This is a genomic window from Peterkaempfera bronchialis (assembly GCF_003258605.2).
GTDB lineage: Bacteria > Actinomycetota > Actinomycetes > Streptomycetales > Streptomycetaceae > Peterkaempfera > Peterkaempfera bronchialis.
On sequence record NZ_CP031264.1, the window covers coordinates 4042831 to 4100501 of the forward strand.

43 protein-coding genes, 1 tRNA gene and 1 pseudogene (2 of these 45 only partly in view) are annotated in these 57671 nt (G+C 72.8%); 20 read left to right on the forward strand and 25 right to left on the reverse strand.

What is annotated here, in order from left to right:
• The 4 genes and pseudogenes from C7M71_RS18015 to C7M71_RS18030 form a co-directional block, all read left to right on the forward strand.
• Positions 1–703: pseudogene (locus tag C7M71_RS18015) on the forward strand (2-oxoacid:acceptor oxidoreductase subunit alpha); it begins 1264 nt to the left of the window's first position.
• Positions 696–1775 carry a 2-oxoacid:ferredoxin oxidoreductase subunit beta gene (locus tag C7M71_RS18020; RefSeq protein ID WP_111495227.1) on the forward strand — a complete coding sequence of 360 codons (1080 nt, stop codon included), beginning with the start codon at positions 696–698 and terminating at the stop codon, positions 1773–1775. Before C7M71_RS18015 ends, C7M71_RS18020 begins: the two are co-directional and overlap by 8 nt.
• A 222-nt stretch (positions 1776–1997) precedes the next feature.
• Entirely contained in the window at positions 1998–3215 is a 1218-nt protein-coding gene (locus C7M71_RS18025) for an AAA family ATPase (RefSeq protein WP_111493665.1), read from the forward strand.
• A gap of 41 nt (positions 3216–3256) precedes the next feature.
• The gene (locus C7M71_RS18030) at positions 3257–3880 is read left to right on the forward strand and encodes a hypothetical protein (RefSeq protein ID WP_229758787.1); all 624 of its coding nucleotides are present in this window, start codon (positions 3257–3259) and stop codon (positions 3878–3880) included.
• Between the two features lie 89 nt (positions 3881–3969).
• Here C7M71_RS18030 and C7M71_RS18035 read toward each other — a convergent pair whose 3' ends face one another.
• Together C7M71_RS18035 and C7M71_RS18040 are read right to left on the reverse strand one after the other, a co-directional pair.
• Complete coding sequence (locus tag C7M71_RS18035) at positions 3970–6942, reverse strand: glycoside hydrolase family 48 protein (RefSeq protein ID WP_111493667.1); 2973 nt, start codon at positions 6940–6942, stop codon at positions 3970–3972.
• A 254-nt stretch (positions 6943–7196) separates the two neighbouring features.
• Positions 7197–7568 (reverse strand): winged helix-turn-helix transcriptional regulator, encoded by a 372-nt coding sequence (locus C7M71_RS18040; protein ID WP_111493669.1) that lies wholly within the window; start codon positions 7566–7568, stop codon positions 7197–7199.
• Positions 7569–7669: 101 nt separating this feature from the next.
• On the opposite strand from C7M71_RS18040, the gene C7M71_RS18045 reads away from it, so the two are divergent.
• Positions 7670–8524 carry an SDR family oxidoreductase gene (locus C7M71_RS18045; RefSeq protein WP_111493671.1) on the forward strand — a complete coding sequence of 285 codons (855 nt, stop codon included), beginning with the start codon at positions 7670–7672 and terminating at the stop codon, positions 8522–8524.
• Between the two features lie 156 nt (positions 8525–8680).
• Positions 8681–9679 carry an EamA family transporter RarD gene (rarD, locus tag C7M71_RS18050; protein WP_114914423.1) on the forward strand — a complete coding sequence of 333 codons (999 nt, stop codon included), beginning with the start codon at positions 8681–8683 and terminating at the stop codon, positions 9677–9679.
• A gap of 97 nt (positions 9680–9776) precedes the next feature.
• Here the strand turns inward: rarD and C7M71_RS18055 are convergent, their stop codons facing one another.
• From C7M71_RS18055 to C7M71_RS18070, 4 genes are all read right to left on the reverse strand, one after another.
• Positions 9777–11057 carry an ABC transporter substrate-binding protein gene (locus C7M71_RS18055; RefSeq protein ID WP_111492579.1) on the reverse strand — a complete coding sequence of 427 codons (1281 nt, stop codon included), beginning with the start codon at positions 11055–11057 and terminating at the stop codon, positions 9777–9779.
• 385 nt (positions 11058–11442) lie between these two features.
• Complete coding sequence (locus tag C7M71_RS18060; protein ID WP_111492571.1) at positions 11443–12318, reverse strand: ABC transporter permease; 876 nt, start codon at positions 12316–12318, stop codon at positions 11443–11445.
• A complete protein-coding gene (locus C7M71_RS18065; protein ID WP_111492572.1) occupies positions 12305–13312 on the reverse strand; it encodes an ABC transporter ATP-binding protein in 1008 nt (335 codons plus the stop codon). Before C7M71_RS18065 ends, C7M71_RS18060 begins: the two co-directional genes overlap by 14 nt.
• Positions 13312–14592: a LolA family protein gene (locus tag C7M71_RS18070; protein ID WP_111492573.1), complete on the reverse strand. Its 1281-nt coding sequence runs from the start codon at positions 14590–14592 to the stop codon at positions 13312–13314. Before C7M71_RS18070 ends, C7M71_RS18065 begins: the two co-directional genes overlap by 1 nt.
• A 254-nt stretch (positions 14593–14846) precedes the next feature.
• On the opposite strand from C7M71_RS18070, the gene C7M71_RS18075 reads away from it, so the two are divergent.
• Together C7M71_RS18075 and C7M71_RS18080 are read left to right on the forward strand one after the other, a co-directional pair.
• A complete protein-coding gene (locus C7M71_RS18075) occupies positions 14847–17489 on the forward strand; it encodes a bifunctional FO biosynthesis protein CofGH (RefSeq protein WP_111492574.1) in 2643 nt (880 codons plus the stop codon).
• Between the two features lie 109 nt (positions 17490–17598).
• Positions 17599–18708, forward strand: coding sequence for an ADP-ribosylglycohydrolase family protein (locus C7M71_RS18080; protein WP_111492575.1), 1110 nt, complete (start codon positions 17599–17601; stop codon positions 18706–18708).
• Positions 18709–18830: 122 nt separating this feature from the next.
• On the opposite strand, the gene C7M71_RS18085 is transcribed toward C7M71_RS18080, so the two are convergent.
• The 3 genes from C7M71_RS18085 to C7M71_RS18095 all read right to left on the reverse strand — a co-directional run bounded on the left by C7M71_RS18085 (position 18831) and on the right by C7M71_RS18095 (position 20895).
• Positions 18831–19040 carry a DUF397 domain-containing protein gene (locus C7M71_RS18085; protein WP_111492576.1) on the reverse strand — a complete coding sequence of 70 codons (210 nt, stop codon included), beginning with the start codon at positions 19038–19040 and terminating at the stop codon, positions 18831–18833.
• Positions 19027–19896, reverse strand: coding sequence for a helix-turn-helix domain-containing protein (locus tag C7M71_RS18090; RefSeq protein WP_111492577.1), 870 nt, complete (start codon positions 19894–19896; stop codon positions 19027–19029). Before C7M71_RS18090 ends, C7M71_RS18085 begins: the two co-directional genes overlap by 14 nt.
• 258 nt (positions 19897–20154) lie before the next feature.
• A complete protein-coding gene (locus C7M71_RS18095; RefSeq protein ID WP_111492578.1) occupies positions 20155–20895 on the reverse strand; it encodes a GOLPH3/VPS74 family protein in 741 nt (246 codons plus the stop codon).
• Positions 20896–22035: 1140 nt separating this feature from the next.
• Here C7M71_RS18095 and C7M71_RS18100 point away from each other — a divergent pair.
• The gene (locus C7M71_RS18100; protein ID WP_111494844.1) at positions 22036–23322 is read left to right on the forward strand and encodes a D-alanyl-D-alanine carboxypeptidase family protein; all 1287 of its coding nucleotides are present in this window, start codon (positions 22036–22038) and stop codon (positions 23320–23322) included.
• A gap of 63 nt (positions 23323–23385) precedes the next feature.
• Here the strand turns inward: C7M71_RS18100 and C7M71_RS32685 are convergent, their stop codons facing one another.
• The 6 genes from C7M71_RS32685 to C7M71_RS18130 form a co-directional block, all read right to left on the reverse strand.
• Positions 23386–28323: a DNA repair ATPase gene (locus C7M71_RS32685; RefSeq protein ID WP_114914425.1), complete on the reverse strand. Its 4938-nt coding sequence runs from the start codon at positions 28321–28323 to the stop codon at positions 23386–23388.
• 120 nt (positions 28324–28443) lie between these two features.
• On the reverse strand, positions 28444–30441 hold the full coding sequence (locus tag C7M71_RS18110) for a flotillin family protein (protein WP_111492837.1): 1998 nt from the start codon (positions 30439–30441) through the stop codon (positions 28444–28446).
• A 57-nt stretch (positions 30442–30498) separates the two neighbouring features.
• Positions 30499–31188, reverse strand: a complete 690-nt coding sequence (locus C7M71_RS18115; protein WP_111492836.1) for an OB-fold-containig protein — start codon at positions 31186–31188, stop codon at positions 30499–30501.
• 282 nt (positions 31189–31470) lie between these two features.
• A complete protein-coding gene (locus tag C7M71_RS18120) occupies positions 31471–32580 on the reverse strand; it encodes a PucR family transcriptional regulator (RefSeq protein ID WP_111492835.1) in 1110 nt (369 codons plus the stop codon).
• A 60-nt stretch (positions 32581–32640) separates the two neighbouring features.
• Positions 32641–33654 carry an Acg family FMN-binding oxidoreductase gene (locus tag C7M71_RS18125; protein WP_111492839.1) on the reverse strand — a complete coding sequence of 338 codons (1014 nt, stop codon included), beginning with the start codon at positions 33652–33654 and terminating at the stop codon, positions 32641–32643.
• Positions 33655–33847: 193 nt separating this feature from the next.
• Entirely contained in the window at positions 33848–34237 is a 390-nt protein-coding gene (locus C7M71_RS18130) for a hypothetical protein (RefSeq protein WP_111492834.1), read from the reverse strand.
• A gap of 316 nt (positions 34238–34553) precedes the next feature.
• Between C7M71_RS18130 and ctaD the strand changes: the two genes are divergently transcribed.
• Together ctaD and C7M71_RS18140 are read left to right on the forward strand one after the other, a co-directional pair.
• Positions 34554–36266 carry an aa3-type cytochrome oxidase subunit I gene (ctaD, locus tag C7M71_RS18135; RefSeq protein WP_229759151.1) on the forward strand — a complete coding sequence of 571 codons (1713 nt, stop codon included), beginning with the start codon at positions 34554–34556 and terminating at the stop codon, positions 36264–36266.
• A complete protein-coding gene (locus C7M71_RS18140; protein ID WP_111492833.1) occupies positions 36263–36631 on the forward strand; it encodes a hypothetical protein in 369 nt (122 codons plus the stop codon). Before ctaD ends, C7M71_RS18140 begins: the two co-directional genes overlap by 4 nt.
• A gap of 56 nt (positions 36632–36687) precedes the next feature.
• On the opposite strand, the gene C7M71_RS18145 is transcribed toward C7M71_RS18140, so the two are convergent.
• Complete coding sequence (locus tag C7M71_RS18145; RefSeq protein WP_111492832.1) at positions 36688–37062, reverse strand: DUF488 domain-containing protein; 375 nt, start codon at positions 37060–37062, stop codon at positions 36688–36690.
• Between the two features lie 92 nt (positions 37063–37154).
• Between C7M71_RS18145 and C7M71_RS18150 the strand changes: the two genes are divergently transcribed.
• Both C7M71_RS18150 and C7M71_RS18155 read left to right on the forward strand, forming a co-directional pair.
• Entirely contained in the window at positions 37155–37913 is a 759-nt protein-coding gene (locus C7M71_RS18150) for a uracil-DNA glycosylase (RefSeq protein ID WP_114914426.1), read from the forward strand.
• A gap of 260 nt (positions 37914–38173) precedes the next feature.
• Positions 38174–40600: a phosphoketolase family protein gene (locus C7M71_RS18155; RefSeq protein ID WP_111492091.1), complete on the forward strand. Its 2427-nt coding sequence runs from the start codon at positions 38174–38176 to the stop codon at positions 40598–40600.
• Between the two features lie 75 nt (positions 40601–40675).
• On the opposite strand, the gene C7M71_RS18160 is transcribed toward C7M71_RS18155, so the two are convergent.
• Positions 40676–42406: a sensor histidine kinase gene (locus tag C7M71_RS18160; protein ID WP_229758789.1), complete on the reverse strand. Its 1731-nt coding sequence runs from the start codon at positions 42404–42406 to the stop codon at positions 40676–40678.
• A gap of 119 nt (positions 42407–42525) precedes the next feature.
• On the reverse strand, positions 42526–43539 hold the full coding sequence (gene adhP / locus C7M71_RS18165) for an alcohol dehydrogenase AdhP (RefSeq protein ID WP_111492092.1): 1014 nt from the start codon (positions 43537–43539) through the stop codon (positions 42526–42528).
• Positions 43540–43747: 208 nt separating this feature from the next.
• Here adhP and C7M71_RS18170 point away from each other — a divergent pair, with 208 nt between their 5' ends.
• On the forward strand, positions 43748–45460 hold the full coding sequence (locus tag C7M71_RS18170) for a GAF domain-containing sensor histidine kinase (protein ID WP_111492093.1): 1713 nt from the start codon (positions 43748–43750) through the stop codon (positions 45458–45460).
• Positions 45461–45541: 81 nt separating this feature from the next.
• Here C7M71_RS18170 and C7M71_RS18175 read toward each other — a convergent pair whose 3' ends face one another.
• Together C7M71_RS18175 and C7M71_RS18180 are read right to left on the reverse strand one after the other, a co-directional pair.
• Complete coding sequence (locus C7M71_RS18175; RefSeq protein ID WP_111492100.1) at positions 45542–46306, reverse strand: response regulator; 765 nt, start codon at positions 46304–46306, stop codon at positions 45542–45544.
• Positions 46307–46438: 132 nt separating this feature from the next.
• Positions 46439–47311, reverse strand: a complete 873-nt coding sequence (locus C7M71_RS18180) for a universal stress protein (protein WP_111492101.1) — start codon at positions 47309–47311, stop codon at positions 46439–46441.
• 185 nt (positions 47312–47496) lie between these two features.
• Between C7M71_RS18180 and C7M71_RS18185 the strand changes: the two genes are divergently transcribed.
• The 5 genes from C7M71_RS18185 to C7M71_RS18200 all read left to right on the forward strand — a co-directional run bounded on the left by C7M71_RS18185 (position 47497) and on the right by C7M71_RS18200 (position 52081).
• The gene (locus tag C7M71_RS18185; protein ID WP_111492094.1) at positions 47497–47685 is read left to right on the forward strand and encodes a hypothetical protein; all 189 of its coding nucleotides are present in this window, start codon (positions 47497–47499) and stop codon (positions 47683–47685) included.
• Between the two features lie 3 nt (positions 47686–47688).
• Positions 47689–48036, forward strand: coding sequence for an ArsR/SmtB family transcription factor (locus C7M71_RS18190; RefSeq protein ID WP_111492095.1), 348 nt, complete (start codon positions 47689–47691; stop codon positions 48034–48036).
• Positions 48033–48278 (forward strand): DUF6126 family protein, encoded by a 246-nt coding sequence (locus tag C7M71_RS30740; protein WP_162824297.1) that lies wholly within the window; start codon positions 48033–48035, stop codon positions 48276–48278. Before C7M71_RS18190 ends, C7M71_RS30740 begins: the two co-directional genes overlap by 4 nt.
• A gap of 53 nt (positions 48279–48331) precedes the next feature.
• On the forward strand, positions 48332–50755 hold the full coding sequence (locus C7M71_RS18195) for a glycoside hydrolase family 65 protein (protein WP_111492096.1): 2424 nt from the start codon (positions 48332–48334) through the stop codon (positions 50753–50755).
• A 309-nt stretch (positions 50756–51064) separates the two neighbouring features.
• On the forward strand, positions 51065–52081 hold the full coding sequence (locus C7M71_RS18200; RefSeq protein ID WP_111492097.1) for a 2-hydroxyacid dehydrogenase: 1017 nt from the start codon (positions 51065–51067) through the stop codon (positions 52079–52081).
• A 4-nt stretch (positions 52082–52085) separates the two neighbouring features.
• On the opposite strand, the gene C7M71_RS18205 is transcribed toward C7M71_RS18200, so the two are convergent.
• Positions 52086–53516, reverse strand: coding sequence for a multicopper oxidase family protein (locus C7M71_RS18205; protein ID WP_111492098.1), 1431 nt, complete (start codon positions 53514–53516; stop codon positions 52086–52088).
• 263 nt (positions 53517–53779) lie between these two features.
• Here C7M71_RS18205 and C7M71_RS18210 point away from each other — a divergent pair.
• A tRNA-Arg gene (locus C7M71_RS18210) sits at positions 53780–53852 on the forward strand.
• A 257-nt stretch (positions 53853–54109) separates the two neighbouring features.
• Here C7M71_RS18210 and C7M71_RS18215 read toward each other — a convergent pair.
• The 4 genes in view from C7M71_RS18215 to C7M71_RS18230 are tightly spaced (at most 59 nt apart) and all read right to left on the reverse strand, a layout consistent with a single transcriptional unit that may run on beyond the window.
• Entirely contained in the window at positions 54110–54757 is a 648-nt protein-coding gene (locus C7M71_RS18215; RefSeq protein ID WP_111490307.1) for an HAD-IA family hydrolase, read from the reverse strand.
• A gap of 42 nt (positions 54758–54799) precedes the next feature.
• On the reverse strand, positions 54800–56356 hold the full coding sequence (locus C7M71_RS18220; RefSeq protein WP_111490308.1) for a glycosyltransferase family 4 protein: 1557 nt from the start codon (positions 56354–56356) through the stop codon (positions 54800–54802).
• A gap of 39 nt (positions 56357–56395) precedes the next feature.
• Entirely contained in the window at positions 56396–57541 is a 1146-nt protein-coding gene (locus C7M71_RS32690) for a radical SAM family protein (RefSeq protein ID WP_111490309.1), read from the reverse strand.
• A gap of 59 nt (positions 57542–57600) precedes the next feature.
• Positions 57601–57671: the end of a UTP--glucose-1-phosphate uridylyltransferase gene (locus C7M71_RS18230; protein ID WP_111490338.1), read on the reverse strand. The gene runs 841 nt beyond the window's last position; the window shows 71 of its 912 coding nt (coding positions 842–912); its start codon lies off the right edge, out of view; the stop codon is at positions 57601–57603.

The following is a 57671-nucleotide window of genomic DNA, read 5'->3' on the forward strand; positions in this document are numbered from 1 at the left end:
TGGCCTACCGCACCCCGGTCCTGCTGCTCTCCGACGGCTACCTGGCCAACGGCTCCGAGCCCTGGCGCATCCCGGACGTGGCCGGGCTGCCGGACCTGGCCCCGGTCTTCGCCACCGAGCCCAACCACACCACCGACCAGGGCCAGGAGGTCTTCTGGCCCTACAAGCGCGACCCGCGGACCCTGGCCCGGCCCTGGGCCCTGCCCGGCACCCCCGGCCTGGAGCACCGCATCGGCGGGATCGAGAAGCAGGACGGCTCCGGCAACATCTCCTACGACCCGGCCAACCACGAGCACATGGTCCGCACCCGCCAGGCCAAGATCGACGGCATCGCCGCCACGATCCCCCGGTGGACGTCGACGACCCCACCGGCGACGCCCCCCTGCTCGTGCTGGGCTGGGGCTCCACCTACGGACCCATCACCGCGGCGGTGCGCCGGGCCCGGGCCCAGGGCGGCCGGGTCGCCCAGGCGCACCTGCGGCACCTCAACCCCTTCCCCGCCGACCTGGGCACCGTCCTGCGCTCCTACCGCCAGGTCCTGATCCCGGAGATGAACCTCGGCCAGCTCACCCGCCTGATCCGCGCCCAGTACCTGGTCGACGCCCGTCCCATCACCCAGGTCAACGGCATGCCCTTCAAGGCCGAGCACCTCGCCGACGCCATCCAGGCAGCCCTCCAGGAAGGACCGACCCGCCATGTCTGAGGCCACCGCCCACCGCGACGGCACCGCGCTGCCCGCGCTCTCCCTGGTGCCCAAGGCCACCGGGCCCCAGACCGCCCGGGACTTCAAGACCGACCAGGAGGTCCGCTGGTGCCCCGGCTGCGGCGACTACGCCATCCTCGCCGCCGTCCAGGCCTTCATGCCCGAACTCGGCATCGCCCGCGAGAACACCGTCTTCATCTCCGGCATCGGCTGCTCCTCCCGCTTCCCGTACTACATGAACACCTACGGGATGCACTCCATCCACGGCCGTGCCCCGGCCATCGCCACGGGTCTGGCCTCCTCCCGGCCGGATCTTTCCGTCTGGGTCGTCACCGGTGACGGTGACGCTCTCTCCATCGGCGGGAACCACCTCATCCATGCGCTGCGGCGGAATGTGAATCTGAAGATCCTGCTGTTCAACAACCGGATCTACGGGTTGACCAAGGGGCAGTACTCGCCGACGTCGGAGTTGGGGAAGGTCACCAAGTCGACGCCGATGGGTTCGCTGGACGCGCCGTTCAACCCGGTGTCGCTGGCGTTGGGTGCGGAGGCGTCGTTCGTGGGCCGCACCATCGACTCCGACCGCAGGCACCTGCAGTCGGTGCTGCGGGCGGCGGCCGAGCACCGGGGCACGGCGCTGGTGGAGATCTACCAGAACTGCAACATCTTCAACGACGGTGCCTTCGATGCGCTGAAGGAGCCGGGGACGCGGGAGGAGGCGCTGATCCGGCTGGAGCACGGCCGGCCGATCCGGTTCGGTGCCGATCTGGGCCAGGGTGTCTTCCGCGATCCGGTGAGCGGTGAGCTGTTCACGGCCGAGGTGACGCCGCGGAACGAGGCGGCCGTGCTGGTCCACGACGTGGGCGGTCCCAGCCCCGCCACCGCCTTCGCGCTCTCCCGCCTCGCCGACCCCGACACCCTGCACCACACCCCGATCGGCGTGCTCCGCGACATCGACCGCCCGGTCTACGACACCCTGATGGCCGACCAACTCGACCGCGCCGTCCAGGCCAAGGGCGAAGGCGACCTCACCGCCCTCCTCACCGGCAACGACACCTGGACCGTCGACTGACCACCGCCCACCGACCACCGTCGACTGAGCACCGCCGAGTGACCCCGAAGGGGCACCCCCACCACAGCGGGGGCGCCCCTTCGGCATTCCGCGCGGGCGCACACCTCTCTTCAGACCCTGGGCACCGTGGGACAGGTACCGTCTCCTCAGCCGACACCGGCGGCGGCTGTGGGCCAGCGCTGTCAGGGCTGCCGGCGGCCTGAAACCAGTAGGGTTCCAAGCATGCAGAAGCGTCTCCTGGCACTGGAGGTCGAGAACTTCCGGAGCTTGCGCAGGATCCATGTGCCGCTGGGTCCTCTGACCGTCCTGGTCGGTCCCAACGGTGCTGGTAAGACCAATGTCCTGGAGGTCTTCACCTTCCTCGCCGACGTCATCGGCACGGACCTCCTGCCGGCGCTGGACGCTCGTGGTGGCTTCGGTGAAGTGGTCTTCCGCGGCGGCAGCAAGGCCCCAGCCAGCGTGCGCATCAGGCTGAAGGCATGCTGGACGTCACACAGCAAACTCACGGCACCCGACGAGTACGAGATCACCATCACCAACCGCACGTCGTCGGCCACCGGAGTCCAGACACTCTCGCGGCGCGAGGAGTTCGCCTTCAAACGGGTCCAGGGGCGGGGACGGCGGATTCACATCTCGGGTGTGCGGGCCGAGGTGCAGGATGTGGACGCCGCCCAGGAGGTGGTGTCGGATACCGCGATCGGCATCCAGAAACTCAGCAGCGGTCTATCCACGCTTCCGCGGCTCTCGGACGACTCCGGCGGAACGGAAGTGGCCGCCTTCGCAGAGCGGCTGGCATCCTTCCGGGTCTTCGACATCGATGTGAGTGCTGCTCGACGTCCCTCCAGGATTACTCCCTCCCGGCGCCGCGGCGAAGGGCTGGCGGACGATGCGAGCAACCTGGCCGGCTTCCTCCTGTCCCTGTCACGGCGGGACCCCGGGACCTGGGAACGCCTGGTGGAGGACGCGATCGCCGTCCTGCCGCAACTGGAGGGCATCGACTTCGAGTTCCCTTCGGGAGCCGCCCGAGAAGTCGTCGTCGTACTGCGGGAACGAGGGCTTCGGCGACCCACGGAGCTCGCGGACGCCTCCTACGGCACAATCCGGCTGCTCAGCCTGCTCGCGCTCCTGTACGACCCGAACCCGCCCGCTCTGACGTGCATCGAGGAGATCGACCACGGCCTCCACCCCCAGGCACTGGAGCTCCTGGTCCAGCGCTTGAGGGAGGCGAGCGAACGTACGCAGCTGCTCATCGCCACACACTCTCCGGCCCTTGTGGACCGCCTGGAGCCGCATGAGTTCATCATCTGCGAGCGTACGGACGACGGGGCCTCGGCCATCCCAGCGCTGACGGAGGGGGATGTGCGGCGGATCCAGCAGGCAAGCCAGGGGAGGCCGCTGGGCGAGCTCTGGTTCTCCGGGGCTCTCGGAGGCGATCTTTGACCAGGGGGCGCGGTACTGCGCGGCGGGCGACACGCAAGCCCGTGGTGGTGCTCGTCGGTGAAGGCCAGAATGACCGCGAGGTGCTGCGGATCCTGCTTGAGGCGTTCAACCCGGACCTCAAAGGCCGGATCGTCACGATCAATGACAAGATCCCGCTGCGGGACGCGACCGGGGACGTCCTGCATGGGCGCGTCACCAGGTTGGCCGGTCTGGTCCGTGCCAGGGCTGCCCGGGAAGGCGCCGACATAGCCGCAGTCTTCGTCCATGAGGACTTCGACCAGCGGGAATCCGCAGCTGCCGACCAGACCCGCAGCAAGGTCCAGGCCGCTCTGTCACGGCAGCTCGGCGAGACGGCCAGCTACATCCTGATCGCCTGGGAGGTGGAGGCGTGGATGCTGCTCTTCCCTGATGCCCTGACCGCCTTCAAGGCCCGGTGGTCCGTACCACGGGCGCGTCGCCATGTGAACACCGGCCTCATCGACGACCCCAAGCGCGTCATGGTGAAGGAAGTGGCCAGGGCGGGGCCGCCCTACCGGGAGTCCGATGCTCCTGCGATCTTCGAGAAGGTCGTGGCCCTGTCGCACCACACCCGCCCGGCCGGAACCAACAGATCCTGGGAGTTGCTGGTCCAGCTCGCTGCCTCGGCCGGTACGGCCCGAGAATGACACGGGCGCGGGGCGCGGTCGGATTGCTCCGACCACGCCCCGCGGTGTTTCCCGGGTGGGGGTCTCAGGGGGACGTCACCCCGCGCGGGTCACTCGTTGAACAGCTGGCCGTACGCCGCGAGTGCGGTGGCGATGTCGGCCTGCGCCCAGAATCGGTGGTACGTGAAGACCGGGGCGGCGCCGCCGTTCAGGTAGTTCTGAACCTTGGACCACTGGGGGTCGTTCTTGTACCAGGAGCGGATCGACAGGAAGGTCGCGTTGGAGTCGATCTTGTCGCCGTTGGGCATGGTGCCCGTCCAGCCCGGCGGCACGTAGACGCCGTCGTGGTTGGTGTTGGAGGTGCTGTACTTCTGGGTCACCCGGTTGTAGTCGGCCCGGGTCTCCGGGACGGCGACGCCGAGGCTGTCCTGGTAGTTGCTCCACATGCCGTCGAGCAGGCCCTTGGCCGTGGTCTTGGCAGCGGCGTTGCCGGACTTGGCGGCGTAGTAGGTCAGCAGCTTGGCGTAGGAGCCGGTCACACCCACGTCGTTGGTGTAGTCCTGGATGGTGACGTGGAGGTTGGTGTTGCTGGCCGGGTTGGTGGCGTTCCAGGTGGCGGGTGCGCCGGTCCACTTGAGGGTGGACGGGATCTGGTAGGTGCCGTCGGGGTTGATCTTGGTGTTGGCGACGGCCCAGCTGACCCACTTGTCCAGGATCGCCTTGGCCTTGGCGTCACCGGTCGCGTAGTAGTACTCCGCCACCCGCTCCAGCGACCACGCCTGGAAGCCGAACCACTGGTTGCTGTCCGGGTCGTGGTAGACCGGGGCCGGGTCGTAGGACATGCCGTAGAAGGTGGGGGTACCGGCCGGCGGGGCCTGGTAGGCGCCGCCCACGCTGTTGGTGGCACCACCCGCGATGGCGCCCTCGCTGGACTGCAGCCAGGTGTAGAACTCCAGCTGGCGCTGGAGCGAGGTGGTCCAGTCGGCCTTGCCGGTGGCCGACTTGGGCGCCATGGCCGTGTCGTTGATCAGCGCGTACGCGGCCATCGGGTTCTGGTAGCCCTGGTGGGCGGCGCTGTCGCCGATCCGCCAGGCCCAGCCGGCGCTGCTGTCGGTGGCGCCACCCCAGGCGTAGTACCAGGAGAGCAGGTAGTGCGCGCTGTCCTTGCCGGTACCGGCCGCGCAGGACGGGCTGGTGCAGTTGCCGATCTTCTTGAAGTACTTGTCGAAGAACGAGTACCGCAGGTAGTCGCCCATCTTGCCGGCCTTGGCGACCGTGGCGGCCACATCGGCACCCTTGCCCTGGGCCTTGGCCCAGGTGTCCGCCCAGTAGGCGGCCTGGATGGCGCGGGCGTCCGCGTCGGGGGCGTCGGTGTACTTCCACTGCTTGGCGTAGCCGGAGTCCTTGGTGAACAGGTCCAGGTAGCCGTTGGGGCCGCCGTACTTGAAGTTGTCGCAGGACGGCTGCGGGATGGTCTCGAAGACCGACTCCTGCGGGCCGCGCTGGTAGGAGTTGATGTAGGACGGGCCCTTGGCGGTGGGGCCGCCCTCACAGGTGCCGCCCGGGGTGCCGCCGTAGCCGTAGACGTTGTCGACGTCCTGGAGCCAGTGCATGCCGTAGATGTCGTCGGTGCCGTAGGCGGACTTCAGCTCGGCCGCGATGGGGTCCTTGCCGACCGAGACGCCGCTGTCCAGCTGCGACGGGTACTGCTCGGGCAGGTCGTGCTCGGGGGCGTAGGTGGCCGGCTTGCTGGGGTCGTAGAAGCTGTTGGTGGGCTGATCCGCGTGGGTGGGGATCATGTACTTTTCCATGGTCGTCCACGCCGCGTTGAACTTCGACCAGTCCCCGGTCACCTGGCCGTACTCCGCCTGGAGCCAGATCAGGTAGCTGTACGCCTCGGAGGTGGTCTCGTGGCCCTGGTCCGGGGCCTCGATGATCAGCGTCTCCACCGAGTGGTAGGGGATCCCCTCCGGCGAGAAGTACCCGTTCGCCGGGGCGGTGATCTTGTTGTACTCATCCAGGAAGCGGGCGGTGTAGGTGCCCGCAGTGGACGCCTTGAGCTCGGTGACGGTCACATTGGCACTGGAGTAGCCGGTCGCCTTGACGGTGAAGGTGGCGGCGCCGGTCGAGTTGGCGTCGGCCGTCACGGTCACGGTCTGGGCGGTGTTCCAGTTGCTCGGGGTGAAGGTCAGCGAGGCGCCGCCGGTGACCGAGAGGCCGGTGTTGCCGGAGGCGCGGCTCACCGTGGCGGTGACATTGGCGGTGGGCGCCTGGGAGAGCTTGACCTGGAAGGTCGCCGTCTTGCCCTGCTGCACCGAGAGGCTGTCCGGCACCGCGACCAGGGCCGGTCCGGAGGCCACGTGCACGCCGACCGGGGCGGACTCGGTGCTGGCGCCGAGGGAGTCGTACGCCTTGGCGTAGACCGAGTAGTCGCCGGCCGGGACGTTGGCCCAGTTGAAGGTGAACGGCGCGGCGGTGGCGGTGCCGATCAGGGTGGTGTTGCTGTAGAACTCCACCTTGCTGATGGTCGCCCCGTCGGCGGCGCTGGCGCTGGCGGCCAGGGAGATGTTGCCGCCGGCGCTGTAGGTGCCCCCGGCCGTGGGGGAGGTCAGCGTGACGGTGGGGGCGGCGTGGGCGCCGTTGCAGGCGGTGCCGTTGACCGTGAAGGAGGTCGGCTTGGCGTTGGTGCCGCTGTAGTTGAAGTTGGCGGAGGTGGTGGTGTTGCCGCCGGCCGGGATGGCGGCGTTCCAGCCCGCGTCCTTGACGGTCACGGCCTTGCCGCTCTGCGACCAGACGCCGTTCCAGCCGCTCTGCAGCGTCTGGTTGCCGGCGTAGCTGTAGCCGAGGGTCCAGCCGTTGATGGCGGCGGTGCCGCGGTTGGTGATGGTGAGGTTGGCGGTGAAGCCGCTGCCCCAGTCGTTGGTCGAGTAGTCCACGCTGCACTGGACCGTCGCCGCGGCGGCGGGGGTCGCGGTTCCGGCAGCGGTGGTGAGTCCGGCAAGGATCAGGGCAAGTCCGGTGCCGGAGGCGGTCAGGAGGCGGCCTCTGCGCGAACGTGGCGGTTTCGTGGTGATCGCGGGCATGGCTGTGCAGACTCCTCGGGTGGGAGCGACAGGGCACGGGCACAGCGCCTCGGCCCGGAGCGGGCGGGGCGCGAGCGTCGCGATACGCGAGCGAAAGATGCTACGGGCGGCGAGGCGGAGCGCAGGGTCTGCGCCATGTGCAGAAGCCGCTGTGGGAGCGCTCCCAAGCATCAAGGCGTGACGTACGCGTGTCAAGAGTTCTGCATATGGGGATTTACCCTCGCATCGGCGGCTCATGGGAGCGCACCCACGCGTCACCCCTCTCGCCGCGCCCCGTGCAGCTCGCGGGCGGACTCCACCTGTGGCAGCCGCCGCTCGATCCACTCGACCAGGCCGGTCACCAGCTCGGCGGCCTCGGTGCCGAGCGGGGTGAGGCTGTAGTCGACCCGGGGCGGGATCACCGGGTGGGCCTTCCGGTGGACGAAGCCGTCCCGCTCCAGGGTCTGGAGCGTCTGGGCCAGCATCTTCTCGCTGACGCCGTCGATCCGCCGCCGCAGCTCGCCGAAGCGGTAGCCGCGGTCGCGCAGCGCCGCCAGCACCAGCACGCCCCACCGGCTGGTGACATGCTCCAGCACGCCTCGTGACGGGCACATCCGGTCGTAGACGTCAGGCTCGCTCACCGTCATGTCAGTAGCTTACTTGAAAGTGGGTACTTTCGTTCGGTTAGTGCTCCGCCTACGGTTGGTTGCGCAGTCAGATACCGATGTCGATGCGAGGAGACGCACTCATGATCGTCGTGACCGGAGCCACCGGACAGCTCGGCCGCCTGGTGGTCGAGGGCCTGCTGGAGAAGGTGCCCGCCGAGCGGCTTGCCGTGGCCGTCCGCGCGCCGGAGAAGGCCGCCGACCTCGCCGCCCGGGGCGTCGAGGTGCGGCGGGCCGACTACAGCGAGCCGGAGACCCTGGAGGCCGCCTTCGCCGGGGCCGGCAAGGTGCTGCTGATCTCCGGCAGCGAGGTCGGGCAGCGCGTCGCGCAGCACCGCGCGGTGGTGGAGGCGGCCCGGCGGGCCGGGGTGGGCCTGCTCGGCTACACCGGAGTGCTCGGCGGCGACCGGGCCGGCTTCCGGCTGGCCGACGAGCACAAGGCGACCGAGGCGGCGATCCGGGAGTCCGGCCTGCCGTTCGTCTTCCTGCGCAACGGCTGGTACACCGAGAACTACACCGCGCAGGCGGCGGTCGCCCTGGAGCACGGCGCGGTGGTCGGCAGCAGCGGTGACGGCCGGATCGCCTCCGCCGCCCGCCGGGACTACGCCGAGGCGGCCGTGGCCGTGCTCACCACCGAGGGCCACGAGGGCCGGGCGTACGAGCTGAGCGGCGACACGGCGTGGAGCCTGTCCGAGTACGCCGCCGAGCTGGCCGCGCAGTCCGGCCGGCCCGTGGTGTACCAGGACGTGCCGGCCGAGCGGCATCTGGCGGTGCTGCTGGACGCGGGCCTGCCGCAGCCCTTCGCGGAGATCCTGGTGGATGTCGACGCCGGTATCGCGCGCGGCGAGCTGGCGATCACCACCGGCGACCTGGCCCGCCTGATCGGCCGCCCGACCACGCCGCTGGCCGACTCCGTCAAGGCCGCCCTCCAGGGCTGACCGGGGGCGCCGACCGGGCGCCGACCTGCTCTGCTTCACTGTCAGTACCAAAGTGTGAATACGCGCATGACAGGCGGCTCCTCCGCCCGGTATCGTCCGCCTAGCGGTACGGCGGCACGGCGGTACGGCGCGGGACCAGGTGGAGGAGCAGCCGCGATGGACGAGCAGGGCCCCGGTGCGGGGCAGCGGGCCGGATTCTGGTTCGGCTTCGCCTCGTACGGGATGTGGGGCCTGTTCCCGCTGTACTGGCCGCTGCTGGAGCCCAGCGGCTCGGCGGAGATCCTGGCCCACCGCATGGTCTGGTCGCTGGTCGCCGTCGTCGGCATCCTGCTCGCCACCCGGCACTGGAGCTGGATCCGCCCGCTGCTGCGGCAGCCCCGCCGACTCGCCATGTGCGCCGCCGCCGCAGCCGCCGTCTCGGTCAACTGGGGCGTCTACATCTGGGGCGTCAACGCCGGCCATGTGGTGGAGACCAGCCTCGGCTACTTCATCAACCCGCTGGTCACCATCGCCTTCGGTGTCCTGCTGCTGCACGAGCGGCTGCGCCCCGCCCAGTGGGCGGCGGTCGGCATCGGCGCCGTCGCCGTGCTGGTGCTCGCCCTCGGCTATGGACGGCTGCCCTGGATCGCGCTCTCGCTGGCGCTCACCTTCGCGGTGTACGGCCTGCTGAAGAAGAAGGTCGGGCTGAGCGGCCTGGAGAGCCTGGCGGCCGAGACCGCCTTCCAGTTCCTGCCAGCCGTCGGGTTTCTGCTCTTCCTCACCGTCAGCGGCCAGGGCACCTTCGGCCGTACCGGCGGCGACTACGGCTGGGGCCACTCCGGGCTGCTGGCGCTCTCCGGCCTGATCACCGCGGTGCCGCTGCTCTGCTTCGGCGCGGCTGCGGTACGGGTGCCGCTGACCACGCTGGGCCTGCTCCAGTACCTCGCCCCGGTCTTCCAGTTCCTGATCGGCCTCACCGTCTTCCACGAGGAGATGCCGCCGGCCCGCTGGGCGGGCTTCGCCCTGGTCTGGGTGGCCCTGGTGCTGCTGACCGGGGACGCCGTACGGCAGGCCCGCCGCAGCCGGGCCCGGCTCCAGCGGGCCTCGGCGCTCGCCGAGGCCGCCGCCACGGCGGCCGGCGGCGCGGCGGCCGACGGCGCGGCCGTCCACGGCTGACCCTGCCCGCAGCCGGCCGAGCGGCCGGGGACATGGCGGAGCCCGCCGGGCCGCGCGTGGTGCGCGTCCCCGGCGGGCCCGGTTGCCGTACGGCCCGTCAGACTGCGTGCTGCCGGGCGGCTGCCACCAGCGCCCCCTGGAAGGGGGGCACCTGGCGGCTCTTGACGAAGGTGTCCAGCGCGCCGTCGATCGCGGTGCTCCAGGCGTTGTTGGCGACCACGCCGTGGGCGAGCGAGCCGACGATCCGGCACCGCTTCCACTCGTCCATCGACCACTTGAGGTACTGGCCGAAAAGCGCCCGGTCCTCGCTGTTGAGATTGGTCAGCGTCGGGATGGAGCCCTTGGCGCCGTTGAAGCCCAGCTGGCCGGTCTTGCTGCCGCACTCCCGGAGCCAGGCCAGCGCCGCGTCGCGGTGCTTGGCGCCCTTGGGCAGGGTGAAGGAGTCGGAGAGGAACTGGAACATCCCCGCCGTGCCCGGCACCGGCGCCCAGGTGTAGTCGGTGTGCGTCTGGAGGTTCTGGGTCACCTTGAAGCTTCCCTCGGCCCAGTCGCCCATGACCTGGTACGCGGCCTTGCCCGAGCCGACCATGGTGGTGGCCTCGTCCCAGCTGGCTGCGGGGGAGGAGGCATTGGTGTAGGTCAGCACCTGGTGGAAGTTCTCCAGGGCCTGCCTGACCTCGGGCGCGCTCCAGTCGGCGCCCTTGCTCCACAGCGCCGTCCATGCCTGGTCGCCCAGGGTGGCCAGCATCACCGTCTCCAGGAGGTGCTTCAGCGTCCAGGAGTCGGCGACGACCAGCGGCACCGTGCCGCCGGCCCGCTTGACCTTCTGGAGGTTGCCCAGGAACGCCTCGAAGGTCTTGGGAGCCGGATCGGCCCCCGCCGCGCGCAGGACCTTCGGGTTGGACCAGAGCATGTTGGCCCGGTGGATGTTCACCGGCACGGAGTAGAACTTGCCGTCGGAGCTGATCAGCGGCAGCAGTTGCTCGGGGAAGACGTCCGTCCACTTCTGCTCGTCGTAGAGCGCGTTGAGGTCCTCCAACTTGCCGGCCCTGATGTAGTCCGAGAGCTCGGCTCCCGCGTGACCCTGGAAGGAGTCCGGCGGGTTGTTCGCATCCAGACGTTTGGCGAGCTCGGCCTTGGCGTTGCCGCCGGCGCCACCGGCGACGGCGCGGTTGACGAAGGTGATGTTCGGCTGGTTGAGCTGGAGGTCGGCGAGCAGCGCCTGAAGACCGGCGTTCTCTGCGCCTTCGGTCCACCAGGAGAAGACCTCGACCTCTCCCGAGGGAGCGGCGGAGTCGCCCCCCTTGCTGCCGCAGGCGGACAGCACTGCGGATCCTGCGACGGCCCCGGTGGCCAGCAGGAACGCCCTGCGGCTCATGGACATGTGTGGATCTCTCCCGTTCGTGCCGGAGGAACGCGTGCGCGGCGCTTGAGGGGTGATACGCCGCGTGCCGTCCACGCCGCCGCCCGGTCCGGCGGGACCTGAGGGGGATCCACACGACCAGGCGCGGACGGCAGTACACGCTCGATGAGTTGCAGTCATCCCATCGGTGGAGAGGGAGGGCGTCAAGCTCGCTCCCAGGGTTTGAGACAAAATCAACCGGCATTTCACGGCCCGCACCGATTGCGTCGCCCAGCGTCACCGGAGTGGTGGATAACGGCGGCCAGTGCAAATCCCGCGTATTCGTTCACCGAATTCCGGACGCCGTGCAAACACCGTGCGGGCCACCGGGGTTGACGTACCCGAGGCCCGCGCCGCGCCCTCAGGCAGTGATGTCCCGCCCGGTGAACCGGGCCCAGGCGGCCGTGCCGAAAACGGCCACGTACAGCCCCTGAAGGCCGAGATTCCGCACCACGTCATGCAGGTACATCGGTTGCCGCAGCAGGTCGGCGAAGCTCAGCCAGTAGTGCGGGAAAAGCCACGGCTGGATGGTGTGCAACTGCGGTATCCCGTCCAGGATCTGGACGGTGATGACCAGCCCCACGGTGGCGGCCATCGCGGCGATCCCACTGCCGGTCAGCGTCGACACAAAGAGCCCGATCGCGACCAGCCCCGCCAGCGACGCCGCGACCACCGCCGCGATCAGCGCCGCCCGCAGCAGCGCCTCCCCGAAGGAGACCGAGTCGCCGGAGAGCAGCGTCACCCGGCCGAGCGGGAACAGCGCGGCGCCGGTGGCCAGCGCCGCCAGCGCCACGGTCAGCGTCGCCGCCACGCAGAAGACCAGCGAGGCGCAGAACTTGGCCACCAGCAGCCGGGTACGGCCCGCCGGGGCCACCAGCAGATAGCGCAGGGTGCCGCTGCTCGCCTCTCCGGCCACCGAGTCGCCCGCCACCACGCCCACCGCCAGCGGCAGGAAGACCGGCAGCGTCACCGCGAGCGCGGTGAAGACCAGGAAGAGGCCGTTCTGGGTGACCTGCGCGATGAACGCGGGACCGCCGCCGCCCTGGGCGCTGCCGGTCTCCACCTTCACCACCACGCCGATCAGCACCGGCAGCGCGGCCAGGATGGCCAGCAGGGCGAGGGTGCGCAGCCGCCGGAAGGTGATCGACAGCTCGCTGCGGAACAGTGCCAGTACGCCCAGCGCCGTCCGCGACCGTGGCCCGTACGGGGCGGGAGCGGCGGTCTCAGCCTGCGACATCGAAACCCTCTCCGGTCAGCGCCACAAAGGCGTCCTCCAGCGAACCGCGCTCGGTGCCGAAGGACCGCACCCGCACCCCCGCCTCCACCAGCGCGGCGCAGAGCTTGGGCAGCAGCGCGTCGGGGTCGGCGGCGGCGCCCGTCGGCGGCTCGCCGTCCACCCGGTCGCCGGTGGCCCGCAGGTCGGCCACCCCGTGCGCGGCCAGCACCCGGACGGCCTCCTCGGTGTCCGGGGTCCGCACCACCAGTCGGCCGCGTGCGTGCGCCGCCAGCTCGGCGACGGTGTCCTGCACCACCAGCCGGCCGCGCGACATCACCGCCGCATGGGTGCAGACCTGCTCGATCTCGTCCAGCAGGTGGGAGGAGAGGAAGACCGTGGTGCCCTCCGCCGCCACCTCCCGGACCAGGGCGCGGATCTCCCGCATGCCCTGCGGGTCCAGGCCGTTGGTCGGCTCGTCCAGCACCAGCAGCTCGCGCGGCTGGAGCAGCGCGGAGGCCAGGCCCAGGCGCTGCTTCATGCCCAGCGAGTACGCACGGGCCTTGCGGCCCGCCGCGGCGGACAGCCCGACCCGGGCCAGCGCCTCGGCGACCCGCCGGTCACGGGTGCGCGGGTCGGCGGTGGGGTCGGCGGAGTCGAAGCGGACCAGGTTGTCCCGGCCGGACAGGAAGCCGTACAGCGCCGGGCCCTCGATCAGCGCGCCGACCCGTGGCAGCACCGAGCCCGCCGACTGCGGCATGGGCGAGCCCAGCACGCTGGCCGCCCCCGAGGTGGGGGCGATCAGGCCCATCAGCATCCGGATGGTGGTGGTCTTGCCCGAGCCGTTGGGGCCCAGGAAGCCGAAGACGCTGCCGCGCGGCACCGTGAGGTCCAGCCCGTCCACGGCCAGCTGGCCGCCCCGGAAGCGCTTGGTCAGGCCCCTGGTGCGGATCACGGCGGGGGCCGGTGCCGCTTCCGTGGCGGAAGCGGCCTCCCGGCCCCCCGGCGCAGCGGTCACTAGCGGGCCCCTGCCGCGTGCTCCAGCACCTGCTGCGAGACCGCGCCCACATAGACCCTGCCGCTGTCCGTGATCAGTGCGTTAACCAGGCGGCTGTGGATCAGCGTGCCCCCGGCGACCGGCTTGCCGAACCCCTTGACCAGGGCGAGCGCATTCCCGTCGCCGCCGGTGAGGTCGGCCGGCAGGGTGAGGGAGGCCACGCTGGTCCAGCCGGTGCCGATGACATTGAGGCCGTCCGCCTGCCGGTGGTCGGCGCCCGGTCGGCCGCTGGGCGCGAGGTCCCCGGCGGGCGCCCGGTGCTCGGTGACCTTGGCGCCCTTGGGCGGGCTGAAGTCGAAGGTCCGTGCTCCCGGCCGCTCGAAGGAGACCGAGGTGAAGGCCACGTCGAAGACCGGGTCGCCGCCGCCTGCGGGCTTCACCCGCACCCGCAGCGGCACCCCGTTGCCGGCGTCCACCGCGATCCGCACGTCGCCGATGGTGGAGCCCGACTGCTTGGGCTTCACGCTCAGCTCATAGGCGTTCCGCCCGGCCACCCGGGTGGTGCCGCCCACCGAGACCGCCGTGTCGGGCCCGGCCAGCGCGAGGACCTGCCGGGCGGCCTGCTGCGGGGTGGCCGGTACGGTGGCGCCGCCGAACAGCGCGGAGCCGTCCGGGCCGCTCCCGGTGTGACCGGTGTGACCGGTGTGCCCGGCGTTCCCGGCGTTCCCGGTCGGCAGGGTCAGGTGCACCGCCTCATTGGTGCGGCTGTCCCAGCCCCACACCTGGGCGCCGTTGTGCACCACCTCGTACTCGGACAGCCGGTCGATCAGGCCCAGCCGCTGCCGGTCCGGGCCGTCCACCGCCACCTGGAGGGTGTGGGTGCCCGCCAGCAGCCGGGTGAGCCCCGCCTCGGGCGCCGCTCCGCCGCCGTCCCGCTGCCCGTCCGCACCGGAGTGGCCGCCGAACGGCCCGCCCCCGCCGCCCCCGGCCCCGATCGCGGCCTCGCCCAGCACGCCCCCCGGCAGGCCCAGGTCGGCGGTGGACCGCACGGTGCCCGACAGCGCCTGCGGATCGGACGCCAGCACCTTGGCGACCAGCTGCTCCGCGCTCAGCGGCGGCAGCGTGGGCGCGGTGTCGGAGGCCAGCGCCGGCACCAGGCCGATGGAGGCCGCGGCTATCGCCGCCACGCCCACCGGCATCAGCACCCGCACCACCGTGCGCCGGGTCGGGCGGTACGGCGCGGCCAGCCCGTGCTCGTCCTGGTCGTCGTCGGCCATCGGGTTCGTACGCTTCGCTGCCATCGCGGTCAGCCCCTCCGTCGGTACTGCTTCGCCAGCGTGCCCCCGGTTCCAGCATGCACCCGGTGGCCGCTCCCCTCGTACTCCATTACAGAACGCGAGAGCGCCCCCGGCATCGACCGCTGGAAGCACTCCGGTGTACGACCACCGGAGCAGAGCGACCCTGAGAAGCCCTCAGGGTCATCCCGGACAGCCGCCCCGGCGGTTGTGACGAGGGCCATCCTGACCCGGCTGCGGGGCTGACGTATCGTCCATCCATGACCGAGTCCAGCAGCGCAGTCCCGCAGGTCACCGCCACCACCGCGCCCACCGCCGCGCCCACCGCCAACGCCATGCGGCGGGCCCTGCGCCGGGCCAGGGACGGTGTCGCCCTGGACGCCGCCGAGGCCGCCGTGCTGCTCCAGGCACGCGGCGAGGACCTGCGCGACCTGTGCGCCTCCGCCGCCCGGGTGCGCGACGCCGGGCTGGAGGCGGCCGGGCGGCCCGGCGTGGTCACCTACTCCCGGAAGGTCTTCATCCCGCTGACCCGGCTCTGCCGGGACAAGTGCCACTACTGCACCTTTGTCACCGTGCCGGGGAAGCTGCGCCGCGCAGGCCACGGCATGTACCTCTCGCCCGACGAGGTGCTGGACATCGCCCGCCGGGGAGCCGCGCTGGGCTGCAAGGAGGCGCTCTTCACCCTCGGCGACCGGCCCGAGGACCGCTGGCCCGAGGCCCGCGAGTGGCTGGACGCGCACGGCTATGACGACACCCTGGCCTATGTCCGGGCGATGGCGATCCGGGTGCTGGAGGAGACCGGCCTGCTGCCGCACCTCAACCCCGGCGTGCTCTCCTGGACCGACCTCCAGCGGCTCAAGCCCGTCGCCCCCTCCATGGGGATGATGCTGGAGACCACCGCCACCCGGCTCTGGTCCGAGCCCGGCGGCCCGCACCACGGCTCCCCGGACAAGGAGCCCGCCGTACGGCTGCGGGTGCTGGAGGACGCGGGGCGCAGCGCCGTCCCGTTCACCACCGGCATCCTGATCGGCATCGGCGAGACCTACGAGGAGCGCGCCGACGCGCTCTTCGCCATCCGCCGGATCGCCCGCCAGTACCACGGCGTGCAGGAGGTCATCGTCCAGAACTTCCGCGCCAAGCCGGACACCGCCATGCGGGCCATGCCCGACGCCGAGCTGGCGGAGCTGGCCGCCGCCGTCGCGGTGACCCGGCTGGTGCTCGGCCCGGCCGCCCGCATCCAGGCCCCGCCGAACCTGGTCGACCGGGAGTACGCGCTGATCGTCGGCGCCGGGATCGACGACTGGGGCGGTGTCTCCCCGCTCACCCCCGACCATGTCAACCCGGAGCGGCCCTGGCCGCACATCGACGAGCTAGCCGAGCGCACCGCCGCCGCCGGGTTCGAGCTGCGCGAACGGCTCACCGTCTACCCCGAGTACATCCGGCGCGGCGAGCCCTGGCTGGACCCCCGGATCGTCCCCCATGTCACCGCGCTCGCCGACCCCGACACCGGCCTGGCCCGGCCGGACGCGATCCCCGTCGGGCTGCCCTGGCAGGAGCCCGACGACGCGTACGCCGCCACCGGCCGCACCGACCTGCACCGCACCATCGACACCGAGGGCCGCACCGCCGACCGCCGCGCCGACTTCGAGGACGTCTACGGCGACTGGGAGGCGCTCCGCGAGCAGGCCGCCGCCCCGTCCGCCGGGGCCGGGACCGACGCGGCCCTCGCGGAGCGGCTGGACCGCGACTGCCGGGAGGCGCTGTCGGTCGCCGCCGACGACCCCACCCGGCTCACCGACGACCAGGCCCTCGCGCTGCTGCACGCCGACGGCCCGGCCCTGGACGCGCTCTGCCGGATCGCCGACGAGCTGCGCCGCGACACCGTCGGCGACGAGGTGACCTACTGCGTCACCCGCAACATCAACTTCACCAATGTCTGCTACACCGGGTGCCGCTTCTGCGCCTTCGCGCAGCGCCGCACCGACGCCGACGCCTACACCCTCTCCCTGGACCAGGTCGCCGACCGCGCCGCCCAGGCATGGGAGGTGGGCGCCACCGAGGTCTGCATGCAGGGCGGCATCCACCCGGACCTGCCCGGCACCGCCTACTTCGACATCGCCCGCGCGGTCAAGGAGCGGGTGCCCGGCATCCATGTGCACGCCTTCTCGCCGATGGAGGTGGTCAACGGCGCCACCCGCACCGGCCTCTCCATCCGCGACTGGCTGGCCGCCGCCAAGGAGGCGGGCCTGGACTCCATCCCCGGCACCGCCGCCGAGATCCTCGACGACGAGGTGCGGTGGATCCTCACCAAGGGCAAGCTGCCCGCCGCCACCTGGGTCGAGGTCGTCACCGCCGCCCATGAGCTGGGCATCCGCTCCTCCTCCACCATGATGTACGGCCATGTGGACACCCCCCGCCACTGGCTGGGCCATCTGCGGCTGCTGGCCGGGATCCAGCAGCGGACCGGTGGCTTCACCGAGTTTGTGACGCTGCCGTTCATCCACACCAACGCCCCGGTCTACCTGGCCGGCATCGCCCGCCCCGGCCCGACCCCGCGCGACAACCGGGCGGTCACCGCGATGGCCCGGCTGCTGCTCCACCCGCACATCACCAACATCCAGACCAGCTGGGTGAAGCTGGGCGCCGAGGGCGCGGCGGAGATGCTCCGCTCCGGCGCCAACGACCTGGGCGGCACCCTGATGGAGGAGACCATCTCCCGGATGGCGGGCTCCGCCTACGGCAGCTACCGGTCCATCCGCGATCTGGAGGCCATCGCCGAGGCGGCCGGCCGCCCCGCCCGGCAGCGGACCACCACCTATGGCGAGGTGTCCGCCGAGCGCCGGGCCGCCGCGCTCTCCTCCGACGGGCACCTTCCGGAACTGCTGCCGGTCCTGGAGAGCTGACCGGCCCCAGCGCGCGTAGTCCTGGGCGGCCCACCGAACCGGTCTTCGCATACAGTTCCGCCGGACGGGTGACACGAAGCGGGCCGCTAGGACGAGGAGGCACCCCGCCGTGCAGGCTCTCTGGTCGCGTGCGCAGGAGCAGGACTTCCGCAGCAGGGTGCGCGGGTGCCTGCTCGGCGGCGCGCTGGGGGACGCGCTGGGCGCGGGGATCGAGTTCGAGTCGCTGGCCCGGATCCGGGCGGTGCACGGCCCGGCCGGGGTCACCGGCTATGTGCCCGCCTACGGGCGGCGCGGCGGCGCGGTCACCGACGACACCCAGATGAGCCTCTTCACCGTGGAGGGCCTGATCCGGGCGCATGTCCGGCGGGACACCGGGGTCTGGCACCCGCCGACCGACGTACACGGCGCCTATCTGCGCTGGGCCGCCACCCAGCACGACTGGGGTCCGGACGAGCGCAGACCCGACCTGGGCTGGCTGGCCCGCGAGGAGTGGCTGTACGCGCAGCGGGCACCGGGCCAGGCATGCCTCTCCGGGCTGGAGGACGGCCGGATGGGCACCCTGGAGCAGCCCCGCAACCCGCACTCCAAGGGGTGCGGCACGGTGATGCGCTCGGCCCCGTTCGGGCTGCTGGTGGGGTGGGATCCGGCGCTGGTCTTCCAGCTCGCCATGGAGTGCGCGGTCCTCACCCACGGCCACCCCACCGGCTACCTCGCGGCCGGTGCGCTGGCCGTGGTCGTGCACACGGCGGTGCGCGGCGGAGCCCTGGAGGAGGGCGTGCACCTGGCCCTGGCGCTGCTCTCCGAGCGCCCCGGCCACCAGGAGACCACGGCCGCCCTGCGCGGCGCCCTGGACGCCGTACGGTCCGGCCAGCCGTCGCCGGAGCGGGTGGAGTCGCTGGGGGAGGGCTGGGTCGCCGAGGAGGCGCTGGCCATCGCCCTGTACTGCGCGCTGGTGGCCGAGGACGTCCGGGCCGGTCTGCTGCTGGCGGTCAACCACTCCGGGGACAGCGACTCCACCGGGGCGATCTGCGGCAACCTGCTGGGCGTGCTGCACGGCGAGACGGCGCTGCCGCCGGAGTGGCTGGGCGATCTGGAGGGCCGTGGCACCATCCTCACCCTGGCCGACGACTTCGCCCTGGAGATGACCCACGGGCCGGAACTCCATGGCCCGCACGGCGACCACCGCACCGGCTGGACCCAGCGCTACCCGGCGGCGTGAGCCCGGGCGGCCCCGGGCGGCTCAGGGCGGTTCCGGGCGATCAGGGGCCTGATGCAACTCAAACCCCTCCGACCGGGCCCTGGGCGGTCGAAGGGGCGGGCGGGGGCGGTTCCCGCGGGGGTTCAGACGGTGGCGAAGACCTCGGTACCGGCGGCGGTGACAAAGGCGGCCCAGGCGGCGGCGGAGAAGGTGAGGGCGGGGCCCTGCGGGTCCTTGGAGTCGCGTACGGCCACCAAGGACCTCCTGGGCAGGGCCACCTCCACGCACTGGCCATTGGGACCGCTGTAGCTGCTCTTGCGCCACACCGGGGTGCCAGTGTCATCCGCCTTCATGGTCTGCGTACTCCCTCGCATACTCGGCTATCAACGACCGGGAATCCGTGACGCTGAGCGCCACGGCCATCAGATGGTCGTAGAGACCGGTATAGCGACGAACGTCCGCTTCCTTCTCCAGGTAAAGGTCGCTTGTCACCCCTTCGAGGTAAACAACCGCCGTATCGGCTGACTCCGGGAACTCAAGGATGGAGAATGCCCCCGTCATACCTGGGTGGGCTCCCTTGGTGAAGGGGATCACCTGAAGGTTGACATGAGGCTCCCCGCACAAGTCCGCCAGATGGGCCATTTGCGCGGCCATCACCTCGCGGCTGCCGACCTGCCGCCGCAGTACGGCCTCGTCCACCACCGCCCAGAAGTGGTCCAGCTGGTCGCTGCCCCTGATCCGGCGCTGGCGTGCCATCCGCACCTCGACCCGGCGGTGCACCGCCTCGGTATCGGTGTCCGGCTGGATGCCGGTCACCACGGCGTGCGCATACGCACGCGTCTGGAGCAGGCCCGGGACGAACGACGACTCATAGTTGCGCACCGCCGAGGCGTCCGCCTCCAGACCGATGTAGATGCTGTACGGGATGTCGCCGAAGGCGTGCCACCAGCCGCGCTGCCGGGACTCCTTGGCCATCGCCATCAGCGACTCGCGCATCCGCTCGTCCTCGACCCCGTAGACGTCGCAGAGGTCGCGGACATCGCGCTGGCTGATGCTGCGGCGTCCGTTCTCCAGACGGCTGATCTTGGATTGGGAGACCATCAGGCGGCCGGCCACTTCTTCCGCCGTCATCCCCTTCTGCTCGCGGAGACGGCGCAGTTCGGCTCCGAGCCTGCGGCGGCGCACTGTCGGATTGATGCTGGCGGACACGTCGACCTCCGGGCGGTCTCTCCCACATTCGTACCAACCACTCAACGGCACGAGCATGCCACTACGGATCACGCCGCCGCCGGGGAATTGACGCGGCTCATCGGATCGGGTCACCGAGGCGGGGCTGCGACGGGGCCGGGGCAGGGCTGGGGCGGGGCTGGGGCGAGCGTCGGAAAGGGGCATGCCAAAGGGCGGTCGCACGGCATATCCATGCCGACCGACCGCCCCGGAGGACATCCGGACCGCCCGCGGGGCCGCCTAGCGCACGCCCGCGCGGGCCATGTCGTGCCCGACGGCCACCGCCCCGGGCCCGGTCCGGCCGCCGGCCGGGCGTGCCCCCGGCCGGGTGGCGCCGGCGCCGCGCTGCGCCTGGGCCGGCATGCCGTTCTGCACATCCATCACGGCGTGCGCGACCATCCCGCCCAGTGGGTCGTACCGGATCAGATCGCGCAGCCGCGACCTGGACGACCGGCCCTCGTTGCCCGGGTAGAGGTGCTTGCCGAGCCCCACTGCGTGGGCCAGGGCGGCCAGCGCCGCGGTCCGGGGGTCCGGTGGCACACCGGTCCTGATGGCTGTGTCCAGGCGCTGCTTGATCGCCGTGTTGGTGCACTCGTCCGACGCCTGGTACCGCGTCGTCGGCAACACCCCGCACACCTGGCCCGGCACAGCCGTCACCATGCCGCACCGCTCCAGGTGCGCCAGGTACGTCTGGCGAAGGCCCAACCGGGGCCCGCCGATCCAGTGCACGGCACGCACCGCGCTGCCGCGCCTGCGCAGCAGCTCCAGCGCATGGTCCAGTGTCGGATCACCGGTCGGCCGTGGCAGCACCACGGCGATCCGGTCTCCGTCCGGGACTATCCGTCCGGCCAGGGCCAGCTCGACGAGCTGTGCCCCGGCGAGTCCGAGGTCGAGGGTCTGCGGCTGCGCCGTGGTGCCCGTGGCCGGGTCCAGTGCGAGCAACAGCAGTTCCTCGGGAATTGTTCTGCGGCTCCTGCCCATCCAAGCCTCCCCGCGTGGATGGATGACAGCGTGACGCCTCTCACACCCTGCTGTCGAGACCGCCTCTGAATCGTGACCCGGGAACCGGTGTCCCGCCGGGGGTCGTCACCCACGTGGACGGGTGGTCGGACCCGGGAGAAACGCCGGTCGGACGGGGCTTGGACGGGCGACATCATGTTCGTGGCGGAGACTGTCCGCTATGGGGCGGGACGCCGGTGCGAAGGCGTCCCGCCAGGTCTGTGAGGAGGTTGGGTCACGTGGGCGAGTCCCCCGGCACGGTCGAGCGCGACGAGGAGCGCCGACGCGCCGATCCGGACGGTGCGTCGGCGGCGGAGGCCGTGCGAGACGAGGGCACCGAGCCGCTGGAGGGAGCGGAGCAGCGGGCAGTCGGCACGGCGGAGCAGGACGGCACCAAGGGCGGTACCAAGGGCGGCCGGAAGGACGGCAGCAAGGACGGCAAGGAGGAGAAGGCCCGCAGCGGGGCCAAGGGCGACTCCACCGTCCAGCTGCGGGTGCGGAGCGGGGACAACCCCACCCGGATGCTGCGGCTGCCCGTGGACAGTCCCACCCGGATGCTGCGGCTGCCGGCCGAGGCGGTGAAGGCGGCGCCCGAGGAGCGCGCGGAGGATCCGAGGCTGGCCCTGCGGGGCGACCGGGCACCGGCCGAGGCCGAGACGGAGACCGAGGCGGAGACCGAGACCAAGCCTGAGCCCAAGGCCGAGGCCAAGGCCGAGGCCGAGCCTCAGGCCAAGGCCGAGCCCGAGCCCGAGCCGTCCGGGGATGCCGAGAAGCCCCCGGCGACCGAGCTGTCGCTGCCCGTGGTGGCCGCGCCCGACCGTGAACCGGATGCGGCGAAGCCCGGCAAGGCCGCGAAGCCCGGCAAGGCCGCGAAGCCGGACAGGCCCGCCGCACCGGCCGAAGGAGAGCCCGCGCCCACCGAGCTGTCGCTGCCCCCCGTGGCGGCGCCCGCCGGGGCCACCCCGGCAGGCCGGGCCGCAGAGCCCGCCCCCGCGCCCACCGAGCTGTCGCTGCCCCCGTGGCGGCGCCTGCCGGGGCAACCCCGGCGGGTCGGGCCGCAGAGCCCGCCCCGCGCCCGTGTACGCGCCGCCCAGGGCCCCGCAGCCGGAGCCGGAGCCGCCGGTGGGCCCGGAGACCACCTCCGAGGCCATGCGGGTGCTGGCGTCCCTCAGCGCCCGCCCGATGACCCCGCTGCGCCGCGCGGTGAAGCGGGTCACCGTCTGGGGTGTCTTCCTCGCCTTCGTCCTCGGCATCGTCTGCGTCGCCCAGCTGCTGCGCCCGCTGCCGGACCCGGTGGTGCAGTCCACCGCGCTCTCCTCGTACACCTTCCCCGGCAGCAAGCCCAATCTGCCGTGGCCCACCGAGGGCCAGGCCACCGCCGAGGTCTACGGCCTGGGCAGCCTCGGCCGCTCGGGGGCCGACAAGTCCGCGCCGATGGCCAGCGTCACCAAGGTGATGACCGCGTATGTGGTGCTCAAGGACCATCCGCTGAAGCTGGGGGAGAACGGCCTGACGCTCACCGCCGACAAGCAGGCGGCGTCCGACTACTCCACCGGCATCACCGAGGGCGAGTCGGTGGTCAAGGTCGAGGTGGGCCAGAAGATCAGCCAGTACGAGGCGCTCCAGATGCTGCTGATCCCCTCCGCCAACAACATCGCCCGGCTGCTCGGCCGCTGGGACGCGGGCTCCCAGGAGGCGTTCGTCAAGAAGATGAACGACACCGCGCGGACGCTCGGCATGACCAAGACCGTCTACACCGACCCCAGCGGTCTTCAGTCCACCACCAGGACCACCGCCTCCGACCAGCTCAGGCTGGCCGAGAAGGTGATGCAGAACGACGTCTTCCGGCAGATCGTGTCCACCCCCAATGTGGTGCTCACCGACGGCCAGCGGATCTTCAACAACAACCAGCTGCTGACGACCGGCGACCGGGTCATCGGGGTGAAGACCGGTTCCAGCACCCCGGCCGGCGGCTGCCTGATGTGGGCGGCCGAGAAGGAGGTCGGCGGCACCACGCAGCTGATCATCGGTGTGGTGATGGGCCAGCAGGGCCCGCAGATCCTGCAGAAGGTGCTGGACGTCAGTGGTGACCTCATCGCGGCGGCGCAGAAGAACCTCACCGACCACACCGTGCTCAGGAAGGGCGACGTGGTCGGCTATGTCGACGACGGGCTCGGCGGAAAGGTTCCGGCAACGGTGTCCCAGGACGTCACCGTGGTCGGCTGGTCCGGGCTGAGCGTGGAGGTCAACCTGGAGCCGCAGGGCACCCTGCCGCACACCGCCAAGGCCGGTACCCGGGTGGGCACCGTCACGGTCGGCAGCGGCCAGGGCGAGGTGAAGGTCCCGGTGGTGCTCAAGCACGACCTGGCGCCGCCGTCGATCAGCTCCCGCCTCACCCGGCTGCTGTGACCCGCTGAGCGCGCCCACAGGGCCCGGACGGCACCGCCGTCCGGGCCCTGTGCCGTCCGGGCCTCAGACCGGCCGCCTGGGCCGCTCCGTGGCGCGGGTGATGGCGGCCTCCACCGCCCCCACCCGGTCCGCCAGCAGGCCCAGGGCGCCCACGGCGCGGGCGAGGGCGTCGTCCCCGGAGCCGCCCAGCGCCCGCTCGCGCAGATACCCGGCCTTGACCTCGGCCCAGCGGGCGGCCTGCTCGGCGGTGAGGCGGTCGCGCAGCCCGGCCAGCTTGAGCAGATTGGCCTCGGCGTCGGCGCCCAGCGCCTGGGCCTCGCCCCGGTAGTGGTCGTCGAGGACGGCTTCGACCTCCTCGGCGTCCATCACCGGGACGATCCGCCCGGCCAGTCGGCTCATGTCCCGGTAGGAGCCCTGGAGCAGGTAGGGCGGCTCGGTGCGGGAGGCGTCGGCGGTTGCCGCGGAGGCGATGTAGGCGCGGTTGCTGGCCAGCAGCACCTCGCGGACCCCCAGCAGATGGCGCAGCACGGCGAGCACCGCCTCCAGCTCGGGCTGCGGGTAGGGGTGTGCCGTCCGGTCGGTGCGGACCGGCTCGGTGCCCTGGGCCATGGCGGTGAGCAGTTCCAGGTCGGCCGGGTCGCGCCCGGCCAGCGGGGCCAGCACGGGGTTGGCGGTGAGCGCGTTCTCCAGGTAGCTGGCGGCGAAGAGGTCCTCCCGGCCCGCCAGGACGTCGCCCAGGTTCCACACGTCGGCGCGGTTGGCCAGCATGTCGGGGATGCGGAAGCGGCGGCCGGACTCGGTGTACGGGTTGCCGGCCATGCAGACCGCGAACCGCTTGCCGCGCAGGTCGTGGCTGCGGGCCAGGCCGCCCTGGACGCCGTCGATGCGGCGCTGCGCATCGCAGAGCGGGATGAACTTCTGGAGCAGCTCGGGGCTGGTGTGCTGGATGTCGTCCAGGTAGAGCAGGACGTTGTTCCCCAGCTCCAGCGCGAAGTTGATCTTCTCGACCTCCTGGCGGGCGGTCGCGTCGGGCGCCTCCGCCGGGTCCAGCGAGGTGGTGCGGTGGCCCAGCGCCGGGCCGTCCACCCGGACCAGTACCAGGCCAAGCGCGGCCGCCACGTACTCCATCAGCGTGGTCTTGCCGTAGCCGGGCGGGGAGATCAGCATCAGCAGGCCCGACCGGTCGCCGTGCCCGGCGTCGCCGGCGGTGCCCAGCTGCTTGGCGAGGTTGTCGCCGATCAGCGGCAGGTACACCTCGTCGATCAGCCGGTTGCGGACGAAGCCGCCGAGCGGCCGGGGCCGGTAGGCGTCCAGCCGCAGCCGCCGCCGCTCGGCGGCCACCAGCTCGGCCCGCTGCCGCTGGTAGGCGCGGTGCGCCGGGACGCGCTGCTCCCGGAAGCGGCGGGTGCGCTCCAGCAGCTCGTCCAGCCGCAGCCGCAGCGTCCCGCCGCTGATCCTCGGGTGGGTGCCCAGCAGGCCCTCCACGGTGGCGGTGAGCGGCGCGGCCGAGTCCCGGCGGGGGAGGGCGTCGCCGATCAGCTCCACCGCCACCGCCTCGTCCAGGTCGGCCGCGTACCGGTCCGGGTCGCCGCCCGACGCGGCGCAGGAGCCGAGCCAGGCCCGTACCAGCTGATGACGGGCCGTCAGCTCACCGTCCAGCGCCCGCAGATCGTCCTCGTACTCCTTGCGGGCGGCGGAGTCCGGACCGCCCAGCGCCGCGTGGAAGGCGGCCAGCAGCTCCCGGGCGCCCACGCCGGTCGCAAAGCCCGGCTGCTCCCCGGCCAGCTCCTCGAAGAGGTAGCCCCCGGCGCCCGGGGCGGCGGGCAGTCCGGCCCGCGCGGTGAAGGCGGCCACCGCCGCGTCCAGCTCCGCGCAGAGCTCGGCCACGGCCGGTGCGGGGCCGAAGGCGGCCCGCGCCCGGGCCAGCGAACCCGCCCGGGTCAGCCAGCCGGTACGGGCCCGCTCGTCGGTGCCGTACGCCCAGAACAGCTGCGCCGAGGCGCGGGCGGCCCCCGGGTGGCGCAGCAGGCCCGCATCGGAGCGCAGCCGCAGCAGCGCCGTCAGGATCGCCGCCGCGTCATGGTCATGGACGCCGCGCTGATAGCCCTCGTCGTAGCGGTCGGCGGCGGCCCTGCGGACCGCCTCCAGCGGGCCGTCCGGCGCCTCCAGGGCCGCGAGCAGCCCGGGGGACGCCTCAGCCTCCGCCAGCACGGCGGCGGCCAGGTGCTCGCCCCGGTAGACCTCCGGGGACTCCGAGGCCAGCGGCTGGTCCCAGAACGGCCGGGTGGCCGCGAAGGACGGGTCGTCCACCGGCGCCCGGTAGTCGGTCCCGGCGACGGCGAAGGCCAGGCCGTCGCCGTGCGGCACCAGGGTCAGCTCCAGCTTGGGGTCGGCCACCGCGAACCGGTGGCGGCCCAGCCGCAGCGTGCCGTCGCCGCCGTCCAGGTCCAGCCGGTCGCGCAGCGCCCGCGCCGCCTCCTGGCGGGCCGCGTCCAGCCGGCCGGTCAGCTCCTGGGCCCGTACCGGGTCGCCCAGCGCCCGCAGCTCCTCGGCGGCGGCCCGCACCCGGGCCACCGCCTGGTCGGTGGTGAAGTAGGTGGAAAGCTCCTCCGGCGAGCCCAGCCCCGCCGCCCGCCGCCGCACCCCGGCCAGGATGCGCTCCCCGGCCGCCATCCGCCGGTCGGCGCTGCGGGCCCGCTCGTCCAGCAGCGCCTGCCGCCGGGCCGCGAACGCCCCCTGGACCTCCTCCCGCTTGGCCTCCAGCCGCTCCGGCAGCCCGTCGGAGTCGGCGAAGCGGGTCTCCAGGCCCTCCAGCCGCAGCAGCAGCCGCCCCAGCTGCTCCTCGCACCGCTCGGGCGTGGTGGAGGCCGCCAGGGCGCCCGTGGCGCTCTGCGCCAGCAGGGCGAACTCGGCCTCGAAAGCCGCCCGCCCCTCGGCCTCCCGCAGCTCCCGGCGGCGGGCGTCCAGCACGGCCCGGGCGGCGCCCAGCGCCCCCACCGCCTCGCCGATCCGCTCCAGTACGGCGGTGCGCACCGTGGCGTCCGCCGCCTCCAGCCCGCCGACCACCTCGGTGACCAGCTCCAGGCCGTCGGCGCGGGCCGCGATCCGCTCGGCGGTCTGCGCCGCCTCGGCGTCGGTGGCCGCCTCCCGGGCCTCGGCGGTCAGTTGGCCGGCCGCCGCCAGCGCGGGCGCGAAGGCGCCCTCACCGGCCAGGAAGTCCAGGGCCCGGCCGGCCGCCGCGTGCAACTCCCCGTCCAGCGCCGCCTCCAGCGCGGCCACCCGGTCCAGGTCCACCCGGTGCAGCTCGCGCAGGCCCGCCAGCCGCCCCCGGGCCCGGCGCAGCCCGGCCAGCTGCGCCACCCAGCCCTCGGCGTCGTCCGGCAGCTCGCTGCGGGCACGCCGCATCAGCGAGGCGCCCTCGGCCTCGGCCTCTTCCACGGCGGCCACGGCGCGCGCCGCCAGCTCCTCCACCCGGCGGTGCTCGTCCAGTACCTGCCGGGCGGTGTTCCGCAGCGCGGTCAGCGGGTCGAGCAGGCCGCCCAGTTCGGGCTCGCCCAGCCAGTGGTAGCGGTCCAGTGCCCGGCCGCAGGCGCCCACCAGCTGCTCGAAGCCGACCGTGGACGTGGCGTCGTCACGGGCGCTCCGCTGCGCCGCCCGCGCCGCCGCCAGGCAGTCGGCGACCCCCTGCACCAGCTCCCGGTTGCCGATCCGCTCCAGCGGCCCGCCGCCGGTCGGCCGGGTCGCCGCCAGATGGGCCTCGGAGGCGAACGGGGTGCGCCACAGCTGGACGGCGTGCAGCCGCGACTGCTCCTCGCCGCCGCGCAGCACGGCCAGCGTGCCGTCGGCCAGCAGCGCCCAGCCGCCGCAGGGGATCGGGGTGGCGGCCTCCTGCCGGATGGTGTTGTACGGGAGCAGCAGCGCCCGGCCGCCCGCCGGGTCGGCGAAGGCGTACAGCACGTCCTCGCCGTCGGCGGAGCGCACCACCCGCTGGAACTCCAGCCCCTCGACGTCGGTGTCGAAGGTGCGCACCGCCCCGGTGGCCAGGCAGTAGCCGCCGGGGAAGACCACGCCCTGGTCCTCGGGCAGCAGCCGGCAGGACTGCCCGATGGCGTCCAGCCGGGTCACCCGGCCGGTGGCGGCGGTGTGCACCAGGTACCGCCAGGCGTCCTCCTTGTAGGGGCGCACCCGCAGCAGCACCAGCGCCGGACCGACCCGGGCGTACTCCACATCGGCGTCGGCGAGCGACTGCAACGGCTCGTCCACCGGCTCGCGGTGCAGCTCGCCGCGCGGTGTCTCGGTGTCCGGGTCGCTGCGGACGGTGAGGCTGCCGCCGGTGGTGGAGACATGGAGCGCGCCGCCGGCCACCGCGATCTGCGGGTGGCGGCCGGGCAGGTGGTCCTCGCGGGTGGCGGCGGTCCAGTGGACGTCGTGCGGCTCCGGGCGCTCCAGGTCGCGCTCGCCCCGGTTGTCCAGGTACGCCACCCCGCCGTCGGCGTCCACCCGCCAGCGCAGCACCCGCAGGTCGGCGGGGTCCGGGCCGGTGCGGAAGGCAGCCAGCAGCCGGGTGCCGGTGCGCTGGAGCCGCAGCAGCCGGGCGTCGCGGTAGTAGCGGTGCAGCTCGGCGAAGTCGCGGCGGAACTCCGGGTGGTCCAGCAGGCCCGGCACGGCGGCCGGGGCCGGGTCGCCGTCGCCGGGCACATACCCGGCCAGCACGTCCTCGGGTTCGGGCACGTCGTCCCGGGCCGAGGCGGGGAAGAGGCCGAGCAGCAGCAGCCCGCCCAGCGGGGCCAGGTCGCGGGCCGCGCCGGGCTGCGCGGTGGCCGCCCGGACGGCGGCGACCGGCTCCAGCGGCGTACCGCCGAACGCCTCCCGCCGCCGTCCGTCCAACTCCCGGGCCCGCCGGGCCAGTTCGGCGGCCCGGTCGGACAGCCGGGTCCGCAGCACCTCATAGGTGGCGGTGTCGACCTCCGCCGCCTGCGGCGCTGCGGTGGTGTCGCTCATCGGATCTCCCTCGGACGGACCCGGCCCCGGCCGGGTTGTTCACTGCCGGCCGGGTTGTTCACTGCCGGTCGGCTTGGAGCAGCCGCCAGGGCTGCTCCTGGTCTCACTGCCGGGCCGGGCCTACTGCTGGGCGGTGCCGTTGGCGGCCGGGACGACCGCCGTCCGCTGCTGCACCTCGGCAAGCAGCGCCCGCAGCTGCTCGCCGTCCGTCCCCCTCAACTGCTGCGCGACCGCCGCGCTCAGACCGAGGTTGGCCAGGTCGCCGGAGCCGAACGAGCTCAGCACCTTGGTCAGGTCCTCGGTGAAGTCGGCCGAGCCGTCCAGCCAGGACTTGCCGAGCGCCTGCGCGGTCTCGGAGTGCTGGACGAAGCCGTCCATGCCCTTGCCCAGCGAGACCGCATTGACCAGCCGGTCGAAGAAGACGGTGTCCCCGCCCACGATGTCGATCTTCGCCTGCTGAAGTCCGGTGCCCAGCAGGGCCGCCTGCGCCTCGGCGACCTGCCGCTGCGCGTCCAGACCGGCCAGCCGGACCGACTTCTCGGCCTCCAGCCGCAGCCGGTACTCCTCGTGGCCCCGACCCGCCTCGTCCAGCTTGGCCATCGCGGCGGCCTTGTCGGTCAGCCCCTCGGCCTCCGCCTTCAGCTTCTCCCGCACCACGGCGGCGGCGGACAGCGCCTTCTGCTGCTCCACGGCGGCCTCGGCCATGCCGACCTTCTCGATCGCCTCGGCGTCCCGCAGCCGCACCTGCGCGGCGGCCAGCCCCTCGGCGGCGGCCTTGGCCTGGGCGGCGTCGGCGAGCCGTACGGCGGCGCGGGCGTCCAACTCGGCGGCCTTCTCCCGGGACTCGGCGAGCACCAGCGCCTCGCGCGCCTTGAACTGGGCGGCCTGCTCGGCGGCCTCCGCCGCCTTGATGTCCTTGACCAGGCTCTCCTGCGCCTCGGCCTCGGCCTGGATCACCAGCGCCTCGCGGGTGCGCTCGGCCTCCTCCACGATCCGCAGCCGCTTGATCGCCTCCTCCTGCTCGGCGACGGTCTTCTCCACCGCGATCCGCTCCCGCACCACGTCGGCGATGGAGCGCTTCTCGGCCTCGACCTCCTTGTCGGCGGCGATCCGGGTGAGCGCGGTCTCCCGCTCCCGGGCGATGACCTCCAGCTGCCGGGCCTTCTCGATCCGCTCGGCCTCGACCGCGATCACCCGCTCGCGGTTCTTCTCGGCGACCGCGATCTCCCGGGCCTGGTTCTCCTGCTGGATGCCCAGCTGCTCCTCGGTGCGCAGATGGGCCGCGTGCGCCTTGAGCCGCTCCTCCTCCTGCACCCGGGCGATCTCGGCCTCCTCGCGGGCCCGCAGGGTCTCGATCTCCCGGCGCTGCTTGATCTCGGCCTCCGCGCGGCGCCGCTCCAGCTCCAGCACGGCCTCCCGGGCGTCGACGTTCCGCCGGGTGATCTCCTTCTCCTCGGTGCGCTCGAACTCGTTGGTCCGCACATGCTCCAGCGAGGTCAGCTCGGTGATCTTCCGGATGCCCTGGGCGTCCAGGATGTTGGCCGCGTCCAGCTGGCTCATCGGGGTCTGCTCAAGGTAGTCGATCGCCGCGTCCTCAAGGTGGTAGCCGTTGAGGTCGGTGCCGATGACGCCGATGATCCGGTCCCGGAACTCCTCGCGCTTGGTGTAGAGGTCCACAAAGTCCAGCTGCTTGCCGACGGTCTTCAGCGCCTCGGCGAACTTGGCGGCGAACAGCACCTGGAGGGTCTCCTGGTGGCTGGCCCGCTCGGTGCCGATGGCCTGCGCCACCTTGATGACGTCCTCGGCGGTCTTGTTGACCCGGACGAAGAAGGCGATCCGGATGTCGGCCCTGATGTTGTCCTGGCAGATCAGGCCCTCGCGGCCGGTGCGGGCGATCTCGATGGTCTTCACCGAGATGTCCATCACCTCGGCCTTGTGCAGCACCGGCAGCACCATGGCCCCGGTGAAGGTGACGTCCACGGCGCGGGTCTTGGAGATGATCAGTGCCTTGCCCTGCTCCACCTTGCGGAACAGTCGGCCGATCATGAGCAGCGCACCCAGTGCGATGAGCAGGACGACGGCGATGAGTACGCCGAGGCCGGTGGTGATGGCGTCCATGAGCAGTCCCAGGAGTCGGATCGATTGGTGGAGCGGGAGTGTGCGGCCGGCGGCGCGTCAGAGGGCCGGTTGCTGCCCGTACGGCATGACGCGGAAGAACTCGCCGTCGCTGTCGTAGTCGAAGATCAGTGCGGTGGACCCGGCCGTCAGCGGCACATCGTCGGTCTGCCGCACCTGGATGACGGCCGAGGAGCCGTCGGGCGAGGTCACCTCGGCCTGGCCGAACCCCGCGTCGACCCGCCCGGTGCGGACCACGCAGGTCAGCCCGACGAAGCCATGGCGGGACGGCGGCCGGACATCCGGCCAGATCCGGCGCAGCGGCCGTACCAGCAGCCGGGTGGCGAGCCAGCCGACCAGCACCGCCACCAGCAGGGCCAGCGCCGCCAGCGGGGCGGTGACCAGGGTGGGGGCGCCGGTGCGGTGGAGGCCGTCCAGCAGCACCGTGGCGACCAGGCTCGCGAACCAGGTCAGGGCGATCAGCAGGGAGAGGGAGACGGTGGCCGGTACACCGCCGAGGCCGGCGGCGGCCAGCAGCCCGGCGAAGCCGTGCGGGCCGTCGTCACCGGCATCGTGGTCGGCGGCATGGCCGGCGTCATGGCCGACGTCATGGCCGTCACCCGAGTGGTGGTGCGCATCGCCCGCGAATCCGCCGAGCAGGGCGACGGCCCAGTATGCGACCACCACCAGCAGTGCAAAGCTGAACACTACGGCCGGGAAGCCCAGCGCGGCGTCGATGAACCCCGTCACTTTGCACCTCCCCCTTCCCGGCCTGTAGGCCGTGCCGGGCCGACCTGCCCGGGGTGCCTTCGGCGCCCGGTGTCAAGGTGTTCCGACGGAGCCATTCTGGCGGGTGGGACGGTGCGGCCACATTGCCGGAACCCGGCAGTCTTTACACCGCTTTGACATCCGGGGTTCGGAGGACAGGGCAGGTCGGCGCCGGATTTGTGCTGACGGATCGCCAGATGTCTTCCCTGTTGGGTCGGAAACCCGTACTGCCGGGGGCAGGGTGCCCCAGGTCCACCGGGCGCCTCAGAGCGGTCTCGCCGGCCAGTCCAGCAGCCGGGCGCCCATCGCGGCGGTCTCCAGGGTGTAGCGCTGGAGCGGATCGTCCGCGTCATAGCCCGTCAGCGTCCGGATCCGGTCCAGCCGGTAGGTCAGCGCACGGACGCTCAGCCGCAGCTGCCGGGCCGCTTCCGCGCCCACATAGCGGGCCGCCGAGTACGCCGCCAGTGTCTCCAGCAGCGGTTCGGCGCCGCCGCGGGCCTCGCGCAGCGGCCCCAGCACGGTCAGCACCAGATCGGCCATGGCCGCCCGGTCCCGCAGCAGCACCGGAAAGACCAGCAGGTCGGCGGCCCTCAGCATGGCCGCGTCCAGCCCAAGGCGCTCCGCCAGCTCGATGGCGCTCAGCGCCTCCTCGTAGGAGCGCACCACCCCGGCGGGGCCGCTGTGCGGGCGGCCCACCGCGAGCTGGAGCCGCCCCGGGCCGCCCGCCTCGGGTGCCGTCGCCAGGGCGGCCAGCGCCTCGGGTACGGAGGTCTCGGCGGCCGGGGCGATGCACACCAGGCGCCCCTCCTTGGTGGTGAGCAGCACCTGGTGCTCACCGAAGCGGCCCACCAGCTCCCGCTCCAGCCGCCGGGCGAGCGGATGGGCGTCGTCGTACCGCTCACCGCTCCAGGCCACCGTCACGGTGTGCGCACGGGCCAGCCGCAGGCCGAACCGCTCGGCCCGCTCGGAGAGTCGGCCCAGGTCGCTGCGGCCGTAGAGCAGGTCGTCGATGAACTCCTGACGGGCCGCCTCCTCCTGGCGCACCGCCAGCCGCTGCGCCCGCTCATACCCCTCGGCCAGCGCGGCGACGGCCGCGTCGGCGGCGGCGAGCACCGATCCGCCGGTCCGGCGCAGCTCGGCGGCGCCGGTGGCGCCGGTGACGCCGGGCAGGGTGTCCCAGGCCCGCCGGGTGGCCCGCAGATAGAGGCCGACCAGTCCGCGCAGGCCGTGGCCCTGCTCGGCGGCCTGCTCGCCCAGGTGGCGCAGGCCGTCCAGCTCGGTGCGGCCCGGCAGCCGGCCGGTGGCCGACACCTCCGCCAGCAGCTCCGGATAGCCGTCCACGAACCGCGCCGGTATCGCCCCGCCCCGCCGCATCAGCCCTCCCTGACCATGCCCGTTCTCGGTCCGGCCAGGTTACGCGGGGCGGGGCGGGGGTCAGCGGGCGCGGGTGGCGGGGTGCGGGAGGCCCTTCTCCTCCGCCAGCGTCTCGGCGGCCGGGCGGCGCGGGGTGGCCGGGCCCTGCGGCCCGTACCCGATGCGGATCAGCATCTGCGGGCTGCACACCTCGGACTGCGGGTCGCGCAGCAGCCAGCGCAGGTCGGCCCACTCCATCGGCTGGTGCAGCAGGGAGGCGCGCAGGCCGTGCGCGGTGAGCACCAGCAGGACGTGTTCCAGGGCCTGCCCGGCCCGCAGCCAGTCCACCCGGCGGTCATGACGGGTGGTCAGCACCGCCAGTCGCGGATGCTCCTCGAAGGGTGCCGTCTCCTGGTGCTGCCGCAGCGGGTGGCCGGAGAAGTCCCGCATCGGCATCCTGGCCGCCGCGTCCTGCGGGCCCAGCGCCCTCGAAGGGATGCCGTACGGGCCCTCGCCCGGCTCGGTGATCCAGGAGCGGGTCTCCGTCCGGCGGCCCGGCTCGCCGGTGTTGCGCTGCTCCGCCTCGGAGGTCAGCGCCAGTACCCGGGCCGACTCCGCCGGGCCGGGGAGCCGCAGCTCCGCGCCCTCGGTGCGGGCGGCGGCGACCAGCTCGGCGAGCACGGCGTCGGGCACCGGGGTGTCGCTGAACGGCAGCCGGCTGGAGTGCCGCTGCCAGACCGCTTCATACAGGTCGGCGCGGTCCGTACCGGCGGCGCGCGGTGGACCGGCCAGCCGGACGGCGGCGAGCAGGCCCGGGTCGGCCGGGCGGGGCAGCAGCCGCAGCACCGGTTCCCAGCCGAAGTGCGCGGCGGCGACCCGCAGGTTGAACACCGCGCCGCCCACCGAGATGTGCAGCGCGCGCCCGGTGGGGTCGGCCAGCCGCAGGGCCCGCTCCGGGGCCGCGTGCACCTCGATGACGCGGGTGGCCGGGTCCAGCCGGAACCGCCAGGGCTGGGTGTTGTGGATCGACGGGGCTGCGACCGCTGCGGAGACCAGGGCCTCCAGGGTCTTGGCGTCCAGGACCGGTGCGGGCATGGCCATCCCCTCCTCGGGCGGGGATCGTGCTGTCAGGTCATGCCACCAGGGTGCATCCATCGGCCGGGGTCGCGCAGGGCCCGGCGGTCCCGGCCGGTGGGGCCGAACGTCACCGGGTCGCCGCCAGCCGCTCGCTGTCGCCCGCTCGCCGTCGCCCGGTCGCCGTCGCCCGCTCGCTGTCAGCCGGTCGCCGTCACCCGGGAGGCGTCGGCCGGATCCGCATCCCGGGGCGGCGCCGGTGCACGGTGAGGTAGGCCAGGCCGTCGGGCCCGGCCGCCAGCTCCCGGGTGGAGCCGTGCGGCAGCCACAGCAGGGTGCCCCCGGTGAGCTGCCGGGCCGCCCCCTCCGTGCCGCCGTACAGGGTGCCGCCGCCGGCCACCACCAGCAGCAGGACGTCGAGGTCGGGTTCGGCGTGGGCGGCGACACGCTGGTCGGGCGGCAGGCGGACCAGGTTGGCGTCCAACTGGCGGCCGGACTCGGCCAGCCGCCACAGCGCGCCGGAGGCCGAGGCGTCGGCGTCGGCGGCCAGCGCCGCGAGGTCGCAGAGCACCCGGGGGAGGGGCTCCGGCTCGGACTCCGTCATCGGCCGCCGCCCGGCGTCGGCGGGACCGGCCGGGCCTGCGCCCTGACGGTCCGATCGGGTGCGCGCTCGGGCAGGGGCCCGTTCACGGTGGTGCGGATGCCGAAGACGGCCGGCACAGCGGCTCCTCTCTCTGCGGGACCCCGTCGGTGGTACCGATTATGACGCGCCGGGGCACCGCCGGACCCGTCCCCCGATTGCAGTACGCATTCGGGTGATTACTGGTTGTTGTCAGTGGCTCGTGTCATCGTGATCCGGTCGAGATGGGCTGTCGATCGCGAGGAGTGCCCCGGTGACCACGACTGACACGACGGGCCAGGTGGGGGCGGAGCAACCGCCCCCGCCGGTGCGGACGAGCCGAGGGCGGGTGGTGGTCGACTGGCTGACCACCACCGACCACAAGAAGATCGGCACGCTGTACATGGTCACCTCGTTCGCCTTCTTCCTGATCGGCGGGATCCTCGCCCTGGTCATGCGGGCCGAGCTGGCCCGGCCGGGCACCCAGGTGGTGTCGAACGAGCAGTTCAACCAGGCGTTCACCATGCATGGCACGCTGATGCTGCTGATGTTCGCGACGCCGCTCTTCGCCGGCTTCGCCAACTGGATCATGCCGTTGCAGATCGGTGCGCCGGATGTGGCGTTCCCGAGGCTGAACATGTTCGCCTACTGGCTCTACCTCTTCGGCTCGCTGATGGCGGTGTGCGGCTTCCTCACCCCGCAGGGGGCCGCGTCCTTCGGGTGGTTCGCCTACTCCCCGCTCTCCGACATCGTCCACTCGCCGAGCATCGGCGCCGATATGTGGATCATGGGTCTGGCCTTCTCCGGCTTCGGCACCATCCTCGGCTCGGTCAACTTCATCACCACGATCATCTGCATGCGCGCCCCCGGTATGACGATGTTCCGGATGCCGATCTTCACCTGGAACGTTCTGCTCACCGGCGTCCTGGTGCTGCTGGCCTTCCCGGTGCTGGCCGCCGGGCTGCTGGCGCTGGAGGCGGACCGCAAGTTCGGCGCCCATGTCTTCGAGGCGGCCAACGGCGGCGCGATCCTCTGGCAGCACCTCTTCTGGTTCTTCGGCCATCCGGAGGTGTACATCATCGCGCTGCCGTTCTTCGGCATCGTCTCGGAGATCTTCCCGGTCTTCAGCCGCAAGCCGATGTTCGGCTACGCCGGTCTGATCGCGGCCACCATCGCCATCGCCGGCCTCTCGGTGACGGTCTGGGCGCACCACATGTATGTCACCGGGCAGGTGCTGCTGCCGTTCTTCTCGCTGATGTCGTTTCTGATCGCGGTCCCGACCGGGGTGAAGTTCTTCAACTGGATCGGCACCATGTGGCGGGGGTCGCTCTCCTTCGAGACGCCGATGCTCTGGGCGGTCGGCTTCCTGGTGACCTTCCTCTTCGGCGGTCTGACCGGGGTGCTGCTGGCCTCGCCGCCGATCGACTTCCATGTCTCGGACTCGTACTTCGTGGTCGCCCACTTCCACTACGTGGTCTTCGGCACCGTGGTCTTCGCGATGTTCGCCGGGTTCTACTTCTGGTGGCCCAAGTTCAGCGGCAAGATGCTGGACGAGCGGCTGGGGAAGATCCACTTCTGGACGCTCTTCGTGGGCTTCCACACCACCTTCCTGGTGCAGCACTGGCTGGGCGCCGACGGCATGCCCCGCCGGTACGCCGACTACCTCGCCTCCGACGGCTTCACCACCCTGAACACGGTCTCCACCATCGGCTCCTTCCTGCTCGGCCTGTCGATGCTGCCGTTCCTCTACAACGTGTGGAAGACCGCCAAGTACGGCGAGAAGGTCACCGTGGACGACCCCTGGGGCTACGGCCGCTCCCTGGAGTGGGCCACCACCTGCCCGCCGCCCCGGCACAACTTCGTCACCCTGCCGCGCGTCCGCTCCGAATCCCCCGCCTTCGATCTGCACCACCCCGACATCGCCGCCCACGGGTACTTCGAGGACCACGGGCTCCCCGGCGAGACAGTGGGCTCCCGGCCCGCGATCGGCGGGGAGGCAGGCCCGGAGCAGTGAGGCGGCCAGGCGACGCCGGAGGCGGACCCGACCCGCGCCGGGAGTCCGTCCGGGGGCTGCACCAGCTGGAGGGCTATCTGCTCTGGCAGGGCGAGACCGCCACCGCCCGGGAGCAGGCCGAGGCGTTCGCCGACCGGCTGCCCTGGCTCACCGGCCCGCAGCGCGAGGAGGTGGTGCTCGCGTACACGGACGACCGGCTGGAGGTCTCCCGCGCGGTCATCTGCCGCATCGCCGACCGGGCCCGCGAGCTGCAACGCCAGTACGCCGCCCGCTACCGGACCCTCCAGGTCCGGCTGCTGGCCCTCTTCCTGGTGGCCGTCGCCGGGTCCGGTGCCCTGCTGCGCCTGCTCGGCGACACGGGGTGAACGGGGTGAACAGGGTGAACGGGGTGACCCGGACGGCCGGGGTGACCCGGGCGGGATCAGTCCACGTCGGTCAGCACCAGGGCGAGAACGGCGGCCTGGCTGTGCTCGACATCCCGGGTGGCCGTGAGCAGGGTCAGCCCGTCATGCTCGGCGATCTCCCGGAGATGCGCCACGGCCTGCTGCCGCTCCGGGTTCTGCAACTCGTTCTGGTAGCGGCGGCGGAACTCCGAGAAGCGCTCCGGCCGATGGGCGAACCAGTGCCGCAGATCGGTGGACGGGGCGACATCCTGCAGCCACTCGTCGAGGTGGGCGTCCTCCTTGCGCACGCCTCGCGGCCAGATGCGGTCCACCAGCACCCGCACCCCGTCCCGGGGCGACGCCTCCTCGTAGATGCGTCGGCAGGTGATGGTCTTGGTGCTGTTCTTGGTCATGGCAGCGCTCCTTGTGCCGCCGGACACTCGGACCAGTCCATCGTACGTTCGGCACCCCGCGCGGGGCGCAGCGAGCGAGAGGAGCACGGCGGATGCGGCACCCGGCCCGGCCGGACGAACCCGGCTTCCCCGCCGCCCGCGCCCCCGGTGCTGACCACCTCGCCGAGCTCGACGCCAACCTGGTCACCTGCCGCGCCTGCCCCCGGCTGGTGGCCTGGCGCGAGGAGGCCGGGCGAGTCCGCCGGAGGGCCTTCGCCGATCAGGAGTACTGGGCCAGACCGGTCCCCGACTTCGGCCCCCCGGACGCCGCGCTCGCCGTCGTCGGCCTCGCCCCGGCCGCGCACGGCGGCAACCGCACCGGGCGGGCCTTCACCGGAGACCCCTCCGGCGATGTGCTCTACGCCGCCCTGCACTCCCTCGGCCTCGCCAACCAGCCCACCGCCCGCCACCGAGGCGACGGACTCGCGCTGCGCGGCGTGCGGATCACCATGCCGGTCCACTGCGCCCCGCCGGAGAACCGCCCCACCCCCGCCGAGCGGGACACCTGCCGCCCCTGGCTGGCCCGCGAGCTGGAGCTGCTGCGGCCGACGCTGCGCGCCGCCGTGGTCCTCGGCGGGTTCGGCTGGCAGGCGCTGCTGCCGGTGCTCGCCGCCGCCGGCTGGCGGCTGCCCCGGCCCCGCCCGCCCTTCGGCCACGGCGCCCGGGTGCGCCTGGCCGACCCTGCCGGCGGCCCGGAACTGCATCTGCTGGGCTGCTACCACCCCAGCCGCCGCAATGTCTCCACCGGCCGGGTCACCCCGCAGATGGTGGCCGACGTACTGCGCGCGGGGGCGGCGGCAGCCGGGCTGTGAGCACGGCACGGAGCGGCGCCCCAGCATGGCCCGGCTGCCGCCGGGTACCCATCGCCAGGAGCCCGTCCCGCGCGGCGGCTCCCGGCGGCGGGCCGTGCGGCGGGCCGTGCGGCGGGCCGTGCGGCGCACACGGTGCCCCGTACGGCCCTGGCGGGACGGCCCCGGGCGGCGCAGGCTCGGCAGGACGGCGGCCACCGCGCGCGCCGACGAGCGAGTGACGTACTGCGATCCCGGCACGGCGATCCCCCGAAGGAGCAGTCATGCATGACGTCCGCCCCCCAGCCGAGGCAACCGTGGTCACCGACGAGGAACTGGCGGCCCTGGACGCCCACTGGCGAGCCGCCAACTACCTCTCCGCCGGGCAGATCTACCTGCTGGCCAACCCGCTGCTCACCGAGCCGCTCCGCCCCGAGCACGTCAAGCCACGGCTGCTGGGCCACTGGGGCACCTCCCCGGGCCTCAACCTGGTCCACACCCACCTCAACCGGGTGATCGCCGCCCGCGGGCTGGACGCGATCTGCATCTGGGGCCCCGGCCACGGCGGCCCGGCCGTGGTCGCCAACTCCTGGCTGGAGGGCAGCTACACCCAGACCTACCCCGACGTCACCAGGGACGCCGCCGGTATGGCCCGGCTCTTCCGCCAGTTCTCCTTCCCCGGCGGCATCCCCAGCCATGTCGCGCCGGAGACCCCCGGCTCCATCCACGAGGGCGGCGAACTCGGCTACTCCCTGGCGCACGCCTACGGCGCCGCGCTGGACAACCCCGACCTGCTGGTGGCCTGCGTGATCGGCGACGGCGAGGCGGAGACCGGGCCGCTGGCGGCTGCCTGGCACTCCAACAAGTTCCTGGACCCGGTGCGCGACGGCGCCGTACTGCCGATCCTGCACCTCAACGGCTACAAGATCGCCAACCCGACGGTGCTCGCCCGCATCCCCGAGAAGGAACTGGACGAGCTGCTGCGCGGCTACGGCCACCACCCCATCCATGTCACCGGCGACGACCCGGCCCTCGTGCACCGGGCCATGGCCGAGGCCATGGACACCGCCCTGGACCACATCGCGGTCATCCAGCGCACCGCCCGCGACGAGGGCATCCCCGACCGCCCCCGCTGGCCGGTCATCGTGCTGCGCACCCCCAAGGGCTGGACCGGCCCCGCCGAGGTCGACGGGCTGCCGGTGGAGGGCACCTGGCGGGCCCACCAGGTGCCGCTCTCCGAGGTGCGCAGCAACCCCGACCACCTACGCCAGCTGGAGGAGTGGATGCGCTCCTACCGGCCGGAGGAGCTCTTCGACGCGGAGGGCCGCCCCCGGCCGCAGGTGCTCGCCTGCATCCCCGAGGGCGCCCACCGGCTGGGAACCAACCCGCACGCCAACGGCGGCCTGCTGCTGCGCGAGCTGCCCGTCCCGCCGCTGGAGAAGCACGCCGTGCCGGTCGACAAGCCCGGCGGCTCCCTGCACGAGCCGACCCGCGTGCTGGGCGACCTGCTGGAGGACGTGATGGCGGCCACCGCCGACCGCCGCGACTTCCGGCTGGTCGGGCCGGACGAGACCGCCTCCAACCGGCTCCAGGCGGTGTACGGGGTGACCGGCAAGGCATGGGAGGCCGAGACCCTGCCCACCGACGAGTACCTGGTGCGCGGCGGCCGGGTGATGGAGATCCTCTCCGAGCACACCTGCCAGGGCTGGCTGGAGGGCTATCTGCTGACCGGGCGGCATGGGCTGTTCTCCTGCTACGAGGCGTTTGTGCACATCGTCGACTCGATGGCCAACCAGCACATCAAGTGGCTGCGCACCGCCCGCCGGCTGACCTGGCGGGCCCCCATCGCCTCGCTCAACTACCTGCTCACCTCGCATGTCTGGCGCCAGGACCACAACGGCTTCTCGCACCAGGACCCGGGCTTTGTCGACCATGTGCTCAACAAGAGCCCGGAGGTGGTCCGGGTCTATCTGCCGCCGGACGCCAACACCCTGCTGGCCGTCGCCGACCATGTGCTGCGCAGCCGCGACTACGTCAATGTGGTGGTCGCCGGCAAGCAGCCCTGCTTCGACTGGCTGGACCTGGAGCAGGCCCGCGCCCACTGCGCCCGGGGCGCCGGGATCTGGGAGTGGGCCTCCACCGGCGAGGGCGGCGAGGGCGGCGAGGGCGGCGAGGGCGGCGAGGGCGGCGGGGGCGAGCCCGATGTGGTGCTGGCCTGCGCCGGCGATGTCCCCACCCTGGAGGTGCTGGCCGCCGCCGACCTGCTGCACCGCCATCTGCCGGACCTGCGGGTGCGGGTGGTCAATGTGGTGGACATCGCCCGGCTGATGCCGCAGGGGGAGCATCCGCACGGCATGCCGGACCAGGAGTACGACGCCCTGTTCACCCGCGACAAGCCGGTGATCTTCGCGTACCACGGCTACCCGTGGCTGATCCACCGGCTCACCTACCGCCGGGCCAACCACTCCAACCTGCATGTCCGGGGCTACAAGGAGGAGGGCACCACCACCACGCCGTTCGACATGGTGGTCCGCAACGACCTGGACCGCTACCGGCTGGTGATGGACGTCATCGACCGGGTGCCTGGGCTGGCCGTCCGCGCGGCGCCGGTCCGGCAGGCGATGGCGGACGTCCGCTTCCGGCACGAGGGCTGGATCAGGGAACACGGCACCGACCTGCCCGAGGTCGCCGACTGGTCCTGGACCCGCTGAGCCCCGCAGGCCCGGCCGGGCGGGTGCCCGGCCGGGCCTGTTTGGGCTGTTTTGTCCGCTTGGGCGGTGCGGCGGTCAGGCGGCGCGGTCGCTGAGCGGAGCGCACCAGGTCAGCCGGGTGCCGCCACCGGGCGGGGACTCCAGCAGCAGGGCACCGCCCAGTTGCTCGGCCCGCTCGGCGAGGTTGCGCAGTCCGCTGCGACGGCCGCCCTCCGGGATGCCCACCCCGTCGTCCTCGACGGTGAGGGCGACCCGGTCGCCGGTGGCCTCCAGCAGGACATCCACCCGCCTGGCCCGGGCGTGCCGGGCCGCATTGGCCAGGGCCTCGCCCAGGGCCGCCGCCACCTGGTCGGCTACGGCGGCGGCGACCCCGGTGTCCAGCAGCCCCTCCATCCGCAGCCGGGGCGCGAAGCCGAGCACCGCAGCCGCCTCGTCCACCAGCCGGGCGGCGCGGGACCGCAGGGAGCGCCCGCTGCCGCGCTCCCGGGCGCGCAGGCCGAAGATGGCCGAGCGGATGATCTTCACCGTGTCGTCCAGGTCGTCCACCGCCCGCCGGACCCGGTCCGCCGCCTCCGGGTGGTCGATGAACCGCCCTGCGCTCTGCAAGGTCATCCCGGTGGCGAAGAGCCGCTGAATGGCCAGGTCGTGCAGGTCCCGGGCGATCCGGTCGCGGTCCTCCAGAATCGCCAACTGCTCGGCGTCCCGCCGGTGGTCCGCCAGCTCCAGCGCCAGCCCGGCCTGCCCGGCGAACCCCAGCAGCGGCCGGATCTCCTCCTGCCCGAAGGGCGGCTCCCCGGGCAGTCGCGCCAGCATCAGCACCCCGCGCGCCTGCCCGGCCGCGGCCCCCATCGGCACGGCCACGGCCGGGCCCAGCCCGGAGCCGCGCAGCGGGCCCACCGTGATCCGGGGGTCGCAGCGGACATCGGGGCTGCTGACCGGTACGCCACCGCTGTAGGCGGCCCCGGTGAGGGTCCCGGCGCAGGGCAGCACCAGCCCCTCGCGGTCCGCCGCGCCGTCCCCCACCGCCAGCTCCACCACCAGCTCGTCGCCGTGCGGCAGCGGGACGGCCACATCGGCGACCGCCGCCCCGGTGATCTCCCGGGCCCGCTCGGCGATCAGCCCCAGCACCTGCGCCTGCGGACTGCCCGACAGCAGGCTGCCGGTGACCTCGGCGCCGGCCTGGAGCCACCGCTGCCGCTGCCGGGCCTCCTCGTACAGCCGGGCGTTGTCGATCGCCACGCCCGCCGCCACCGCGAGGGTCGCCAGCACCACCTCGTCCTCGGTGTCGAACTCCCCACCGCCGCGCTTCTCCGCCAGGTAGAGGTTGCCGAACACCTCGTCGCGGACCCGGACCGGCACGCCCAGGAAGGTCCGCATCGGCGGGTGGCCGGGCGGCAGCCCCTGCGCCGCCGGATGGTCGGACAGCTCGGCCAGCCGCAGCGGCTCCGGGTGCCGGATCAGCTCGCCGAGCAGCCCGTGCCCGCTGGGCGCGGGACCGAGGGCGGCGGCCTCCTCCTCGCTGACGCCCACCGTCAGGAACCGCGACAGCGTACGGCCGTCCGAACCGATCACGCCGAGCGCCGCATAGCGCGCGTCCACCAGGGCGGCGCCCGCCTCGACCACCCGCCGCAGCGCCTGGTCCAGCTCCAGCTCCCGGCCCACCGAGAGCACCGCCTCGAAGAGGCCGTGCACCCGGTCGCGGGTGCTCTGGGCCGCGTCGACGCGGGCCTGGAGCTCGTCCAGCAGCTCGTCCAGGCGCATCCGTGCATGGGGGAGCGGGGCGGTGCGGGGGCCGTCGGCGGGCATGGCGTTCCTCGGACGTGATCGGGGGCCGGTCTCTGCTGGTCGGGGCTGGTCGGGGGTTGGTCGGGGGCCGACCGGGGCCGGTCGGGGTCGGTCGTCGCGCTGGTACGGGTCAGCGCAGGTCAGCGCAGGTCGAACACCAGGCGGGCGGTGACCTTGCCGGCCAGCAGCTCGTCCATGCAGGTGTTGACCTCCTCCAGCCGGCGGCTCTCCCGGATCACCCGGGTCCGGCCGAGGGCATGCAGCCGGAAGGTGTCGGCCAGGTCCTGCCGGGTGCCCACGATGGAGCCGACCACCGTGATGCCGTTCAGCACCGTGTCGAAGACCGGCAGCTCCAGCCTGCCCCCGGCCGGCAGCGCGACCAGGACCAGGGTGCCGCCGCGCCGCAGCGAGCCATAGGCGGCCTGGAAGGATTCATTGCTGACCGCCAGCGAGACCGCCGCATCGGCGCCGCCGAGCCGCTGCACCTCGGCCGCGACATCCTGGGTCCGGGCGTCGATGACATGGTCGGCGCCCAACTCCCGGGCCAGCGCCAGCTTGTCGTCGGTGACATCGACGGCGACCGTCTCCGCGCCCGCGATCCGCGCGTACTGGAGCGCCAGATGGCCCAGGCCGCCGATGCCGGAGACCAGCACCCGGGTGCCGGGGCGGGCCCCGGAGACCTTGACCGCCTTGTAGGTGGTGACGCCCGCGCAGGAGAGCGGCGCCGCGTCCAGCGGGTCGACGCCGTCGGGCACCGGCACCACATAGTCGCCGTGGGCGAGGGCGTACTGCGCATGGGCGCCGTCCACCGAGTAGCCGCTGTTGTGCTGCTCCAGGCAGAGCGTCTCCCACCCGGAGACGCAGTGGTCGCAGCGGCCGCAGGCGTCGGCCAGCCAGGGGATGGCCACCCGGTCCCCGACCCGGACGTGCCGGACCTGGTCCCCGGCGGCCTCCACGATGCCGACCCCCTCATGGCCGGGCACAAACGGCGGCTGCGGGGTGACCGGCCAGTCGCCGTGTGCGGCATGGAGGTCGGTGTGGCACAGCCCGGATGCCTCGATGCGCACCCGTACCTGGTGCGGGGCGGGCTCGGGCAGCGGACGGTCCTCGATCACGAGCGGGGCGGTGAAGTCCCGGACGACGGCAGCCTTCATGGGGTCTCTCCTTCGTGGCGGGCGCTCTGCTGCGCTTCCCCTCCATTCCACCCCCGGGGTCGCCGCTCCGCGCTGGGGCCGAAGGGCCCGCGCCGCCGTCCGCAGGTCCCCGCGACCTGGCAGGTCCGGTACCCGGCCGTACCGTCTGGCCGGTACCTTGGGACACCGGCGGCCCGGTACGGCGGCCGCCGTACCGAGGAGGACCAGGGTGGGCCGGGACGAGGGGGCCGCGCGACTGCCGCAGATGCGGCTGGATGAACTCCTTGAGGAGCTTCAGGCGCGGATCGACGCCGTCCGGGGCACCCGCGACCGGGTCCACAGCCTGCTGGAGGCGGTGCTCTCGGTCGGCCGCGAACTGGACCTCACCCAGGTGCTGCGCACCATCGTGGAGGCCGGTGCCACGCTGGTCGACGCCCGCTATGCCGCGCTGGGGGTGATCGGGCCGGACGGGCGCACCCTGTCCCAGTTCCTCACCGTGGGGGTCAGCCAGGCGGAGATCGAGCTGATCGGCCCGCTGCCGTCCGGCCATGGCATCCTCGGCGAGCTGATCCGGCATCCGCAGCCGCTGCGCCTGGAGACCCTGGCCGAGCACCCCGCCTCCTACGGCTTCCCGCCGGGCCACCCGCCGATGCGGACCTTCCTCGGGGTGCCGATCCGGATCCGCGACGAGGTCTTCGGCAACCTCTACCTCACCGACAAGCTGGGTGGCGCGCAGTTCGACGCCGAGGACCAGGCGGTGATCTCGACGCTCGCGGTGGCGGCGGGCGTGGCGATCGACAACGCCCGGCTGTACGAGGAGGCGCAGCGCCGTCAGGCGTGGCTGCGGGCCAACGCCGAGATCACCAGCGCCCTGCTGTCAGGCAGTTCGCAGGCTCAGGTGCTGGAGCTGATCGCGCAGCGCGCCCGGGAGATCACCGGCGCCGCCGTGGTCGACATCGCCATGCCCGCCCGGCCCGGCGAGCTGACCGTGCGGTTCTCCAGCGGGGTGCGGGCCGAGACCCGGCACGGTCTGGTGCTGCCGTACGAGGGCACCCTGTCCGGCGCCGCGTACACCAGCGGCGAGCCGGTGGTCAGCGCGGACGCCTGCAAGGACCCGAGGATCACGGCCGGACCACCGCGCTTCGCCGGTCTGGGGGCGGCGGTGGCCGTGCCGATGGGCACCGCAGAGAAGGAGCTGCGAGGCGTGCTGCTGCTGGCGCGCGCCGAGGGTGAGTCGCTCTTCACCGAGGAGGAGATCCGGCCGCTGCTGGGGTTCGCCGGGCAGGCGGCGCTGGCGTTGGAGCTGGCCGACCACCGGCGGGACGCCGAGCAGTTGGCGATCCTGGAGGACCGCGACCGGATCGCCCGGGACCTGCACGACCTGGCGATTCAGCGGCTCTTCGCCACCGGGATGACCTTGCAGAGCGCGGGCCGGTTCATCGACCACCCGGAGGCGGCGGACCGGGTGCTGCGGGCGGTGGACGACCTGGACGAGACCATCAAGATCATCCGCTCGGCCATCTTCGGCCTGCGGGCCCGGGACACCCGCGGCGAGGGTTCCCTGCGCGCCCGGGCGGCGCGCGCCGCCGAGGAGGCGGCGTCCGCGCTCGGCTTCGCGCCCCGGCTGAGCATGGAGGGCCTGCTCGACACCGATGTGCCCGCCGCCGTGGCCGACCATGTGGTGGCCGTACTCCGCGAGGCGCTCAGCAATGCCGCCCGGCATGCGCGGGCGACCCAGGTGGAGATCGTGCTGCGGGCGGCCGACGCCGAGGTGGTCCTCACGGTCACCGATGACGGGGTGGGCATCCCGGAGGGCGGCCGTCGCAGCGGACTGCGCAACCTGGCGGAACGGGCCGACCAGTTGGGCGGCACCCTGCTGCTGGAGTCCCCGTCCGACGGCGGCACCCGGCTCATCTGGCGCGCTCCGCTGGGGCACGGCTAGCCGAACCTCGGCCCGGGCCCGGACCCGGGCCCGCCGCATGCGTCGGCCGGAGCCGGGTCGGCGGCAGGGGCAGCGGCGGGGTCAGCGGCGGGTGCGTCCCGGCTGTCCGCTGCGGTCGTCCCCGGACCCGAAGCCGGACCCGAACCCGAACCCGGACCCGAACCCCGGACTACCGGCGGAGGCCGCCTGGGTGGCGATCACCGCAGCCTGCACACGGCGCTCCACGCCGAGCTTGGCCAGCAGCCGGGAGATGTGGTTCTTGACCGTCTTCTCGGCGAGGTAGAGGCGCTGCCCGATCTGCCGGTTCGTCATGCCCTCGCCGATCAGCGCGAGGATCTGCCGCTCCCGCTCGGTCAGCCCGGAGAGCAGCTCCTCCTCCGGCTCCGGGTGCTTCTCCTCGCGCAGCCGCGCCATCAGCCGGGTGGTGGCGCCCGGGTCCAGCATCGACTGCCCGGAGGCCACCGTCCGTACGGCGGTGACCAGGTCGGTGCCCTTGATCTGCTTGAGCACATAGCCGGCCGCACCCGCCATGATGGCGTCCAGCAGCGCCTCCTCGTCATCGAAGGAGGTGAGCATCAGACAGGCCAGCTCGGGCATCTGCGAGCGCAGCTCCCGGCAGACGCTGACGCCGTCGCCGTCCGGCAGCCGCACATCCAGCACCGCGACCTGCGGACGCAGCGCGGGCACCCGGGCCAGGGCCTGGGCAGCGGTGGCGGCCTCGCCGACGACGGCCAGGTCGGGCTCGGCATCCAGCAGGTCGTGCACCCCGCGCCGGACCACCTCGTGGTCGTCCAGCAGGAAGACCCTGATCGGTTCCGGTCCGGCGGCGCCGCCGTTCTCCGCCATCAGATGCCCCACCTTCGCGTCGACCGGTCCGCCGCACGGCCGCGCGGACCCCATGGGGGCATCCTGCCCGACCGGACGACGGGAGAACCAGGGCCGACCGGCCCTGGCCGCCCGGGACCTCCCGGCCGCTGGTCAGGGATGCGGGACCACCGCGACCGGGCAGCGGGCGTGGTGCAGCACCGCATGCGCCACCGGCCCCACATGCATGCCCACCGGAGAGGTACGCACCCGCCGACCCACCACCAGCAGCGCCGCGCCCTGGGCCGCCGCCTCCGCCAGCACCTGCCCGGCCGACCCCAGCATCACCTGCTCCACCGCCTCCACCTGCGGGTACTTCTCCCGCCAGGGATGCAGCGCCGCAGCCAGGGCCTGCTCGGCATCCTTGGCGAGGCTGGTGGTGAGGTCCACGCTGAGCGGCGCCGCGGCATAGCCGTAGGTCGACGGCAGGCTCCAGGTGTGCACCGCCCGCAGCCGCGCCGAACTCCGGGCGGCTGCCTGGAAGGCGAACTCGACCACCTCGTCGCACGGCCGCTCCAGCTCCATGCCCAGCACGACCTCCCCGGTGCCGTTCGCGCCCCGCACCTCCGGCGCACCCTCGCCGCTCCGTACCAGCACCACCGGACAGGCCGCGCGGGCCAGCACCTGGAGGCCCACCGACCCCACCAGGAAGCCCGCCACCGCGCCCAGCCCGCGCGACCCCAGCACCAGCAGCTCGGCCCCCTCGGCGGCGGCCACCAGGACCTCCGCCGGATGGTCGGCGATCCGGTCGGCGGAGACCTCCAGGCCGGGGAAGTCGCCGCGCAGCCCGCTCTCGATCTCCAGCAGCATCTCCTGGGCGAGGCCGGTGTCGGAGTCGCGTACCGTGGGCGGCGCATTGAACAGCCACGGCCAGGCGAGCACCAGCCGCAGCGGCCGTTCCCGGCGCAGCGCCTCGCCCGCCGCCCAGCGGGCGGCGGCCACGCTCTCGGGGGAGCCGTCGACACCGGCGATGACGCTCTGCACCATGGTGACCTCCACGGTCGGGGTTTTGAGGGGAGTCCGCTCTACTCAGCCTGGCGCTTACCCGTACACCGAGGCCAGGGACACCTGGCCCCGTCCGGGCGAGCCGGTGGGCCCTCACCCGTTCGGGGAATGATTTGAAGACTTCTGCACATTCGTAGATGCTGAACACTCGAAGGACTGGAGATGCCATGGGCGCATTCGACGAGGAGCTGCGCCGGCAGCTGGAGCAGGCACGGCAGGAACTGGCCGCCGCCCGCACCGCCGGAGACGACGACGGTGTCCAGGCATACGTCGGCCGGGTGGCCGGGCTGCTCCGGCTCGCCGCCCTGCACGGCATCCAGGTGCCCCACGAGGTGGACGAAGAAGGAGAGGGCTGACCCGTGCCTGTTCCGCTGTACCAGGCCAAGGCGGAGTTCTTCCGCACCCTCGGCCATCCCGTACGCATCCGCGTCCTGGAACTGCTCCAGGACGGGCCGCTGCCGGTGCGGGAGCTGCTGGCCGCCATCGACATCGAGGCATCCAGCCTCTCCCAGCAACTGGCCGTGCTGCGCCGCACCGGCCTGGTGGGCTCCACCCGCGAGGGCAACACCGTGGTGTACGCGCTGAGCACCCCCGATGTCGCCGAGCTGCTGCGGGCCGCCCGGCGCATCCTCACCGAGATGATCACCGACCAGGGCGAACTCCTCGCCGAGCTGCGCCGGGCCGACACCAAGGCGGCCTCCGTATGAGCCCCCAGCGGGCCACCTCGCAGCCGACCCCTGCCGAGCCGACCCCCGCACAGCCGCCCGTCGTAGAGCCGACCCCTGCCGAGCAGACCCTCACGACCCCTGTGACCCCGCCGGTGAATGACGTCACCGCCGCCGAGCAGAAGAAGAAGCGGGGCACCGCCGTACGCGTCTTCGTCTATGTGGCGGTGACCCACCTGTGGGCGGCTCTGCTGATCGCGATGTTCGCCATCGGCCGCCGCTGACCCCCGCGAGGCCGGCCCGGAAGGGGACCGGCCGTGGAGGAGGGAGAGCCGGGGTGCCGCACTCGACCTGGGAGTACCACGGCTGGGACCCCGAGCAGGAGCGGCTGCGGGAAGCCCTCTGCACCCTCGGCAACGGCCGCTTCGCCACCCGGGGCGCCGCCCCCGAGACCGACCCGGGCCCGGTGCACTACCCCGGCACGTATGCCGCCGGCCTCTACAACCGCCTGGTCTCCACCGTCGCCGGACGACAGGTGGAGAACGAGGACCTGGTCAACCTCCCCAACTGGCTGCCGCTGCGCTACCGCATCCGCGGCCCGGACGCCCCACCCGGCGACTGGCTCACCCCCGACGGCCCCGAACTCCGCGACCACCGGATGGTGATCGACCTGGAGGCCGGCACCCTCACCCGCCGGACGCGGTACACCGACGCCCACGGCCGAGGGCTGCTGGTGGAGCACCGGATGCTGGTCCACATGGGCGACCCCTGGCTGGCGGCACTCTCCACCACCTTCAGCGCGGACGGCTGGAGCGGCACCGTCGAGGTCGAATCGGCGCTGGACGGCCGGATCACCAACGCGGGCGTGCAGCGCTACCGGGACCTGAACGGCCACCATCTGACGCAGGTACAGACCGGCGCCGACCGGCCCGGCGTCGTCTGGCTGCACTGCCGCACCACCACCTCCGACGTGCATATCGCCCTCGCCGCCCGCACCTGTGCCGCACCTGCCTCACAGCCTCCGGAGCCCCCGGACGCGGCGCTCACCGACCGCCGCGCCGCCTCCCTGCTGGCCCTGCCCGTCGCCCCCGGCCGCCCCGCCGCCGTGGAGAAGACCGTGGCGCTGTTCACCTCCCGCGACCGGGCCGTCGCCGACCCGCTCCAGGCCGCCATCGACCGGGTCCGGGAGGCCCCCGACTTCGCCGAACTGCTCGCCACCCACCGCACCGCCTGGCGCCACCTCTGGCGCCGCGCCGACCTGGACGTCCCCGGCGAAGCGGGCCGCATCCTCCGCCTCCACCTCTTCCACGTCCTCCAGACCCTCTCCCCGCACACCGCCGACCTCGACGTCGGCGTCCCCGCCCGGGGCCTGCACGGCGAGGCATATCGCGGCCATGTCTTCTGGGACGAGCTGTTCGTCCTGCCCTACCTCAACCTGCACTTCCCCGACGTCTCCCGGGCACTGCTGACCTACCGCCACCGCAGGCTGCCGCAGGCATGCCGGGCCGCCCGCGCGACCGGCCGCCGAGGTGCGATGTACCCGTGGCAGAGCGGCAGCGACGGCCGCGAGGAGACCCAGCAACTGCACCTCAACCCGCGTTCCGGCCGCTGGCTCCCGGACCACTCCCACCTCCAGCACCACGTCGGCTCGGCCGTCGCCTATGACATCTGGCAGTACTGCCAGGCATCCGGCGACACCGACTTCCTGCACACCGCCGGCGCGGAGATGCTGTTGCAGATCGCCCGGTTCTGGGCGGACTCCGCCGTCCTCGACCCCGGCACCGGGCGGTACCGCCTGCTCGGCGTCGTCGGCCCCGACGAGTACCACGAGGCGTACCCCGGCGCCGACCGGCCCGGCCTGGACGACAACGCGTACACCAATGTCACCGCCGCCTGGGTGCTCTGCCGCGCCCTGGAACTGCTCCGCACCCTGCCCCCCGTCCGCCGCGACGAACTGATGGACCGCACCGTGCTCGACCCCGCCGAGCCGCTGCTGTGGGAGGACGTCTCCCGCCGCCTCACCATCCCCTTCCACCGGGACTCCGCCGGTGCATGGGTCGTCAGCCAGTTCGACGGCTACGGCCGACTGCGGGAACTCGACTGGGACGGCTACCGCGCCCGCTACGGCGACATCCGCAGACTCGACCGGATCCTGGAGGCCGAGGACGACACCGTCAACCGCTACCAGGCGTCCAAGCAGGCCGATGCGCTGATGCTCGGCTACCTCTTCTCCCCGGCCGAACTCGCCGGCCTCTTCCGGCGGCTCGGCCACGAACTGGACGACGACACCTGGAACCGCACCGTCGACCACTACCTCCGGCGCACCAGCCACGGCTCCACGCTCAGCGGGCTGGTCCACGGCTGGGTACTAGCCCGGGCACGCCGCACCGACGCCTGGCGCTACTGCCAGGAGGCCCTGGTCGGCGATGTCGCCGACATCCAGGGCGGCACCACCGCCGAGGGCATCCACCTGGGCGCCATGGCCGGCACGCTGGACCTGGTACAGCGCGGACTCACCGGCCTGGAGACCCGCGAAGACGCCCTCTGGCTGGACCCGGTGCCACTGCCGCCGCTCTCCCGGTTCGGCTTCCGCCTCCGCTACCGGGGTCACTGGGGCGTACGGGTCAGGGTGGACCCGGGCACCCTGCGGATCAGCGTCCCCGCCTCCGCCGAACAGCCCATCCGAGTGGAACTCGGCGGCCGACCCGCCCTCGTCCACCCCGGCGAGGAACGCTCCTTCACCGCCCCCACCGCCCACTGACCCCGCCCCGCCCCCGCCTCCTGCCCCGACCGCGCCCCTGCCCGGTGCCGGGCCGCGTTTCCCGGCTACCCCGTTGGGCACCGTTCCCCGACCCCGACCCCGCCCCCGGCCCCGCCCCCGACCCCGCCTCCTGATCTCTCCCCCCGACCCTGCCCCCAGCCCAGCGCCAGGCCGCGTCTCCCGGCGACCCCGCTGGACACCGTTCCCCGACCCCGCCCCCGACCCCGCCCCCTCATCTCTCCCCCGACCGCCCCCCAGCCCAGCGCCGGGCCGCGTTTCCCGGCTACCCCGTTGGGCACCGTTCCCCCCATGACGGAGATCGTGGCGTACGGCGTACTGGCCGACGAACAACCCCTGCTGGAGAAGGCGTTCGCAGGACAGCACCAACTGCGCTGCCTGGACCTGCTGCTCAACCGGGACACCGCACCCACCGCCGCCGGCCACGAGATCGTCAGCTCCAGCGTCAACGACGTGCTGGACGCCGACGTGCTCCGCGTCCTAGCCGCCGGCGGCACCCGCATGATCGCCCAGCGGTCCACCGGCTACAACAACATCGACCTGGACGAGGCCCGCCGCCTCGGCCTCACCGTCGCCCGCGTCTCCTGGTACTCCCCGTACGCCGTCGCCGAGTTCGCCTGGGCCCTGGCCCTCGCCGTCAACCGCAGGGTCCCCCGCGCGGTCGGCCGCACGCGCGAGTTCGACTTCCGGCTGACCGGTCTGCTCGGCCGCGACTTCCACGGCCGCACCGCAGGCGTCCTCGGCACCGGCAAGATCGGCACCGCCTTCACCCGGATCGCGGCCGGCTTCGGCATGCGCCTGCTCGGCTGGGACGTCACCCCCAACCCCGAGTGCGCCGCGCTCGGCATGGAGTACGTCGACCGCGACCGCCTCTTCGCCGAATCCGACCTGGTCAGCCTGCACCTCCCGCTGCTCCCCGAGACCCACCACCTGGTCGACGCCACCGCCCTCGGCCTGATGCGGGACGACGCCATCCTGCTCAACACGAGCAGGGGCGGCCTCATCGACACCGCCGCCCTGGTCGAGACCCTGCGCGCCGGGCGGCTGGACGGCGTCGGCCTCGACGTCTACGAGGAGGAAGCCGGACTCTTCTTCTTCGACCACTCGCTGGACGTCATGACCGACGACACCCTCGCCCGGCTGATGACCTTCCGCAATGTCCTCATCACCTCCCACCAGGCGTACTTCACCGAGGACGCGGCCCGTCAGATCGCCGACACCACCGCCCGCAACGTCGCCGACCACCTCGCCGGCCGCACCAGCGAGAACACCCTCACATCCCCGACCTCACCCACGCCCGGCCCCTGACCGCTCACTTCACGATCTCCAGGACGGCCATCATGCCCGCGTCCTCGTGGTTGAGGATGTGGCAGTGCAGGACCGTGCGGCCGGTGTAGTCGGAGAAGCGGATCCGGAGCACGAGGCTCCCCCTGGCCGGAACATTCGTGGTGTCCACCAGGCCATGGCCGTGGACGGGACGGCCGTTGACGCTCAACACCTGGAAGTGGTCCACGTGCACATGGAAGGAGTGCTCCTCGTCGCTGTCGTTGCGAACGGTCCACTCCTCCACGGTGTTCAGCCTGGACCGCACATCCACCCGGTTCGGGTCGTACTGCCGGCCGTTGATGTAGAACTCGGTCCCCGCCTGGTTCTCGGAGAAGACCAGGGTGCGCCGGGCGGCCGGTGTGGCACGGCTGAGATCCACCCTCGGCGCGAAGGCGGAGGGCAGCGCGGCCGGGTGCATCGGCGCCCCGGCCGAGACCAGGGTGGCCAGCGTCGCCTGCGGGAACGCGTCGCCGGCCGGACCGGTGTTGTACGCCAGCGTCCGCAGCAGCGTCCGGCCCGGCGCACCGCCGCGTACCAGCACGTCGAACCGGGCACCGGCGGCGATGAGCAGGGTGTCCGCCGCGTAGACCCGGTCGACGGGGTAGCCGTCCTGCGCGATCACCTGGAACTGCTGCCCCGCCAACTGGACCTTGTAGTAGATGTTCGCGCTGATGTTGGCCAGCCGCCACAGCTGCGTCTCGCCGGGCCGGATGCGGATGGTCGGGTTCAGCTGGCCGTTGACCGTCCGGTTGGTGGGTGCGCCGATGTGCAGGGGACTGGTCTTCACCGAGTCGCCCTGGACCTGGAAGTCCTTGAGCGCGATCACATGCTCCGTGATGCCGCGCAGCGCCGGCGGCAGGTACCGCTTCAGCCCCTCGACCACGATGATCCCCGACAGCCCTCCGGCGACCTGCGGCGCGGACATCGGGTCCGCGTGCGAGTGGTACCAGTAGGTGCCGGGCCTGAGGGACTTCAGGTACCCGTACGAGTAGTGGAACGTCTGGCCCGGGCGGATGTGCACGAAGATGTTGTCGGCGTGGCCGCTGGGCGAGACATTGAGCCCGTGCACATGCAGATTGGTGTACTTGCCCAGGCGGTTCTCCATCGCCAGCTCAAGCCTGTCGCCGGGCCGGATCCGCAGTGTCGGCGGCATATAGCGGCCGTTGTACGTGAGGGCCCACAGCATCCGGCCCGCCACATCCACCTTCCGCCGCTCCACCACGATCCGCGCCCGCAGCACACCGTTGCGGCTCACCAGCTCCGCCGGGTCCTTCAGCGGCTCTCCCTCCCGCACGACCGGGGCCGCTCCCGCCATCGGCTTCGCGGCCACCGGCACCACCGGACTTTCGGCACCGCAGCCGCTCACCCCGACCGCGACGGCCAGGGACAGCACCACAACGAGGAATCGGGACCGCATCACACCTCCACAGGCAACTGCCCCCGCCCCCAAGGGCCTCGGCAACCAACCCCCGCCTCACATCAGATCCCGCCCCCGCCGTGATCGCACCCGGATACACCCCATCCGTGGCCACTCCCCCACCCCCGCCAGACCCTCCCGGCCACACCGCCGGCTCGCCCCCGCGCCGACGGCGATCCGGTAGTCTGTCCCCCGGGCGCCCGACGCGGGCGCTGCGTCCGCCCCCCAGGGCGAACCAGCCACCGCGCCGAACCCCAAGCCCCGCCTCAGTAGCTCAGGGGATAGAGCACCGCTCTCCTAAAGCGGGTGTCGCAGGTTCGAATCCTGCCTGGGGCACAGGTGAAAACACAGGTCAGAGGCCCTTCTGTCGAGACGGCGGAGGGGCCTCTGACGTTGCAGCACACCTTCAGCACACATCAGGCCGCAGCGGCCATGTCGTCGGCCTCCAGGGCGGCGAGCTGGTGTTCTTCGGGCTGTCCTCCAGGGAGAGCTTGCCCCTTTCGTAGCGCCGACTTGAGGCCGACGTGCTGTCCGATCCTTGATCGACGGGCGCAGCTGTGACAGGCCGTTCTGCGGGGCATCCCACCGCCGACTCAGCGAGCAGCAGTCGGTGCTGGTGGCTCGTCGTGGCCGGTCAGGGGTAGGCCCAGCTTGCGGAGGCGGCTGGTGCAGGCGTCGGCCCCTGTGAAGAGGTGTGCTTGGAGTCCGACGGCCTCTGCGGCTCGGACGAATGTCGGTTCGTCGTCGAAGTACGCCAGGGCGTGGGGTGGGATGCCCATGTGTTCGGCGGCCAGGCGGAAGGCGAGCGGGGACGGTTTGTCGACGCCGAGGCTGGCGGAGGAGAAGACGTGGTCGAACTCGATGCGGTGGAGGGCCAAGTCGTCGGGCAGGGCGTCGGTGCAGTTGGACAGGACGCCGACGGGGATGTGGCGGCGGATGTGGGCGAGGAGCGTGGTCATGCCGGGGTCGGGTTCGCCGCGGTCGTCGCGCCAGTGGTGGAGGGTGGTGCGCACGTCGGGGCCGAAGTCGGCGGCCAGGCGGTCGGTGACGTCGTCGGCCCACTGCTGGTCGGTGAGAACGCCGACGCGGGCGAGCCGGTAGGCGGGGTGGTCGTAGGCGTACCGGGCGATGGTGCCGTCGGGCAGGCCGGCGAGCTGTTCGCTGGTGCGGGCTCCGGTGTTCCTCCAGTGGCGGATGACGCCGTTCATGTCGAGCAGGAGACCTTCGATGCGGGCAGGCATGGGATTTCTCCTTGGGAGTGACCGGGATGGTCCGACGTCGGGTCAGCTGGTTCGGGCGTCGTCGTAGGCGGCGAGGTAGTGCTCGGCGGTTCGGGCCCAGCTGTAGGTGGCCTGGATATGGGCGCGGCCGTTGGTGCTGCGGCGTTTTCGCTCTTCGGCGTCGAGGAGGGCGGTGGCCAGGGTGTCGGCGAGGTCGCGGGTGTTGTCGGGGGCGACGAGCCAGCCGGTGGCTTTGGGACCGGCCCGGATGACGGTGCGGGCGGGGCCGCCGGTGGCGGTGGCGATGGGCGGGGTGCCGCAGGCCATGGCTTCGAGGTAGACCATGCCGAAGGGCTCGTCGACGGCGGGGGCGACCATGAGGTCGGCGCAGTTCAGGCCGGTGGGGAGCTCTTCGTGGCCGCGCCAGCCGGTGAAGAAGACGCTGTCGGTGATGCCCAGCTCCTCGGCGAGGTCGGCGGGATGGGGTCCTTCGTACTCGCCGGGGTAGCCGCCCCACATCAGCAGGACCGGGGCGGGGGCGAGGCGGGCGCGGGTGGCGGCGAAGGCGCGCAGGAGGACGGGGACCCGTTTGAAGTCGAGGAAGCGGCCGACCCACAGCAGGATCGGGCGCAGGTGTCCGCGGGCGTCGAGGAGGCGCTTCAGGTCGGCGGGTGTGTAGCGGATGCTGCCTGGAGGGCGGCCGGGTGCCCACCCCCGGGGGTCGGTGACGAGCCAATGCCGCAGGTGTTCCAGGCGCTGGTCGGGGTCAGGCCGCGCTGGGCGGAAGCGTTCGGTGTCGACGCCGTTGGCGATGACGGTGGGTGCGGTGTCCAGGCGCAGCAGACGCTGGGCGAGGCGCTGGTCGTGGTCGGAGACGACGGCGAGGCGGCCGGCCTGGGCGGCGGCTTGGCGTAGCCGGGCGGTCCAGTAGGGGGCGTGGGTCCACTTGTGCCAGCTGGTCTCGGTGAGCAGTCGGGTGTCGTCGGGGCTGAGGTCGGCACTGTGGGCAATGCGGGCTGCCTCGGTTCGGCGGTCGGGGTTGTCGGTGTGGAGCCGGTGGCCGAGTTCTGTGAGGGAGGTGGCGCAGCGCTTCGCGAGACGGACCCGGTCGAGCATGCCGTCGAGGAGCTTGAGTTCGGTGCCGTGCAGGGTGGTGACGCGGGGGACGCCGGGGTAGACGGCGTGGGCGCTGGTCTGCAGGTGGCTGAGGTGGTGCAGATGGAGCACGTCGGGGTGCGCGGTTCGGTGGGCGGTCAGGTGGCGGGTCCAGGCGCGGGTGAGATGGTCGGCGTCGGTGGGCGGGACGGTGCTGAACAGCGGGTCGGGGCAGTGGCCGCGGTCCTCGTAGGAGGGGTGGAAGGGCAGGGTGGCCTGCTGGGGGTTGTCGCCGTGGGTGAAGGCGGCGTGGGCGCCGTTGTAGTCGTACGGGTGCAGGTCGAGGCCCTGGTAGAAGGTGGGGCCGTGCGAGGGTTCGCCGGGGTTGCCGAGGGAGCCGGCGTGTAGGCGGGTGGTCCAGCCACGGGCGTCGAGTTCGCGCAGGAGGTAGCGCACGACTTGGGCGCTGCCGCCGCGCGGGTAGAACAGGATGGCGGAGTCGAGGGTGAGGGTGGAGGAAGGCATGGCGGTCCCCTTGGAGTCGGGTCGGTGTGGAAGGCCCGCTCAGGGGAGGGGGTCCACGATGAGGGGCTGCCCGCCGGCGAGACGGCCTTGCCAGTAGCGCTCGCCGGGGTCCTGGGGAGAGCGGACGGCGACGGAGAGGACCTGGGCGAGGTTGTGGCGGTCCCGCAGTTCCAGCGGCTCGGTGAGGATCACGGTGCGGCTGCCGGGGATGAGGGTGTACGGGTGGCCGGGGTGTCCGATCCGCTGAAGGTGGCGGTCGACGTCGGCGCCGGTCACCGGCTGCTGTAGAGGGAGGGCCTGGTGGCAGCGGTCGCGCTGGGCTGCGGGGCAGCGCTTGGCGGACAGGCAGGTCGGGGTGTCCAGGATCTGGGCGCGGTCGGTCTGCCCGAGGACGTAGGCCAGGGCGCAGCTGTTGGTTTCGAAGAACGGGTGGTGGGCGTAGCGGTCGGGGATGTTCCGGAGCCAGTCCCATGTGGTGCGGGGCCAGACGCTGTCGGCGGCGCGAGGGTCCAGGTGCGGGTTGCCCAGTTGCGGCCACAGGGCGGTGATCTGGTCGAGGGCGGTGGGCTTGATCTTGGTGCCGACGGCGACGGTGCAGGCTGTGTAGCGCGCGGCCCAGTCCATGACGTGCTCGATGACGTCGGGGGTGGAGTTCTGGGGCAGGGCGGGGCGCCAGTAGTGGATGACTGGGACGCCGGCGGCGTGCAGGCGGGGGAAGTTGTCGCGCAGGGACTCGTGGTCGATGCCCTGTTCGATGTCGGGGCCGAGGCCGGAGTAGCTGAGGTAGACCAGGATCGGCAGTCCGGCGCTGCGGTTGCGGGTGATGCAGGCGACGACGTCGTCGGGGACCGCGCATTTGGTGATCAGGCAGATGGGGTTGCGGACCGGGGAGGCGCCGAGGGCGTCGAGGAGGGCGGTCAGGTGCGCGCGGGTGGCGGGGGTGGCCAGGGCGTCGGTGCAGGTGTAGAGGGCGAGGACGAGCGCGGGGTGGTAATAGGGGTGGGCCAGGAGCTGGTCGAGGGTTTCCTGCGGGCTGGCCAGGATGCGGGGCTTGGCCCGGGTCTGGCCCAGATCGCGCAGGTAGCAGTAGCGGCAGCCCTTCGGGCAGCCCTGGACGGGGTTGACCACCATCCAGGTGTCGTGCTGGTCGATGGCCGGTTCGAAGACGCGCTCGCGTGGTGCCACGGGGTGCTCCCTGGGGTCGGCCGACTCGCCGGGGCCGGGCGGCCCGAGGGAGCGGCGGATCAGCTGGCGGGTGGTGCTTGGGCGTCGAGGTCACGGGCCAGGCGGCGCAGGATCGGCCCGTATTCGGGAT

What these genes read in the sequence shown, in the direction of transcription:
- C7M71_RS18020 (WP_111495227.1), top strand. Translation starts at nt 696, where the DNA reads ATGTCTGAGGCCACCGCCCACCGCGACGGCACCGCGCTGCCCGCGCTC.
- C7M71_RS18025 (WP_111493665.1), top strand. Translation starts at nt 1,998, where the DNA reads ATGCAGAAGCGTCTCCTGGCACTGGAGGTCGAGAACTTCCGGAGCTTG.
- C7M71_RS18035 (WP_111493667.1), bottom strand. Translation starts at nt 6,942, where the DNA reads ATGCCCGCGATCACCACGAAACCGCCACGTTCGCGCAGAGGCCGCCTC.
- C7M71_RS18040 (WP_111493669.1), bottom strand. Translation starts at nt 7,568, where the DNA reads ATGACGGTGAGCGAGCCTGACGTCTACGACCGGATGTGCCCGTCACGA.
- C7M71_RS18045 (WP_111493671.1), top strand. Translation starts at nt 7,670, where the DNA reads ATGATCGTCGTGACCGGAGCCACCGGACAGCTCGGCCGCCTGGTGGTC.
- rarD (WP_114914423.1), top strand. Translation starts at nt 8,681, where the DNA reads ATGGACGAGCAGGGCCCCGGTGCGGGGCAGCGGGCCGGATTCTGGTTC.
- C7M71_RS18055 (WP_111492579.1), bottom strand. Translation starts at nt 11,057, where the DNA reads ATGAGCCGCAGGGCGTTCCTGCTGGCCACCGGGGCCGTCGCAGGATCC.
- C7M71_RS18060 (WP_111492571.1), bottom strand. Translation starts at nt 12,318, where the DNA reads ATGTCGCAGGCTGAGACCGCCGCTCCCGCCCCGTACGGGCCACGGTCG.
- C7M71_RS18070 (WP_111492573.1), bottom strand. Translation starts at nt 14,592, where the DNA reads ATGGCAGCGAAGCGTACGAACCCGATGGCCGACGACGACCAGGACGAG.
- C7M71_RS18075 (WP_111492574.1), top strand. Translation starts at nt 14,847, where the DNA reads ATGACCGAGTCCAGCAGCGCAGTCCCGCAGGTCACCGCCACCACCGCG.
- C7M71_RS18085 (WP_111492576.1), bottom strand. Translation starts at nt 19,040, where the DNA reads ATGAAGGCGGATGACACTGGCACCCCGGTGTGGCGCAAGAGCAGCTAC.
- C7M71_RS18095 (WP_111492578.1), bottom strand. Translation starts at nt 20,895, where the DNA reads ATGGGCAGGAGCCGCAGAACAATTCCCGAGGAACTGCTGTTGCTCGCA.
- C7M71_RS32685 (WP_114914425.1), bottom strand. Translation starts at nt 28,323, where the DNA reads ATGAGCGACACCACCGCAGCGCCGCAGGCGGCGGAGGTCGACACCGCC.
- C7M71_RS18110 (WP_111492837.1), bottom strand. Translation starts at nt 30,441, where the DNA reads ATGGACGCCATCACCACCGGCCTCGGCGTACTCATCGCCGTCGTCCTG.
- C7M71_RS18120 (WP_111492835.1), bottom strand. Translation starts at nt 32,580, where the DNA reads ATGCGGCGGGGCGGGGCGATACCGGCGCGGTTCGTGGACGGCTATCCG.
- C7M71_RS18125 (WP_111492839.1), bottom strand. Translation starts at nt 33,654, where the DNA reads ATGCCCGCACCGGTCCTGGACGCCAAGACCCTGGAGGCCCTGGTCTCC.
- C7M71_RS18130 (WP_111492834.1), bottom strand. Translation starts at nt 34,237, where the DNA reads ATGACGGAGTCCGAGCCGGAGCCCCTCCCCCGGGTGCTCTGCGACCTC.
- C7M71_RS18145 (WP_111492832.1), bottom strand. Translation starts at nt 37,062, where the DNA reads ATGACCAAGAACAGCACCAAGACCATCACCTGCCGACGCATCTACGAG.
- C7M71_RS18150 (WP_114914426.1), top strand. Translation starts at nt 37,155, where the DNA reads ATGCGGCACCCGGCCCGGCCGGACGAACCCGGCTTCCCCGCCGCCCGC.
- C7M71_RS18155 (WP_111492091.1), top strand. Translation starts at nt 38,174, where the DNA reads ATGCATGACGTCCGCCCCCCAGCCGAGGCAACCGTGGTCACCGACGAG.
- C7M71_RS18160 (WP_229758789.1), bottom strand. Translation starts at nt 42,406, where the DNA reads ATGCCCGCCGACGGCCCCCGCACCGCCCCGCTCCCCCATGCACGGATG.
- adhP (WP_111492092.1), bottom strand. Translation starts at nt 43,539, where the DNA reads ATGAAGGCTGCCGTCGTCCGGGACTTCACCGCCCCGCTCGTGATCGAG.
- C7M71_RS18175 (WP_111492100.1), bottom strand. Translation starts at nt 46,306, where the DNA reads ATGGCGGAGAACGGCGGCGCCGCCGGACCGGAACCGATCAGGGTCTTC.
- C7M71_RS18180 (WP_111492101.1), bottom strand. Translation starts at nt 47,311, where the DNA reads ATGGTGCAGAGCGTCATCGCCGGTGTCGACGGCTCCCCCGAGAGCGTG.
- C7M71_RS18185 (WP_111492094.1), top strand. Translation starts at nt 47,497, where the DNA reads ATGGGCGCATTCGACGAGGAGCTGCGCCGGCAGCTGGAGCAGGCACGG.
- C7M71_RS30740 (WP_162824297.1), top strand. Translation starts at nt 48,033, where the DNA reads ATGAGCCCCCAGCGGGCCACCTCGCAGCCGACCCCTGCCGAGCCGACC.
- C7M71_RS18200 (WP_111492097.1), top strand. Translation starts at nt 51,065, where the DNA reads ATGACGGAGATCGTGGCGTACGGCGTACTGGCCGACGAACAACCCCTG.
- C7M71_RS18205 (WP_111492098.1), bottom strand. Translation starts at nt 53,516, where the DNA reads ATGCGGTCCCGATTCCTCGTTGTGGTGCTGTCCCTGGCCGTCGCGGTC.
- C7M71_RS18215 (WP_111490307.1), bottom strand. Translation starts at nt 54,757, where the DNA reads ATGCCTGCCCGCATCGAAGGTCTCCTGCTCGACATGAACGGCGTCATC.
- C7M71_RS18220 (WP_111490308.1), bottom strand. Translation starts at nt 56,356, where the DNA reads ATGCCTTCCTCCACCCTCACCCTCGACTCCGCCATCCTGTTCTACCCG.